We start from the raw sequence: 54,739 nt of genomic DNA on the forward strand, positions 1-54,739 counted from the left end.
AGCAGAGCCTCGACCGGTACCGGATGGGTCTCGCCCCGTTCAAGAAGTGGGTGCTGCTCGCGGTCACCGCCCTGGTGGCCCTGATCGCCGGCGCCTCCGCCTCGGGGCAGTGGCGGACCTGGCTGATGTGGGTCAACGGGGTGAAGTTCGGCCAGAAGGACCCGCAGTTCGGTCTCGACGTGGCGTTCTACGCGTTCGACCTGCCCTGGTACCGGTTCCTGCTCGCCTTCGGCTTCTCCGCCACGATCCTGTCGCTGATCGCCGCCGCGCTCACCCACTACCTGTACGGCGGGCTGCGGATCACCAGCCCCGGTGCCCGCGCGACGGCCGCCGCCACCGGGCACCTCTCGGTGCTGCTCGGCGTCTTCGTGTCGCTGAAGGCCGTGGCGTACTGGCTCGACCGGTACGGCCTGGCCGTGAAGTCCAGTGACTTCAAGGCGACCGGGAACTGGACGGGCCTGCGGTACGTCGACGCCAACGCCTACCTGCCGGCGAAGACGATCCTGTTCTGCATCGCCGCGATCTGCGCCGTGCTGTTCTTCGCGACGCTGTGGCGCCGCACCTGGCAGCTGCCGGTGATCGGCTTCGGCCTGATGGTCCTCTCCGCGATCCTGATCGGCGGCCTGTACCCGGCCATCGTGCAGAAGTTCCAGGTCCAGCCGAACGAGCAGGCCAAGGAAGCGGAGTACATCCAGAAGAACATCGACGCGACCCGCAAGGCGTACGCGATCGACTCGACGAAGCCCGAGAACTACTCGGGGAAGTCGACGGTCAAGGCCAAGGACCAGCTGCGCTCGGACGCCGACTCGGCGGCCGCGTACCGCATCCTCGACCCGAACATCGTGTCGCCGACGTTCCAGCAGCTGGAGCAGAAGCGGAAGTACTACCAGTTCCCGACCACCCTGGACGTGGACCGCTACGCCGGCAAGGACACCGTCGTGGGCCTGCGTGAGCTCAACATCAAGGGCATCCCGAAGCGGAACTGGATCAACGACCACTTCACCTACACCCACGGCTACGGCGCGATCATGGCCGCGGGCACGCAGACGGACGCCAACGGCTCCCCGGTCTTCACCGAGTCGGGACTGCCGACGACCGGTTCGCTCGGCACGTACCAGCAGCGGATCTACTACGGCGAGAAGACCGACCAGTACTCGATCGTGGGCGGCCCGCAGAAGGAGCTGGACTACGAGGAGAACGGCGAGAAGACCACCAGCTACAAGGAGAAGAGCGGCGTCAGCCTCTCCAGCACCTTCAACCGCGCGGCGTACGCGGTGGCCTTCAGCGAGCCGCAGATCCTGTACTCGGGGGCCATCGGCGAGGGTTCGCGGATCCTCTACAACCGCACGCCCAAGGAGCGCGTCGAGGCCGTCGCGCCGTGGCTGACCATCGACGGCGACGCCTACCCGGCGGTCGTCGACGGCCGGATCCAGTGGATCATCGACGCCTACACGACGACCAACGGCTACCCGTACGCCTCGCGCACCACGCTGGGCGACACCACGGCCGACTCGCTGACCGTCGGCAACCAGCAGCGGGCGGTCGTCGCCCAGCAGAACCAGGTCAACTACATCCGCAACTCGGTGAAGGCCACCGTCGACGCCTACGACGGCACGGTGACCCTCTACGAGTGGGACACCCAGGACCCGGTCCTCAAGACCTGGATGAAGGCCTTCCCCGACACGGTCAAGCCGAAGTCCGAGATCAAGACCGACCTGATGGCGCACCTGCGCTACCCGCAGGACATGTTCAAGGTCCAGCGCGAGCTGCTGACCCGCTACCACGTCACCGACCCCGCGCAGTTCTACAGCGGCTCGGACGCCTGGCAGGTGCCGGACGACCCGACCAACAAGGACGGCAACGCGGTCCCGCCGTACTACCTGAGCATGAAGATGCCCGGGGACGCGGCCCAGCGCTTCTCGCTGACGACGACGTTCACGCCGAACGGGCGGCCCAACCTGGGCGGCTTCATGGCGGTCGACGCCGACGCCACCAGCAAGGAGTACGGCCGGCTGAGACTGCTGCGGGTCACCGAGGACGTGCCCGGCCCGGCGCAGGTGCAGAGCAAGCTCAACGGCCTGCCGTCCGTCGCCCAGTTCGTCCGGGACATGAAGGGCGCCGACTCCGACATCCAGTACGGCAACCTGCTCACCGTCCCGCTCGACGGCGGCTTCCTGTACGTGGAGCCGGTGTACGCCCAGGGTCGCAACGCGCTCTACCCGCTCCTGAAGAAGGTCGCGGTGTCGTACGTGGACGCCGACCAGCCGGACGGTGACACGACCAAGGACACCACGGTGTTCGAGGACAACCTCACCAAGGCGCTCAACGCGGTCTTCGGGGTGGAGGCGCCCAGCACGCCGCCGACTCCGCCGGGCACCACGCCGCCGCCCGGGACGACCCCGCCGCCGGCGTCGAACGACGCCGCGCTCCAGCAGGCGATCTCCGACGCCCAGAAGGCGTACGACGCCGGCGAGGCCGCCCTGCAGAAGGGCGACTGGACCGCGTACGGCAAGGCCCAGGAGGACCTGCAGAAGGCGCTCCAGAGGGCGGCGGACGCCGGGGCGAAGCTCAAGACGAGCCCCTCGGGCGGCTGACCTGAGAGTTTCCACCCCGCGTCGTGGTACTGTTGGTTCACCGACGCGGGGTGGAGCAGCTCGGTAGCTCGCTGGGCTCATAACCCAGAGGTCGCAGGTTCAAATCCTGTCCCCGCTACTCAGAGGACAAGGGCCCGGATCCATAAGGATCCGGGCCCTTGTCGTGTGTCGACGTGCCGTGGGGTGCCGAAGAGCGGTAGGGAGGGGGCGAGTTGGTGTGAGGCGTGTTTGACTTGTCTCTCTGTGGGCATGTCGACAAAACGCTGAGTGACCTCACTGGCTGGGCTATACCAGGTGTGCTCGGGTTGCGGGTGGTGCGACGATGGTATTTATGGGGGACAGGGCAACTCTGTTGGAGACAGGGCGGTTTGTGCAGCGGCACGCCAGAAACGCCGCAGACGAGATCATCGAGGCAGCAGGGGCCGTCGATGCGGTCGTCGACACCACCGCCACGACCGCCACGACCGCCACGACCGGAGCCACCGACGCCGAGAACGAGACCGAGACCGAGGTCGAGGCCCGGCACCGGAGGGCCGCCGAGCGCGGCGACCTCGCTTCGATGAGCGCCCTCGGCGCACTGCTGCTGCGCCGCGGCGACCTCGACGGCGCCGAGCCCTACCTGCGCGGCGCCACGGCCGAGGGGGACCGGGCCGCCGCCAACAACCTCGGTGTCCTGCTGCACCAGCGCGGGTACGCGGACGAGGCCGCCGGCTGGTGGCGGGTCGCCGCCGTCGCCGGCTCCGCGCCCGCCGCCCACGCGCTCGGCCGCCACCACCGCGAGCGCGGCGACGAACCGGCCGCCGAGTACTGGCTCCGCCAGGCCGCCGAACAGGGCCACGCCCTCGGCGCGTACGCCCTCGCCGACCTCCTGGAGCACCGCAGCGACGTCGGGGCCGAGCGCTGGCTGCGCGCCGCCGCCGAACAGGGCCACCGCGAGGCCGCCTTCCGGCTCGCGCTCGCCCTGGAGCGCCGCGCCACCGAGACCGTCCGCGGCCCCCACGAGACAGGCACCCGCCTCCGGGTGCCCGCGGGCGCTGCCCCGGACGCGGCCGCGGGCGCCCCGCCGGCCGGTCCGGCCGCCGGCGAGCCCGGGGGAGAGCCGAACGAGGCCGAGCAGTGGTTCCGGCAGGCCGCCGCGCGCGGGCACCGGCGGGCCGCGCTGCACCTCGGCGCGATCCTGGAGCACCGCGGCGAGCTCAAGGAGGCCGGCCGCTGGTACCTCAGCTCCGCCAAGGAGGGCGAGGCCAAGGCCGCCTGCGCCCTCGGCTTCCTGCTCCGCGACGCGGGCGACGAGGAGAGCGCCGCCGTGTGGTGGCTCCGTGCCGCCCAGGACGGCGACGGCAACGCCGCCAACGCCCTGGGCGCCCTCCACGCGGCCCGCGGCGAGCAGCAGACCGCCGAGCGCTGGTACCGGGCCGCCATGGACGCGGGCGACGTGAACGGCGCCTACAACCTCGGGCTGCTCTGCGCCGCCCAGGACCGCATCCCGCAGGCGGAGCAGTGGTACCGCCGGGCCGCCTACGCGGGCCACCGCGAGGCCGCCAACGCGCTCGCCGTCCTGCTGCTCCAGGCCGGCGACGCCAACGGCGCCGAGCCCTGGTTCTCCAAGGCGGCCGAGGCCGGCAGCGTGGACGCCGCCTTCAACCTGGGCATCCTGCACGCCGGTCGGGGCGACGACCGCACGGCCCTGGTCTGGTACGAGCGGGCCGCCGCCGCCGGCCACACCGAGGCCGCCCTCCAGGTCGGCATCGCCGCGCTCCGGGACGGCGACGAGCTGACCGCCGAGCGGCACCTGCGCTGCGCGGCCGGCGGCGGCAGCGCCGAGGCCGCCTTCCGGCTCGCCTCGGTGCTCGACGCGCGTCGTCCCGACCCCGGCCCCGCCGTGCTCGGCGCGTCCCGCGAGGAGAAGTCCGAGTGCGAGGAGTGGTACGAGCGTGCCGCCCAGCAGGGGCACCGGCGCGCCCAGGTGCGGGTCGGGATGCTCGCCGCCGGGCGCGGCGACCTCGCCGAGGCCGACCGCTGGTACCGCGAGGCGGCGGAGGCGGGCAGCCGCAACGGCGCCTTCAACCTGGGCCTGCTCCTCGCCCGTGAGGGCAGCGAGCGCGAGGCGGCGCTCTGGTGGACCCGGGCCGCCCGGGCCGGCCACGGCCGTGCCGCGCTCCGGCTGGCGCTGCTCGCGGCGCGCCGCGGCGAGCTCACCGAGGGGCGGCACTGGTGCGCCCGCGCGGTGGAGCTGGGCCCCGCGGAGGTCGCCGAGCGGGCGGCCCGGCTCAGCGAGGCCCTGCACCAGGAGCTCACCGCGTAGTGCCGCGCCCAATGAATTTGCGCTGGTGACGGGAGACCCGTAAGGTTGGGTTCACCGACGCGGGGTGGAGCAGCTCGGTAGCTCGCTGGGCTCATAACCCAGAGGTCGCAGGTTCAAATCCTGTCCCCGCTACTCAGTAGCAACGAAGGCCCGGATCCGATCACATCGGATCCGGGCCTTCGTCGTATGCGCACTTCGCGTTCGCACGCGTCGGCGTCCGTTCGCACGCATTGCGTCCGTTCGCACGCGTCGCGTCCGTTCGCACGCGTCGCGTCCGTCCGCGGGTGTCGGTGTCCGTCCGCGTGGCCTCGGCGTCCGTGTGTACGCGTCGGCGTCCGTGCGCGCGTGTCGGCGTCCGGGCGGGCGTGCGTGCGTGGCGGCGTCCGTGCGGGCGTGAAGAAGCCCCCGCCGCGGCGGGGGCTTCTTCACGCGTGTCAGGCGGTGGTGGCGCAGCTCGGGCAGATGCCCCGGTAGGTGACCTCGACGTTCGAGATCGTGAAGCCGAAGCGCTCGGTGTCCGGGAGGTCGGCCAGCGGGTCGCCGCCCGGGTGGACGTCCCGGATGGCGCCGCAGCGGCCGCAGACCAGGTGCTGGTGCGGCCGGTGGGCGTTGGGGTCGTAGCGCTTGGCGCGTCCGTCGGTCGCGACCTCGATGACCTCGCCGAGGGTGACCATCTCGCCCAGCGTGTTGTAGACGGTCGCGCGCGAGATCTCGGGCAGCCGCGTCACCGCGCGCGCGTGGACCTCGTCGGCGGTCAGGTGCACATGGTCCCCGTCGAGGACTTCGGCCACGACACGTCGCTGCGCGGTCATCCGCCAGCCGCGTCCGCGCAGTCGTTCCAACAGGTCACTCATGAGGGCCAGCCTAACAGCCGGGGGAACGGGGTCCCGAACGGGTGTGACTTTGGAAGTTCACTTGACTTAGACATTGTCCATTGTAGGATCGAAACCGGCATTGGCCAAGGTCCTCACCAGGGACCGGGCCGACGGACAGGACTCGCAGTACATGACGCAGGAGGCGCACGTGACGCAGGGACCGCTCACCACGGAGGCCGGCGCGCCGGTCGCCGACAACCAGAACAGCGAGACCGCGGGCGTCGGCGGTCCGGTCCTCGTCCAGGACCAGCTCCTCCTGGAGAAGCTCGCCCACTTCAACCGCGAGCGCATCCCGGAGCGCGTGGTCCACGCGCGCGGTGCGGGCGCCTACGGCACCTTCACGCTCACCCGTGACGTCTCGCAGTGGACGCGCGCGAAGTTCCTCTCCGAGGTCGGCAAGGAGACCGAGACCTTCCTGCGCTTCTCCACGGTCGCGGGCAACCTCGGCGCGGCCGACGCGGTGCGCGACCCCCGCGGCTGGGCGCTGAAGTTCTACACCGAGGAGGGGAACTACGACCTCGTCGGCAACAACACCCCGGTGTTCTTCATCAAGGACGCCATCAAGTTCCCCGACTTCATCCACACCCAGAAGCGCGACCCCTACACGGGCTCGCAGGAGGCGGACAACGTCTGGGACTTCTGGAGCCTCTCCCCGGAGTCGACCCACCAGGTCACCTGGCTCTTCGGCGACCGCGGCATCCCCGCCTCGTACCGCCACATGAACGGCTACGGCTCGCACACGTTCCAGTGGAACAACGAGGCCGGTGAGGTCTTCTGGGTCAAGTACCACTTCAAGACCGACCAGGGCATCAAGAACCTCACCCAGGACGAGGCCAACCGCCTCGCCGGCGAGGACCCGGACTCGCACCAGCGCGACCTGCGCGAGGCCATCGAGCGCGGCGACTTCCCGAGCTGGACCGTGCAGGTCCAGATCATGCCCGCGGCGGACGCGGCGAACTACCGCTTCAACCCGTTCGACCTCACCAAGGTGTGGCCGCACGAGGACTACCCGCCGATCGAGATCGGCAAGCTGGAGCTCAACCGCAACCCGGAGAACGTCTTCGCCGAGGTCGAGCAGTCCGTCTTCTCCCCGGCGCACTTCGTGCCCGGCATCGGCCCGTCCCCGGACAAGATGCTCCAGGGCCGCCTCTTCGCCTACGGCGACGCCCACCGCTACCGCGTCGGCATCAACGCCGACCACCTGCCGGTGAACCGCCCGCACGCCACCGAGGCGCGCACCAACTCGCGTGACGGCCACCTCTACGACGGCCGCCACAAGGGCGCGAAGAACTACGAGCCGAACAGCTTCGGCGGCCCGCACCAGATCGACCGCCCGCTGTGGGTCGGCTCCGCCGTCACCGGTGTCACCGGTGACCACGCCGCCCCCTCGCACGCCGAGGACAACGACTTCGTCCAGGCGGGCGACCTCTACCGCCTGATGTCCGAGGACGAGAAGGGCCGTCTCGTCGGCAACCTGGCGGGCTTCATCGCCAAGGTCTCGCGGGACGACATCGCCGAGCGGGCGATCGACAACTTCCGCCAGGCGGACGGTGACTTCGGCAAGCGGCTGGAGGCCGCGGTCCAGGCCCTGCGTGGCTGACGGCGCTTGTCGTGGGTAGGGAGCGGGCCGGATCTCCGTACGGAGATCCGGCCCGCTCCCGTGCGGTCGGTTCCGGTCACCCGGCGACGCTGTGCACCGGGATCCAGCAGCGGATGATGTCGCGTACGGAGACGATGCCGACGGGTCCCCGGTCGTCGAGGACCACCAGATGGCGGAAGCCGCCGTGCGTCATCGCCTCGGCCGCCTCCGCGAGCGTCCAGGTGGGCGCGGCGAAGACGACGTCGCGGGTGGTGTGGGAGCCGGCGGTCTCGAGGTCGGGGTCCTGGTCGCGGGCGAGGGATTTCAGGATGTCGCGCTCGGTGAGGATCCCGAGCCCGCCGGCGTCGGTGTCGAAGACGACCGCCGCGCCGACGCGGCGCGCCGACATCAGCCGGGCCGCCTGCCGGAGGGTGTGGGCTGGGCCGATGGTGAGGACCACGGTGCTCATGGCGTCACGGACGAGCATGGACGGAGCCACCTCCTTGGTGAACCCTTCCCGCCTTCAACGAGAACGAATTCACAAGTTCACAAGTGGGGGGACTCTCAGAGTGGCACCGGGGGAGGAAGCCGACAAGGGGGCGTGCGGAGCGCCCCCGGGAGCGTGCCGGCGCGCCCGGGCCCGTGCGATCCCCTGAACCCCGGCCCGTGCGATCTCCTGAACCCCGGTCCGGGCGTGCCCGCCCCGGCGGTCAGGCCTGTGCTGTCTCCTGGTTGAGGTAGCTCAGCAGTTCGCCGTGGAGGAGGCCGTTGGAGGCGGCGGCGTTGCCGCTGTGGGGGCCGTGGCGACCGTCGAGGCCGGTGTAGGTGCCGCCCGCCTCCTGGACCACGATCGCGACCGCGGCCATGTCCCACAGGGAGAGCTCCGGCTCGGCGCAGAGGTCCACGGAGCCCTCGGCGACCATCATGTACGGCCAGAAGTCGCCGTACGCGCGGGTCCGCCAGCACGCGCGCGTGAGGTCGAGGAAGCCGTCGAGCCGGCCCTGCTCCTCCCAGCCGCTGATCGACGAGTACGCGAAGGAGGCGTCCTCCAGGGAGGCCACCTTCGACACCCCGAGCCGGGTCGCCGAGGAGAGGCTGCGGCCGGTGTACGCGCCGCTTCCCTTCGCGGCCCACCAGCGCCGGCCGAGCGCCGGGGCCGACACCACGCCCACCACCGGCTGGAACCCGGTCTCCCCGGCCTCCATCAGCGCGATCAGGGTCGCCCAGACGGGGACACCGCGCACGTAGTTCTTCGTGCCGTCGATCGGGTCGATCACCCAGCGGCGCGGGCCCGAGCCCTCCACGCCGTACTCCTCGCCCAGGATCGCGTCACGCGGCCTGGCCCGCTGGAGCTGGCCGCGGATCAGTTCCTCGGCGGCCTTGTCGGCCTCGCTCACCGGGGTCATGTCCGGCTTGGTCTCGACCTGGAGGTCGAGTGCCTGGAATCGGTCCATGGTGGCCGCGTCGGCGGCATCCGCGAGGACGTGGGCGAGACGCAGATCATCGTGGTAATCGGCCATGGTCGGCACTCTATCCCCGCGGCCCGAACACGCGGAGAACCGTCCACGGCGGCCCCGGCGACCGGCCCCGGGCCCCCTTGACAGGGGGCCGGAGGCTGTCGACGCTGGGCGGAGAACCGTTCCCTCCCGGAGGTGACGATGGCGAACGCCCGCGACGCCCTGCTCGACGCCGCGTTCGCCGCGCTCACGCACCGGTCCTGGTCCGCGATCCGCATGGCCGACCTCGCCGCCACCGCCCGGGTCTCCCGGCAGACGCTCTACAACGAGTTCGGCAGCAAGGAGGGGCTCGCCCGCGCGCTGGTGCGACGAGAGGCGGACACGTACCTCCAGGGCGTCCGCACGCTGCTCGCCGCCCCCGGCCCGCCCGGGCGCAACGTCGCCGCCGTCGCCGAGTGGATCGTGGCCAGGGCCGCCGTCCGCCCGATACTGCGGGCCCTGCTCACCGGTGCCTGGAACGAACGGCTGCCCGAGCCCCGGCCGGCCCGGCCCGGCGCCCGGCCCGCCCCCGTACCGGCCCAGCGGCGCGCCGACGCCGGACCGCCCGCGCCCGGCGAGCTCGTGGCGCAGACCGCGGCCTGCGCGGGGGAGCGGTGGGCGGCCGGCTGCGAACTGGCCGTACGCCTCGCCCTCAGCCACGTCGTCGCGCCCCCGTCCCCGGTCACGCCCCCGCCCTCAGGACCGGAGGCGCCCGGGGGTCAGTGCGCCGAGCCGGAGAGCTGGAGTCCGATGACCCCCGCGATCACCAGGCTGATCGAGACGATCTTGAGCGTGGAGACGACGTCGCCGAGGAAGACCATGCCGTAGATCGCCGTCCCGGCCGCGCCGATCCCCGTCCACACCGCGTACGCCGGACCCACGTCCAGCTTCCGCAGCGCGAGCGTGAGGAGACCGAAGCTGCCGAGGGCGAAGGCCGCGAAGGCGATCGTGGGCCACAGCCGGGTGAAACCGTGCGAGAGCTTCAGGCAGACCGCGAACCCCGTCTCCAGGACCCCCGCGATCACCACCAGCAGCCACGCCATCGTCAGTGCCTCCCACGCCGTCGGTGACTGCTTCGTCGCACTGGGTGCGATTATGCCCTTGCCTGCGGAGGTCGGCCCCGAACACCGGCGGCTCAGTCGCCCTCGCGTCGCTCCCTGGTCGCGAGCAGCCGCCGCAGCGAGACGAGCCGCGCCGGATCGGCGTGCCCCTCCGCCACGTACGCGTCGAGCGCGCAGTCCGGCTCGTCGTGGCTGCACGCGCGCGGGCAGTTCTCCGTGCCCGGCTTCAGGTCGGGGAAGGCGTGGATGACCCGGGACGGGTCCACGTGGTGCAGACCGAAGGAACGCACGCCCGGCGTGTCGATCACCCAGCCGCCCTCCTCGTCGTTGAGCGGCAGGGCGAGCGCCGAGGTGGTGGTGTGGCGGCCGCGGCCGGTGACCGCGTTGACCACGCCGGTGGTACGCCGCCGCTCCGGCGGGACCAGGGCGTTGACCAGGGTCGTCTTGCCGACACCGGAGTGGCCCACGAACGCGGTCGTCCGGCCCTTGAGGTGTTCGTGGACGCGCTCGGCGGCGACCCCGTCGACGAACTCGTCGCGGGTGGTGACCACATGGGGCACGCCCAGCGCGCCGTACATCTCCAGGAGCGCGTCCGGCGGGGCCAGGTCCGACTTGGTCAGCACCAGGAGCGGGGAGAGCCCGCCGTCGTAGGCGGCGACCAGGCAGCGGTCGATCAGCCGGGGGCGCGGCTCGGGGTCGGCGAGCGCGGTGACGATCGCCAGCTGGTCGGCGTTGGCGACGACCACCCGCTCGAAGGGGTCGTCGTCGTCGGCCGTGCGCCGGAGCACCGAACTGCGCTCGCCGATCCGCACGATCCGGGCCAGGGTGTCCTTCTCGCCGGACAGGTCGCCGACGATCGAGACCCGGTCGCCGACCACGGCCGCCTTGCGGCCCAGCTCGCGCGCCTTCATGGCGGTCACGATCCGGTCGTCGACCAGGCAGGTCAGCCGGCCGCGGTCGACGGTGAGGACCATGCCCTCGACGGCGTCCTCGTGCTTGGGACGGAGGGTCGTACGGGGACGGGTGCCCTTGCGGTTGGGCCGCTGGCGGATGTCGTCCTCGTCGGTGTGCTTGCCGTAACGCCGCATGGTTCAGGCCCCGAGCATTTCGGTCCACATCCCCGGGAAGTCCGGCAAGGTCTTCGCCGTCGTCGCCACGTCCTCGATCAGCACGCCCTCGACCGCCAGGCCCACGATCGCGCCGGCCGTCGCCATGCGGTGGTCGTGGTACGTGTGGAAGACGCCGCCGCGCAGCGGACGCGGGCGGATGTGGAGACCGTCCTCGGTCTCGGTCACGTCGCCGCCCAGGCCGTTGATCTCCTTGGTGAGCGCCGCCAGCCGGTCCGTCTCGTGCAGCCGCAGATGGGCCACGCCGCGCAGGGTGGACGGGGAGTCGGCGAGGGCCGCGAGCGCCGCGATGCCCGGGGTCAGCTCGCCGACCTCGCCGAGGTCGACGTCGATGCCGTGGATCCGGCCCGTGCCGGTGAAGGTCAGACCCGCGTCGGTCAGCTCGCAGGATCCACCCATCTCGGTGAAGATCCGGCGCAGCTCGTCACCCGGCTGGGTGGTCCGCTCCGGCCAGTCCGGGATCGTCACCCGGCCGCCGGTCACCAGCGCGGCCGCCAGGAACGGCTGCGCGTTCGACAGGTCCGGCTCGACGACGAGGTCCCGGCCGCGGAGCGCGGAGGGCGCCACCCGCCACACGTTCGGCTCGCCGCCGTGCTCGGGCTCGTCGACCTTGGCGCCGACCGCGCGCAGCATGTCGACGGTCATCCGGATGTGGGGGAGCGAGGGGAGCCGGTCGCCCACGTGCCGCACCTCGACGCCCTGGTTGAACCGGGGCGCGGACAGCAGCAGGGCGCTGACGAACTGGGAGGACGAGGAGGCGTCGATCTCGACCGTGCCGCCGTCCAGGCCGCCGGCGCCCTGGACGGTCATCGGGAGCGCGCCCCGGCCGTCGTCGTCGATCCGGGCGCCGAGGGCGCGGAGCCCGTCGATCACGCCGTGCAGCGGGCGCTCGTGGGAGCGGGGGTCGCCGTCGAAGCGGACCGGGCCGTCGGCGAGCGCCGCGACCGGGGGCAGGAAGCGCATGACCGTGCCGGCGTTGCCGACGTCGACGGTCGCGGGGCCGCGCAGCGGGGAGGGGATGATCCGCCAGGCCTCGCCGGAGCCGTCCGGGCCCACGCCCTCCTCGATCTTCACGCCCAGGACACGGAGGGCCTCGGCCATCAGGAGGGTGTCACGGGAGCGCAGCGGGCGGCGCAGCCAGCCGGGCTCGGAGGCGAGCGCGGCGAGCACCAGAGCCCGGTTGGTGACCGACTTCGATCCGGGCACGGTGACGGTCGCGTCGACGGCGCCGCTCGCATACGGGGCGGGCCAGAGGTCGGTGGGCGGGTCGGTGTGCGAGGAAGCTGCTGCGGTCATGTCCTCACTCTACGGGGGTGTCAGAACCGCAGGAGCCAGCGGCAGCCGCCGATCAGGCAGCAGATCGAGACCGTGTGGAAGAAGAGGAGCCAGACCGCGGCGGGCACGTGGGTGAGGTACGCCAGCTGGTCCGCGTCCGAGTCGGGGGCGCCGCCGTGCCGCCGCTTCGCCTGGAGTTCGAACGCCGGCCGGACGCCGCCGAGGAGCAGGAACCACACCACCGCGTAGGCGAAGACCGACTGGACGTCGGGGCCGGTCAGCCAGGAGACGAGGAGGAAGGAGGCGCCCGTCAGGACGACGGTGAGGATCCCGTACGCGTTGCGGACCATCACCAGCATCGCGAGGAGCAGCGCGGTCGCCGCCCACAGCAGCAGGGTGACGTGCCCGGTGCCGAGCAGGGCGGCGCCGCCCAGTCCGAGCAGGGGGGCGGCCGGGTATCCGGCCGCCAGCGTGAGGACCACGCCGACGCCGGTCGGGCGGCCGCGGCTCACGGTCAGCCCGCTGGTGTCCGAGTGGAGGCGGATCGCCTCGAGGCGGCGTCCCGTGGCGAGGGCGACGATCCCGTGGCCGCCCTCGTGGGCGATGGTGATCGCGTTGCGGGCCGGCAGCCAGAGGGTGCGGAACGCGACCAGGGCCAGCGCGCAGACGCCGGTGACGTAGACGATCCACAGGTCCGGAGCGGGCTGGGTGCCGAGGATCTCGGTCATTTCTCGGACGGCTCCTCGGTGGTGGGCGGGATCGTGGCAGTGTGGCACGCATGTGCGGACGGTTTGCAGCGAGTCGGCGTCCCGAGGACCTCGTCGAGGCCTTCGGGGTGGAGAAGTGGGAGCCGGAGGAGACCCTGGCCCCCGACTGGAACGTGGCACCCACCAAGCAGGTCTGGGCGGTTCTCGAGCGTCCTGTGAAGGACGCCGTATCCCCGCGTCCGGTTCGCCAGCTGCGCGCGCTGAGGTGGGGACTCGTACCGTCCTGGGCGAAGTCCCCGGAGGGCGCGGCCCGGATGATCAACGCGCGGGCGGAGACCGTGCACGAGAAGCCCTCCTTCAAGCGCGCCTTCGTCTCCCGCCGGTGCGTCCTGCCCGCCGACGGCTACTACGAGTGGGTGACCGGCGAGGCGGAGCGGGACCTGGAGGTCGAGGGCAAGAGGAAGCGGCCGCGCAAGCAGCCGTACTTCGTGACGCCGGCCGACGGCTCGGTCTTCGCGATGGCCGGGCTCTACGAGTTCTGGCGGGACGCCACGCTGCCCCCCGAGCACCCGGCCGCCTGGTGGGTGACCTGCTCGGTGATCACCACCGAGGCCGAGACCGGACCGCTGGGCGTCGCCCCGGCCGAGGGGCCCCGCTCGCTCCACGACATCCACCCCCGGATGCCGCTGATGCTCACGCCGGAGCGCTGGGACGCCTGGCTCGACCCGTCGCGCACGGACCCGGGGGAGCTGCGGGGCCTGCTCGCCGCCCCGCCGGAGGGCCTGATGCGGGCCTACCCGGTCGCCACGGCCGTCAGCAACGTCCGCAACAACGGCGCCGAACTGCTCGCGGAACTGGCGGGCCCGGAGGTCGGCACGCTGTTCTGAACGCACTCCGGGACGCCCCGGGCGGCAGGATGGGGGCGTGACCAAGGACGTGACGCAGTACGAGACCGTTGCCACCGACGCCGGCGAGGCCCGCGTCACCTGGCACGAGGGGACGGAGCCCTGGGCGGTCCTCGCCCTCGGCCACGGCGCCGGCGGCGGCGTCGGGGCCCGCGACCTCCAGGCGCTGGCCGGCGCGCTGCCCGCGCTCGGCGTGACCGTCGCCCTCGTCGAACAGCCGTGGCGGGTCGCCGGCAGGAAGGTCGCCCCCGCGCCGAAGACCCTCGACACCGGCTGGCGCGGCCTGTGGCCCGTCCTCGCCGGCCCCGGCCTCCCCGTGATCGCGGGCGGCCGCAGCGCCGGCGCCCGGGTCGCCTGCCGCACCGGCCGGGAGCTGGGCGCCCGGGCCGTCCTCGCGCTGAGCTTCCCGCTGCACCCGCCCGGCAGGCCGGAGCGGTCCCGTGCCGACGAGCTCCTCGGCACCGGCCTTCCCACCCTCGTCGTCCAGGGCGGCAACGACCCCTTCGGGCGGCCCGAGGAGTACCCGGAAGGCCCGTACGAGCTGGTCGAGATCCCGTACGGGGACCACGCCTTCGCCCTGCCCAAGCGGGCCCCGCTCGGCCAGGACGAGGCGCTCGGTCTCCTCGTGGGCGGGGTCGCCGAGTGGATCGACGGACTCCGCTGACGCGCCGCCCGGAAGCGGGAATGACGAGCGGGGGACCGCTGTTGTTCGGTGCGTCGGTGTGAGAGCAAGGAAGAGGGAGTCCGTCGCATGGGTTCGACCATCTGCCCGCAGCGCGCGCAGGCCGCTGACCTCGACTGGACAGTGCTGCCCGCGCCCAAGGCCGCCCGGATTCGGGCGGCGGGCGGAGTGCTTCCTCGTCTATCCTCCGAAACGAGCGGGTCCGCCCTCGGGCTCGCCGCCGCGCTGGAGGAGGTGGGTCCGGTCACTGGGACCGACACAGGGACCGACGAAGGCCCCGAGGAGACGACCGCGGAGCGCAACGCGCGCTTCGAGCGGGACGCCCTCGGATACCTCGACCAGATGTACTCGGCCGCGCTGCGCATGACGCGCAACCCCGCGGACGCGGAGGACCTGGTGCAGGAGACCTACGCCAAGGCGTACGGATCCTTCCACCAGTTCCGCGAGGGCACGAACCTCAAGGCGTGGCTGTACCGGATCCTCACGAACACCTTCATCAACTCGTACCGCAAGAAGCAGCGTGAGCCCCAGCGCAGCGCCGCCGAGGAGATCGAGGACTGGCAGCTCGCGCGCGCCGAGTCGCACATGTCGACCGGTCTCCGCTCCGCCGAGTCGCAGGCCCTCGACCACCTGCCCGACTCCGACGTGAAGGAAGCGCTCCAGGCGATTCCCGAGGAGTTCCGCATCGCCGTCTATCTCGCCGATGTCGAGGGGTTTGCGTACAAGGAGATCGCGGACATCATGGGGACACCCATCGGTACGGTGATGTCCCGACTGCACCGGGGCCGCCGCCAGCTGCGCGGCATGCTCGAGGACTACGCCCGCGAACGCGGGCTCGTTCCCGCGGGCGCCGGAGAGTCGTCGAACGATCTGAAAGGCTCGGGCTCATGAGCTGCGGAGAGCCGCACGAGACGGATTGCTCAGAGGTCCTGGATCATCTCTACGAGTTCCTCGACCACGAGATGCCCGACAGCGACTGCACCAAGTTCGAGGTGCACTTCGAGGAGTGCTCCCCGTGCCTGGAGAAGTACGGCCTGGAGCAGGCGGTGAAGAAGCTCGTCAAGCGCTGCTGCGGCAGTGACGACGTCCCCACCGACCTGCGCGCCAAGGTCATGGGCCGGATCGACCTGATCCGCGCCGGGCACCTGGTGCCCGAGCAGGACATCGACATCACGGCGAGCGCACCGGCGACGCCCGCCCCGCAGGAGTAGCACCCCTCCCGCACCGGGAACGCAGGCCGCCGCGACGTGCTCGCGGCGGCCTCACGCATATATCAGCTTGTATCACCCGATGGTGCGAATCACCCGCACCCGGCCGTCCGGGCCCGCCCGACTCGCTAGCGTGACGGGCGTGATGGGCGTGAAGGTCATTCCGCGAGCGGCCCGCGTGTACATCGGCTGCGCCCTGCTCGGAGCCGGGGCGTCCGTCCTGCCCGCGCTGCGCCCCGGCACGGCCGTCCCCTGGGGCACCGTCGCCCTCCTCGCCGCCCTGTACGCGCTCTGCGAGCTGCCCGCCCGCTGCCCGCTCCTCGGCCGCGCCTTCGGCCGCTCCGTCCCCATGGGCGCCGGCTCCTTCTTCCCCGTCCTCCTCACCGCCGCGCTCCTCCTCCCGCCGGCCGCCGCGGCGCTCACCGCGCTGCCCGGCAGCCTCCTCGCCCGCGTCGACGAACCCCCCGCCGCCCCGCGCCGCGCCTGGCGGGCCGCCGCCACCGCCCTCGCCGTCTGGGCCGCCGCCGTCACCGCCGGCGCCCTCGGCGGCCCCGCCGCCCTCGGACACGGCCCCGCCGCCCCCGACCTGCCGTACGCGCTGCTGCCCGCCGGCGCGGCCGCGCTCGCCTTCTGCCTGGTCCTCACCGCCCTCGACGGCGGCATCCGGGCGACGGCCGACGGACTGCCCCTCCGGGCCGCCTGGCGCGGCCTCCTCGGCCGGGCCGTCGCCCCGCACACCGTGCACGGACTCGCCGGACTGATGATGGCCGTCCTCTGGCGCAGCACGTACGGCCCGGTCGCCGCCCTCTTCGTGCTGCTCCCGATGTACATCTCCTGCTGGGTCTTCGCCCAGTACCACCGCGAGCGGGCCGCCCACCAGGCCACCATCCGCGCCCTCGTGCACGCCGTCGACATCAAGGACCGGTACACCCGGGGCCACAGCGAACGGGTCGGCCACGCCTCCGTCCTGATCGCCCGTGAACTCGGCCTGGCCGAGGACCGGCTGGACGTCGTCCGCTTCGCCGGCATCCTGCACGACGTGGGCAAGCTGGGCGTGCCCACCCGGGTCCTCCGCAAGGACGGGCCCCTCACCCCCGAGGAGCGGCGGGTCATCGAACTCCACCCGGAGTACGGGCACGAGATGGTCCGCGGCATCGGCTTCCTCGGCGAGGCGCGCGCCGCGATCCTCCACCACCACGAGCGCATGGACGGCAGCGGTTACCCGTACGGCCTGCACGGCGAGCAGATTCCGGAATTCGCCCGGGTGGTCGCCGTCGCCGACGCCTTCGACGCCATGACCTCCACCCGCTCCTACAGCCGGGCCCGCCCCGTGCCGACCGCCGTCGCCGAACTGCTGCGGTGCGCCGGCACCCAGTTCGACCCCCGGATGGTCACCGCCCTCGTCCGCGCCCTCGACCGGCACGGCTGGCAGCCCGCCGTCACCGCCGACGAGACCCCGCAGCCGGACCGGGTGCCGCCGCCCCGCGGGGCGGACGCCCCCACCGCCGCCCGCCCGAGGGAGCGCGCGTGAGGCCCGGGGCCCGCACCGTCGGGGCGGTGTACGGCGCCGCGCTGCTGCTGGGCCTCACCGGCCTGGCCTCCACCCTCTGGCACGGCGTCGACGAACCCGGCAACGCCCTGGCCTTCGGCGCCCTCATCGTCCTCGGCGAGCTCGCCCGCTGGGGCGCCCCCGGCACCGGGACGACCCCGGCGGCCGAGGGGACCGGGGAGCGGGAGCCCGCGCCGCTCGCCGCCGCCGGAGCCCTCGCGTACGCCCTGCTCGGGCAGAGCGCCGGCACCGCCACCACCCACGGCGTCCTCCAGATCACCGCCGTCGTCGTCGCCGCCGGCCTCGCCGGACTCGTCCCCCACCTCGCCCGCGGCCACGACCCCGGCCTCGACCACCTCGCCCGCCGCGTCCTCACCGTCGGCTTCGCCGCCCTCTGCTTCCAGCCCCTCTACAACTCCGGGGCCGTCGTCGCGCACCTCGGCCAGGGCCCCTGGTACGCCCTCTTCCTGGCCCTCCTGCTCGTCCTCACCGCCCTGTGCGACGCCGTGCTCGCCGCCCTCGTGCTCCGCGCCCGCACCGGATTCCCGTACGGCCCCCTCCTCCGCGACGAACTGCGCGCCCTCCTCGGCATCGGCTCCGCGGTCTGCGCGACCGGCACCGTCATGGCGCTCGGCGTGGCCGCCGCCGGACTGTGGGCCCTGCCCGTGCTCGCCGTGCCCCTGCTGCTCACCCAGGTCTCCTACCGGCGGTACGCCGCCGTGCGGACCGTCAACCGGCAGACCATCGCCTCCCTCGCCCGGGCCACCGAGATCGCCGGCTGCACCCCGCCCGGGCACGCCCGCCGGGTGGCCGCCCTCAGCACCGCCGTCGGGCGCGAGCTGGGCCTCTCCGGGCCCGAGCTGACCGTCCTCGAACACGCGGCGCTCATGCACGACATCGGACAGCTCTCCCTCGTCGACCCGGTCGCCGGCGGGGCCACCGCCCTGCTGCCCGCCGAGGAACAGCGCCGGATCGCCCTCCTGGGCGGCGAGGTGGTCAGGAGGACCGGCGCCGCCGCCTCCGTCGCCGTGATCGTCGAGCGGCAGGCCGACCCGTACCGCGAGCAGCCCGTGTCCGCCCGCATCGTCCGCGCGGTGAACGCGTACGACGACCTCGCGGGCGACGGGGCGGGCGCGGCCCTGGGCGCGATCGAACGCCTCAGGCTCGGCACCGCCCGCGACTATCACCCGGATGTCGTCGAATGCCTGGCCAGGGTCCTGGCGCGGGGCGGAGCCGCTGGGGTGACCTCCGTCCCCCCGGGGTAACCCATGGGTAATGAGCGCGCGTCCGACCGGGCATGGTTGGATGCGAACAAGAGGGTGAAGCGACCGGCAGGCGGGAATCGTGAAGATCTTCGGGAAGGTACGGCATCGGCCCTCCGCCTCGTGGCGGCAGGCCACCGACCGCGCGTTCACGCTGATCGGCGACGGCCGGTACGAGGACGCGGGCGCTCTCCTGACGCGCGCGGCGGATCTGGAGCCCTGGCTCTCCGAGTCCTGGTTCAACCTGGCGCTGCTGCACAAGTTCCGGCACGACTGGGAGCAGGCGAGGGCCGCCGGCCTGCGCGCGGTCGCGCTGCTCGACAAGGAGACCGGCGCCCCCGACTGGTGGAACGTCGGCATCGCCGCCACCGCGCTCCAGGACTGGCCGCTGGCCCGCCGCGCCTGGCAGGCCTACGGCCTCAAGGTGCCGGGCGCGGCCGCCGGCACCGGCGAGCCCGCCGGCATGGAGCTGGGCAGCGCCGCCGTCCGGCTCTCGCCCGAGGGCGAGGCGGAGGTCGTGTGGGGCCGCCGGCTCGACCCGGCCCGGATCGAGGTCCTCTCCATCCCGCTGCCGTCCTCCGGGCGCCGCTGGGGCGAGGTCGTCCTCCACGACGGCGTGCCGAACGGCGAGCGGACCACCACCGCCGGCCCCTCCTACCCCGTCTTCGACGAGATCGAGCTGTGGGCGCCGTCCCCGGTCCCCACCTGGGTTGTCCTCCTGGAGGCAGCCACCGAGGCCGACCGGGACGCCCTGGAGCAGCTGGCCGCCGAGGCGGGCTTCGCCGCCGAGGACTGGTCCTCGTCCGTGCGGCTGCTCTGCCGCGCCTGCTCCGAGTCGACCATGCCGAGCGCCGAGGGCGAGGGCGAGCACTCCGACCCGCACGACCACAGCGAACCGGGGCACCCCGGACCGCTCGGTCACCGCTCGCCCGGCGAGCTGTGGGTGCCGGAGCGCGAATGCGGCATCGCGGCCCCGGCGGGCCTGGTCCGCGGGCTCCTCGACGGCTGGGTGGCGGACAGCCCCGACAGCCGCGAGTGGCGTGATCTCGAAGAGGTCTGCTGAGGCCACGGCCCAGGGCCCGTAGGCTGTCCTCCGACGGAATCGGGTTTTCAGAAGGGCGCGGCCGGACATGGCGCAGCAGGAGACGGACGAGCAGACGCAGATCAACGACGGCTTCGTCGTGGACACGGAGGACTGCGAGGCGCGCGAGCTCGCCTACCGCGAGCGCGGCACGGCCCGCCCGATCACGGTCGTCGGCAACCCCGTGCTCCACAAGGAGTGCAAGGACGTCACCGAGTTCGACGACGAGCTCGCGCAACTGATCGACGACATGTTCGCCAGCCAGAAGGCCGCCGAGGGCGTGGGCCTGGCCGCGAACCAGATCGGCGTGGACCTCAAGGTGTTCGTCTACGACTGCCCCGACGACGAGGGCGTCCGGCACACCGGTGTCGTGGTCAACCCGGTCCTCCAGGAGCTCCCGGCCGAGCTGCGGGTCCTGGACGAGTCCAACGAGGGCTGCCTGTCCGTGCCGACCGCCTACGCCGAGCTGGCCCGCCCCGACTACGCCGAGGTCCACGGCCAGGACGCCCAGGGCAACCCGATCAAGGTGCGCGGCACCGGCTACTTCGCCCGCTGCCTCCAGCACGAGACGGACCACCTGCACGGCTACCTGTACATCGACCGCCTCTCCAAGCGCGACCGCAAGGACGCCCTGCGCCAGATGGAAGAGGGCACCCCGCGCTACGAGACGGTCCCCAACGCCTGATCGCGCACACCGACGCCGAAGGGCCCCGCACCGGTCGAGTGCGGGGCCCTTCGGCGTCGGGACTACTGCCAGCCCATGTCCGGTCCGTTGACGACGGAGTCGACGGGAGCGCTCTGCCATCCCATGTCGCCGGCGACGGTCTGCCGGTCGTCGCCGGCCGAGACGGCCGCGGCCACCCCTCCGGCGAGCAGTGCGGAGAGTGCGAGGGCCGCGAGCGTGCGGATGGTGCGGGACATGATTCCCCCCAGGGTTCAGGTCGTGTCGCTGTACGGTCCGCCCGGACGACCGCGGGGCGGCCGCCGGTCGGGCTTGATCATTCCAGGTAACGACCCGGGTGGGCGACCCATTCCCCGCGCGAGGACGCGGAGCCTCAGAAGTCCTCGTCCAGGTCCACCGAGCCCTCGACGGCGACCTGGTAGGCGGACGGGCGGCGTTCGAAGAAGTTGGTGAGTTCCTGGACGCCTTGGAGCTCCATGAACGCGAACGGGTTCTCGGAGCCGTACACCGGGGGGAAGCCGAGGCGCTGGAGGCGCTGGTCGGCGACGCACTGGAGGTACTCGCGCATCGACTCGGTGTTCATGCCCGGCAGGCCGTCGCCGCACAGGTCACGGCCGAACTGGAGCTCCGCCTCGACGGCCTCCTTCAGCATGTCGGTGACCTGCTGCCGGAGCTCGTCGTCGAAGAGCGCCGGCTCCTCCTTGCGGACGGTGTCCACGACCTCGAAGGCGAAGTTCATGTGCATCGTCTCGTCGCGGAAGACCCAGTTGGTGCCGGTGGCCAGGCCGTGCAGCAGACCGCGGGACCGGAACCAGTACACGTACGCGAAGGCGCCGTAGAAGAACAGGCCCTCGATGCACGCCGCGAAGCAGATCAGGTTCAGCAGGAAGCGGCGCCGGTCGGCGGCCGTCTCCAGGCGCTCGATCTTCTCGACCGAGTCCATCCACTTGAAGCAGAACTGGGCCTTCTCGCGGATGGAGGGGATCTCCTCGACCGCGTCGAACGCGGCGGCGCGGTCGTCCGGGTCGGGCAGGTAGGTGTCGAGCAGCGTCAGGTAGAACTGGACGTGCACGGCCTCCTCGAACAGCTGGCGCGACAGGTACAGGCGCGCCTCCGGGGAGTTGATGTGCTTGTAGAGCGTCAGCACCAGGTTGTTCGAGACGATCGAGTCGCCCGTCGCGAAGAACGCGACCAGGCGGCCGATCATGTGCTGCTCGGCCGGGGTCAGCTTGGCGAGGTCGGCGACGTCGGAGTGCAGGTCGACCTCCTCCACCGTCCAGGTGTTCTTGATCGCGTCCCGGTACCGCTCGTAGAAGTCCGGGTACCGCATCGGACGGAGGGTCAGCTCGAAGCCAGGGTCGAGCAGGTTCTTGTCGGTGGTGCTCATTACTGGCAGGCCTCGCAGGACTCGGGGTTTTCCAGGGAGCAGGCGAGGGCGTCCGCGTCGGAGACCGCCTGCTGGACGGGGATGGGGGCGGCGGCCGCCGTCGACGCCTGGGCGGCGCGGGCGATCCGGGTCGCCGGGCGCGAACGCAGGTAGTACGTCGTCTTCAGCCCCTGCTTCCAGGCGTACGCGTACATCGACGACAGCTTGCCGATCGTCGGCGTCTCCAGGAACAGGTTCAGCGACTGCGACTGGTCGAGGAACGGGGTGCGCGCGGCGGCCATGTCGATCAGACCGCGCTGCGGGATCTCCCACGCCGTGCGGTACAGCTCGCGCACCTCGGCCGGGATCCAGGTGAAGCCGGCGACCGAACCGCTGGCGTCGCGGAGCGCGTCCCGGGTCTGGGCGTCCCACACGCCGAGCTTCTTCAGCTCGTCGACCAGGTACGAGTTGACCTGGAGGAACTCGCCGGACAGCGTCTCGCGCTTGAAGAGGTTCGAGACCTGCGGCTCGATGCACTCGTACACGCCCGCGATCGAGGCGATGGTCGCGGTCGGAGCGATCGCGAGGAGCAGGCTGTTGCGCATGCCGACGGCGGCGATCCGCTCGCGCAGCGCGGCCCAGCGCTCGGGCCAGTTGAGCTCGACGTCGTAGTGGTCCGGGTGCAGCACACCGCGGGCCGTGCGGGTCTGCTCCCAGGCGGGGAGCGGGCCGCTGCGCTCGGCGAGGTCCGCGGAGGCCTCGTACGCGGCCAGCATGATCCGCTCGGCGATCCGGGTGGACAGCGCGCGCGCCTCGGCGGAGTCGAACGGCATCCGCAGCTTGAAGAAGACGTCCTGGAGGCCCATCGCGCCCAGGCCGACCGGACGCCAGCGGGCGTTGGAACGCCCGGCCTGCTCGGTCGGGTAGAAGTTGATGTCGACGACCCGGTCGAGGAAGGTGACGGCCGTGCGGACGGTCGCGTCGAGCCGCTCCCAGTCGATGTCGCCCCCGGCCACGAACGAACCGAGGTTCACCGAGCCGAGGTTGCAGACGGCCGTCTCGCCGTCGTTCGTGACCTCGATGATCTCGGTGCACAGGTTCGAGGAGTGGACGACCGTGCCCGGCTCGGCGGTCTGGTTGGCCGTCCGGTTGGAGGCGTCCTTGAAGGTCATCCAGCCGTTGCCGGTCTGCGCCAGGGTCCGCATCATCCGGCCGTACAGGTCGCGGGCCGGCATCGTCTTGCGGGCCAGGCCCTTGGCCTCGGCGGCGCGGTAGGCGGCGTCGAACTCCTCGCCGTACAGGTCGACGAGCTCGGGCACGTCCGCCGGGGAGAACAGCGACCAGTCGGCGTCCGCGTTGACCCGGCGCATGAACTCGTCCGGGATCCAGTGCGCCAGGTTCAGGTTGTGCGTACGGCGCTGGTCCTCGCCCGTGTTGTCGCGGAGCTCCAGGAACTCCTCGATGTCCGCGTGCCAGGTCTCCAGGTAGACGGCGGCCGCGCCCTTGCGGCGGCCGCCCTGGTTCACGGCGGCGACGGAGGCGTCGAGGGTCTTCAGGAACGGCACGATGCCGTTGGAGTGCCCGTTGGTGCCGCGGATCAGCGAACCGCGGGCGCGGATGCGGGAGTAGGAGAGCCCGATGCCGCCGGCGTGCTTCGAGAGGCGCGCGACCTGGTGGTAGCGGTCGTAGATGGAGTCCAGCTCGTCCTGCGGGGAGTCGAGCAGGTAGCAGGAGGACATCTGCGGGTGACGGGTACCGGAGTTGAAGAGCGTGGGGGAGGACGGCAGGTAGTCCAGGCGGCTCATCAGCCCGTACAGCGCGCCGACCTCGTCGAGCGCGCGGACGCTGTCGTCCTCGGCCAGGCCGCAGGCCACCCGCAGCATGAAGTGCTGCGGCGTCTCGATCACCTTGCGGGTGATCGGGTGGCGCAGCAGGTAGCGCGAGTAGAGGGTGCGCAGACCGAAGTAGCCGAAGCGGTCGTCGCCGGCCCGGTCGATCGTCGCGTCGAGCCGCTCGGCGTGCAGCGCGACGAAGTCGGCGGTGCGGTCGGCGATCAGGCCCTCGCGGTGACCGACCCGGACGGAGGCGGAGAAGGAGACCGCGCCCTGGCCCGCCGCCTCGTCGGCGATGGTGATCGTCAGGAGCCGGGCGGCGAGCCGGGAGTACGCCGGGTCCTCGGCGATCAGGCCCGCGGCCGCCTCGGTGGCCAGCTCGCGCAGCTCCGCCTCGTCCGCCGCGGCGCTGCGGCCGCGCAGCGCGGCTGCGGCGACCTTGCCGGGGTCGGTGTCGGGGAGATCGGCGGTGAGGTCGGTCAGGGTCCGCAGCAGTACGGTCCCGGGGCCGTCGCTCTCGACCGCGGAAGCCTCGGCCGAAGCCGGATCGGCGGGCGCGATGGTCACGTGGGGGCTCTCCCTCGCTCGGCCGGGGCCGCGACGGGGGAAGGCGGGCGAGGGGGCGCCCGTATCGCCGGACGCGCCGTGTCCACCGGCCCACTCCGCGAGGCCCGGAAGTCAGTGGCACCCGGAACGGAAGGACCGGGCGCGCTGCCCGCAGGTGCTCGGACTCACTCCGTACGAAACCGCATGAAGCACACCGTTGCGGGACAGTTCCGGATTCGCGCCGGATTCCCCTGCGTCGACAGCGAGGATGAGCATACATGTGGGGGGCGCCGCTGACGGCACCCCCCACATGTTGTGTCGGTTGCGGGGCTAAAGCTCCAGCGCGTACGTCAGCAGCGTGTGTTCGGGGATCGGCTGCCAGTCCCGCTCGGGGGTCCGCAGGAAGCCGAGCCGGTCGTAGATCCGGTGCGCGGAGACCATCTTCGCGTCCGTGGAGAGCACCACCCGCCGGCACCCCGGCAGGGTCCGCGCCCGGTCCACGCAGACGCGCACGAGTGTCTCTCCGACGCCCCTGCCGCGGGCCGCCGGCGCGACCACGAGCATCCGGAACTCGGCCTCGCCTTCGACGGCGATGTCCGCCCAGGCGGTGCCGCCGCGGGCGAAGGTCACCCCGCCGACGATCCCGCCCTCCGCGTCGACGGCGACGAGGACCTCGCTCTCGCGAGCCCGCCGGGCCGTGTCGCGGAGCACGTCCAGATAGAAGTCGTCCTCTCCGTGCAGCAGCAGCCCGTCGTTCAGATAGGTCAGTCCGGTGAGCTCGCCGAGCTCTTCGTACTCCTCGGGCCGTACCGCCCTGATCGTGAAGTCCATGGGCCCAGTCTGCCTCCGTCGCACGTGAAGGGGCCCGGGATTTCTCCCGGGCCCCTTCACGTGCGCGTCCGTGGGTCAGTGCACCGAGGCGCCGACCTTGGGGAGTTCGCGGACACCGGCGTCGCCGGCGTCCGCCGTGTAGTCCTCGGGCGAGGTCTCGTCGACGCCGTCGGGGGCCTTGACGGCCCGGAGGACGAAGGTGAGGACGACCGTGACGAGGACGTTGAGGACGAAGGCGGTGAGGCCGATGTAGCCGATCTCGCCGATGCCCGGGATCTCGGCGGAGGAGCCGCCGAAGTGCTTCTGGGTCGGGCTGGCGACGCCGTACGCGGCGGCCGTGCCGTACACCATGCCGACGGCCCAGCCGGCGAGCAGCGCCCAGCGGTGGAACCAGCGGGTGAACAGGCCGCCGACGAGCGCCGGGAAGGTCTGCAGGATCCAGATGCCGCCCAGCAGCTGGAAGTTGATCGCGACCGTCTTGTCCATGGTGAGGACGAAGACCAGCGCGCCGACCTTCACCAGGAGGGAGACCAGCTTGGAGACCTTGGTCTCCTGGGCCGGGGTCGCGTCCGGCTTGATGAAGTCCTTGTAGATGTTGCGGGTGAACAGGTTGGCCGCGGCGATCGACATGATGGCGGCCGGGACGAGCGCGCCGATGCCGATCGCGGCGAACGCGACGCCCGCGAACCAGTCCGGGAACATGGTCTCGAAGAGCTGCGGGATGGCGAGCTGACCGTTCTTGACCTTGATCCCGGCGGCGATCGCCATGAAGCCGAGCAGCGCGAGCAGGCCCAGCATCAGCGAGTACAGCGGCAGGATCGTGGTGTTGCGGCGGATGACCTCGCGGCTCTTCGACGACAGCGTCGCCGTGATGGAGTGCGGGTACATGAACAGCGCGAGCGCCGAGCCGAGCGCGAGCGTCGCGTACGTCCACTGGCCGGCCTCACCGGGGACCAGCGCGCCGCGCGGCTTGCCGGTCGCCGGGTTGGTCTGCGCGTACGCCTCGCCGGCCTTCGCGAAGATCTCGTCGAACCCGCCCAGCTTGATCGGGATGTAGATGATGGCCACCGCGATCACGATGTAGATCAGGGTGTCCTTGACGAAGGCGATGAGGGCCGGGGCGCGCAGACCCGAGGAGTACGTGTACGCCGCGAGGACGCCGAAGGCCAGCAGCAGCGGCAGGTCCTTGACGAACCAGTGGGTGGTCTCGCCGCCGCCTACGCCCATCACGTCCAGGACGGCCTGGATGCCGACGAGTTGGAGGGCGATGTACGGCATGGTGGCGAGGATTCCGGTGACCGCGACCGCGAGCGACAGGCTCTTGGAGCCGAAGCGGCCCCGGACGAAGTCGGAGGTGGTCACGTACCCGTGCTTGTGCGAGACCGACCAGAGGCGCGGCAGGAACGTGAAGATCAGCGGGTAGACCAGGATCGTGTAGGGCACGGCGAAGAAGCCGGCCGCGCCCGCCGCGTAGATGGCCGCCGGGACGGCGACGAAGGTGTACGCGGTGTACAGGTCGCCGCCGAGCAGGAACCAGGTCACCCAGGTGCCGAACGACCGTCCGCCCAGGCCCCATTCGTCGAGGCTGTGCTCGTCCTCGGCCTTGCGCCAGCGCGCGGCCAGGAAGCCCATGACCGTGACGGCCAGGAAGAAGAAGACGAAGACGCCGAGCGCCACGCCGTTCACGCCGTCCTTCATCGCGCGTCACCTCCCTTGCGGGCACGCTGGTCCCGCTGCCACAGCATGTAGGCGACCATGGTGAGCGCGGTGGAGACCAGCACCCAGAGCATCTGGTACCAGTAGAAGAACGGGATGCCGGCGAAGAGCGGTTCGACCTTCGCGTACGAACTCACCCAGAGCATCGCCACGAACGGGGCGACCAGGCAGAGCGCGATGACCACCCTCAGGGGGGTGATGACCGGTTGTTTCCCTTGTGCGGCTTCTGACATGGCGATTCCGTCCCCTCGCTGATCACCTCGTGATGGTGGGGAAATCTAGGGGACGCGTTCTCCGCAGGGAACCCCTGTCCGCATAACGGAATTGATTCTTCGGAATCCCGCACGGCAGCCGCGGCCGGGGCCCCGGTGGGCGGGGCTCCGGCCCGGCGGGTCAGCCGTTGGGGCGCTGGAGGCGGGCGACGAACTTGTACCGGTCGCCGCGGTAGACCGAGCGCACCCACTCGACCGGCTCGCCCTGGCCGTCGAGGGAGTGACGGGAGAGCATCAGCATCGGGAGGCCGACGTCCGTGCCGAGCAGCCCGGCCTCGCGCGGGGTGGCGAGGGAGGTCTCGATGGTCTCCTCGGCCTCGGCCAGGTGCACGTCGTACACCTCGGCGAGGGCGGTGTAGAGGGACGTGTACTTCACCAGGGACCGGCGCAACGCGGGGAAGCGCTTCGCCGACAGGTGGGTGGTCTCGATGGCCATCGGCTCGCCGCTCGCGAGACGCAGCCGCTCGATGCGCAGGACGCGCCCGCCGGTGGAGATGTCCAGCAGCCCGGCGAGGGTGTCGTCCGCGGTGACGTACCCGATGTCGAGGAGCTGCGAGGTCGGTTCGAGGCCCTGGGCCCGCATGTCCTCGGTGTACGAGGTGAGCTGCAGGGCCTGGGAGACCTTGGGCTTGGCGACGAAGGTGCCCTTGCCCTGGATGCGCTCCAGGCGCCCCTCGACCACCAGCTCCTGGAGGGCCTGGCGCACGGTGGTCCGCGAGGTGTCGAACTCGGCCGCCAGGGTGCGCTCCGGCGGCACCGGCGTGCCGGGCGGGAGGGTCTCCGTCATGTCGAGCAGGTGACGCTTCAGCCGGTAGTACTTGGGCACGCGCGCGGTGCGGGTGACTGCCCCGCCCTCTGTCTCTGTGCCGCCCGCGTCCGTGGCCATGGCCTGCCTTCCCGACTCCTGTGCTGCTGCCGTCACCGGCTCCTCCGTCTGTCGCGGCTCACATGGTGGCACGCTTCGTGTGCTCTCACCGTTTCTCCTGCCGATATGTGCCGGTTCGGCGAGGAGGAGTCGTTCCCTGCCTCTTATACACCGAGGAGTCCCTCGTTGGTCTAGGCCATTCAGGTCGCGAGGTGGGGGCAATTCCAGGGTCCCCCACCCGCCTTCCGGAGGGCGCGCCGAGGCGAGGTGTCGGTCCGATAACGGACGCCACTACCCGTCTTACACACTCTTGACACCCCAAAAGGTCTAGGCCAAGCTCCGGGTACTGGTCTAAACCATTAAAGACCAGGTCCCAGCCCCACGAGCACTACCCGACGTATGTCTTCGCGCGGTGGGCAGGGGTTGCAGGCATCCCTGAGGAGGGTGGCGTGAAGCGCAAGCTCATCGCGGCGATCGGCGTCGCGGGCATGATGGTCTCGATCGCGGCGTGTGGGGGCTCCGACAAGTCCGGAGACAACGCCGGCGGCGACGCCAAGGAGCTCACCGTCTGGCTGACGGTGGACGCCCAGAACAACTGGCCCGAGCTGGTCAAGGCCGCCGACGACGCGGTGACCAAGAAGCACCCGGGCATCAAGATCAAGCACGAGTACTACGGCTGGCCGGACAAGAACACCAAGCTCGACGCGGTGCTCGCCACGGACAAGGCCCCGGATGTTGTCGAAATGGGCAACACCGAGATGATCAGCTACATGGCCAAGGGCGCCTTCGCCGAGGTCGACGCGTCGAAGTTCGCGAACTCCGACAAGTGGCTCGACGCCCTCAAGGACTCGGTCACCTACAACGGCAAGACCTACGGCGTCCCCTACTACGCCGGTGGCCGCGTCGGCACCTGGCGCAAGGACGTCGCCGCCGAGGCGGGCGTCAAGGCCGCCCCGAAGACCTGGGCCGAGCTGACCGCCGCCCTCGACGCCATCCAGGCGAAGAAGGGCGACAAGTTCAGCGCCTGGTACCAGCCGTCGCCCGACTGGTACGCCGCGATGTCCTTCGTCTTCGACGCGGGCGGCTCCATCGCCAAGCAGGACGGCGAGACCTGGAAGGCGAACCTCTCCTCGCCCGAGTCCGTCAAGGGCCTCACCGAGTACAAGAACATCCTCGACAAGTACATGCACGGCGACAAGACGAAGGACGAGTCCGACCGTCCCGTCGTCTTCGGCCAGGGCAAGTCCGCCACGATCTTCGCCGCCGGCTGGGAGGGCGCCACCGCCGCCGACCCGAAGTCCGACAAGGTCGGCGGGCTGAAGGACAAGCTCGAGAACTTCGTGATGCCCGGCCCGAACGGCAAGCCCCTCCCGGTCTTCCTCGGCGGCTCCGACCTGGCCATCCCGGTCAAGTCCAAGGCGCAGGGCGTCGCCGGCGAGTGGATCGCCGCCTTCACCGGCGCCGAGGGCCAGAAGGGCCTCATCGCCAAGGGCAACCTGCCCAACAACAAGGCCGACCTCGCCCCGCTGAAGAGCGACCCGGCCACCGCCGTCGCGGCCACCGCCGCCGAGTCGAGCTACTTCGTCCCGACCGCTCCGGGCTGGGGCCAGGTCGAGAAGGCCCAGATCCTCAAGACGATGCTCATCGACATCGCCAAGGGCAAGTCCGTCGAGGAGGCCGCCAAGGCCGCCGACACCGCGATCGACAAGGTCATCAACACCAAGTGACCTACGGGCAGGGCCCCGTCACCGTGACGGGGCCCTGCCGCCCGTACCACGAGAGGGATCGCTGAGGAGCACGGGATGAGTGCCGCAGACACAACCACCGCGAAGGTGCCGCCGGTGCGGCAATCGCCACCCTCCGGCTCCGCAGCCGGGGTCCCGGGGAAGCCCGGCAAGAAGTCGAACGGCGGGGCAGGCGTCCCATGGCTGCTGCTCGCGCCATGTCTCCTCGTCCTGCTCCTGGTACTGGGCTACCCGCTGGTCCGCCTGGTCGCCCTCTCGTTCCAGAAGTTCGGCCAGCCCCAGCTGTGGGGCTTCCAGGAAGCGGAGTCGGCCGGCTTCGACAACTTCACCAAGATCCTCGGTGACGGAGAGTTCTGGGCCGTCGTCCTGCGCACCGTGATCTTCGCGGCCGGCGCCGTGATCGTCACCATGGTCCTCGGCATGATGATCGCCCTGCTGCTCCAGCGCGTCTCGGGCTGGGTCAAGGCGCTGATCAACATCGTGCTCGTGGCGAGCTGGGGCATGCCCATCATCGTCGCCACCGCCATCTTCAAGTGGCTCTTCGACGCCGACTACGGCGTGCTGAACTGGCTGCTCAGCCGCATCCCCGGCGTCGACATGATCGGCCACAACTGGTTCGCCAGCGGCCCGCAGGGCCTCGCCGTCATCATGCTGCTGGTCGTCTGGGGCGCCGTCCCCTTCGTCGTGATCACCCTGAGCGCCGGCCTCACGCAGGTGCCCAAGGAGCTCGAGGAGGCCGCCCGCCTGGACGGAGCCGGCGCCTGGGGCGTCTTCCGCTTCGTCACCCTGCCCATCCTCAAGCCCATCATCGTCATGCTGACCACGCTGTCGGTGATCTGGGACATGGGTGTCTTCCCGCAGGTCTACGTGATGCGCAACGGCCACCCGGAGCCCGAGTTCCAGCTGCTCACCACGTACTCCTTCGACCGGGCGTTCGTCGTCAACGACTACGGCACCGGCTCCGCGATCGCGCTCGTCACGGTCCTGCTGCTGCTCGGCGTCGTCGCCGTCTACATGCGCCAGATGCTCAAGATCGGAGATGTGGAGTGAGCGCCGCCAACGCCACGGCAGCCCCGGCCAAGTCGCCGGCGCCGGCCGTCACCCACCGCCGCAAGTCCAAGCTCGGCTGGAACCTCCTCGGCCTGCTCGTCGTCGCCACGGCCGGTTTCCCGGTCTACTGGATGCTCAACACGGCGTTCAAGCCGTCCAAGGACGCGATCGACCCCGACCCGAAGTTCTTCCCGTCGACCTTCACGCTCGAGAACTTCAAGCGCGCCCTCGACATCGCGGACTTCTGGGGCCCGGTCGTCCGCAGCCTCGTCGTCTCCCTCGTCGTGGTCGTCATCGGCATCGCGGTCGGCCTGCTCGCCGCCCTCGCGATCTCCCGCTTCGCCTTCCGCGGCCGCAAGATCGTGATCGTCGGCATCCTCGCGGTCCAGATGGTCCCGCTGGTCGCCATGATCATCCCGGTCTTCCTGCTCCTCAACGACCTCGGTCAGTACGACAGGCTCACCGGCCTGATCATCACCTACCTGACCTTCATCCTCCCCTTCACGGTGTGGACGCTGCGCGGCTTCATCGTCAACATCCCGAAGGAGCTGGAGGAGGCCGCCATGGTCGACGGCTGCACCCGCACCGGCGCCTTCGTCCGGGTCGTCTTCCCGCTGCTCGCGCCCGGCATGGTCGCCACCTCCGTCTACGGCTTCATCCAGGCGTGGAACGAGTACCTCTACGCCCTCATGCTGATGAGCCAGCAGAACCAGACGGCCACCGTCTGGCTCAGCAACTTCATCACCAAGAACGGCACCGAGTACGCCCCGATGATGGCCGGCTCCACCATGATGGCCGTCCCCATCGTGATCCTCTTCCTGCTCGTCCAGCGCAAGATGGCCGCCGGCCTGACCGCCGGCGCGGTGAAGGGATAACCGAGCCCCATGACCACTCTCGTACACGGCTCGGACACCCTGACGCGTGACGCGCTCACGGTCCTCCAGCCCGGCTTCGTCGGCACCACCGCCCCCGACTGGCTGCTCCGCCGCATCGGCGAGGGCCTGTCGTCGGTCGGCCTCTTCGGCCGGAACATCGTCACTCCCGGCCAGCTCGCCGCGCTCACCGCGCAGCTGAGGGCCGAGCGGGACGACGTCCTCGTCGCCATCGACGAGGAGGGCGGGGACGTGACCCGCCTGGAGGTCAAGGAGGGCTCCTCCTTCCCCGGCAACTACGCCCTGGGCAGCGTCGACGACGTCGAGCTCACCCGGGCCGTCGCCCGCGAGCTGGGCCGCAGGCTCGCCCGGTGCGGCGTCGACCTGAACTGGGCGCCGTCGGCCGACGTCAACTCCAACGTCGAGAACCCGGTCATCGGCGTCCGGTCCTTCGGGCCGGACCCGGACCTGGTCGCCCGGCACACGGTGGCGTACGTCGACGGCCTCCAGGGCGTCGGGGTCGCGGCCTGCACGAAGCACTTCCCCGGACACGGCGACACCAACGTGGACTCCCACGACGCGCTGCCCCGGATCGATGTGGACCTCGCCACACTGCACACCCGTGAGCTGGTACCTTTCCGCGCCGCCATCGCCGCGGGTACCAAAGCGGTCATGAGCGCGCATATCCTGCTGTCCGCGCTCGACCCTCACCGTCCGGCCACCCTGAGCCCGCAGATCCTCACCGGTCTGCTGCGCCAGGAGCTGGGCTTCGAGGGGCTGATCGTCACCGACGGCATGGAGATGCAGGCCGTCGCGGCGACGTACGGCATCGAGCGCGGATCCGTCCTCGCGATCGCCGCGGGCGCCGACGCCATCTGCGTCGGCGGCGGGCTGTGCGACGAGGACACCGTGCTGCGGCTGCGCGACGCGCTGGTCGGCGCGGTACGGACCGGTGAACTGCCCGAGGAGCGGCTGGCCGACGCCGCGGCGCGCGTGCGCGCCCTGGCGGCCTGGACCCAGGCGCACCGGGCCAGGGGCGGGGCTGGGACGGTGTCGGGCGCGGCAGTGCAGGAGGGGACCGCGCCCGGCACCGACATCGGACTCGTCGCGGCCCGCCGGGCCCTCAGGGTGACCCGGGGGGAGCGGCCTCACACGCCGATGACCAGCGCTCCCTTCGTGGCCTCCTTCACGCCCGTCGCGAACTTCGCGGTCGGCGACGAGACGCCGTGGGGCATCGCCGCGGAGCTGGAGCGCCTGCTGCCCGGCACGGAGACCGGATCGTACGACGAGTCCTCCGCCGTGGACGAGGTCCTCGCGGCCGCGGGGGAGCGGCGGATCGTGGCGGTCGTCCGGGACGTCCACCGGTACCCGTGGATGACCGCGGCCCTGGACCGCCTCCTCGCGGCCCGCCCCGACAGCGTCGTGGTCGAGATGGGCCTCAACGAGGCGGAGCCCCGCGGCGCGCTGCACATCGCCACGCACGGAGCGGCCCGGGTCTGCGGTCGCGCGGCCGCCGAGGCCGTCGTGGGCACCGGCGCCTGACGGCTCCGGCTCCCGTACGCGAAGGGGCCCGGCACCTGAGAAGGTGCCAGGCCCCTTGGTGCGACCGGGAGAGCGGGCGGTTCAGATGCCCTGCCAGGCGGGCTTGGCGGCGAACGTCTGGCGGAAGTACTCCGCGAGCTTCAGCTTGGACGCGGCGGCCTCGTCGACGACGACCGTGGCGTGCGGGTGGAGCTGGAGCGCGGAGGCCGGCACCAGCGCCGACACCGGGCCCTCGACGGTCTGCGCCACGGCCTCGGCCTTGCCCTCGCCGGTGGCGAGCAGCACCAGGTGACGGGCCTCCAGGATGGTGCCGATGCCCTGGGTGATGACGTGGTGCGGCACCTGCTCGATGTCGTCGCCGAAGAAGCGCGCGTTGTCCACCCGGGTCTGCTCGGTGAGCGTCTTGATCCGGGTGCGGGAGGCGAGCGAGGAGCACGGCTCGTTGAAGCCGATGTGCCCGTCGGTGCCGATCCCGAGGATCTGCAGGTCCACACCGCCGGCCTGGGCCAGCGCCTCGTCGTAGGCCTCGCAGGCCGCCTGGACGTCCTCGGCGGAGCCGTCGGGGCCCATGAAGGCGTCCTGGGAGAGGCCGAGCGGCTCGACGACCTGGCGGAGCACGGTGGAGCGGTACGACTCCGGGTGACCGGCGGGCAGGCCGACGTACTCGTCCAGCTGGGCGATCCGGGCCCGCGAGGCGTCCACGGAACCGGCCGTGACCTGGGCGACGAGGGCGTCGTAGATCGGGATCGGAGTCGAACCCGTCGCCACGCCGAGCAGCGCGTCGGGCTTGCGGCGCAGGAGGTCGGCGATGCCGTCCGCGATGAGCTCGCCGCCCGCCTTGGCGTCCTTGACGATGACAACTTCCACGCTGTGCCTGCCGATCTGGTGAGGGGCCGGTGAGGGGCCATGTGGTATAGACCAATCAAAGGCCAAATCTAGCAGAGGAGAGGCCTTCTCCTCATGCCGTTCCACCCCACGGACGGCCATCGCCTCCATCGTCGACCGCACCCGACACCCCAGCCACTCGAAGCCCTCCCGTCCCATCGGAAACGCGCCGCCGTGGCCCCCCGAACGCCGGTCCGGCCTTCCCCTGAGGGCCCGCGAAGGCGCGACGGCGCGACAGCGTGATGGCGTGACGGCGTGACGGCGTGACGGCCGGGGAGGTCGCGGCCTGCCCCTGCAGGGAAGCGGCCACACGCACCTGCCCGGCGACGGCGGGGGAGTGAGAGGGAAAGGGGGCCTCGGAACGGCCCCGGAAACACCCGCGGGCCGCGGCGCCTGACGGGACCCTCAGCCCGTCCGGCACCGCAGCCCGGAGTTGCCCGGCCGGGGGTGTGCGGTCCCTCGGCCGTTGTGGGAGGTCTCGACGCAGTCAGGGCAGAGAGCGTCGGGTACCTCGTTCCATCCTCCTGTGCGGGGAGGATGGAGGCTTGGTTGCGTTCATTGTGGACTAGACCATTCTTGTCTGTCCATCCATGCGAACGCGGTGCTTCCGGGCCCATCCTCCAACACGGAGCCCCGGAGATCCAGGTTCACCGCCCCTGAATTCCGCGGGTACGCTCGCATCGTGCCCTCCATGAACGACCTCGTGCGCCAGCACACCGCCCTGAGCGACTCCGACCTCGAGTGGCTCCACCTGCTGGTGTCGGAGTGGCAGCTGCTCTCCGACCTCTCCTTCGCCGACCTCGTCCTCTGGGTCCCGACCCTCGACGGCACGCGGTACGTCTCCGTCGCCCAGATGCGGCCGAACACCGGCCCCACCTCCTACCAGGACGACATGGTCGGCCATCTGGTGCCGCGCGGCCGCCGTCCGCTGCTCGACGCCGCGCTCGACGAGGGCCGGATCGTCCGCGAGGGCGACCCCGAGTGGCGCGAGGAGGTCCCGGTGCGGGTCGAGTCCATCCCCGTGCGCCGCGAGGGCCGGGTCCTCGGCGTCATCGCCCGCAACACCAACCTGCTGACCGTCCGGACCCCCTCCCGGCTGGAGCTCACCTACCTCCAGTCGGCCTCCGACCTCGCCCAGATGATCGCGGCCGGGACCTTCCCCTTCCCGGGCGAGCAGGTCGACATGGACTCCTCGCCCCGGGCCGGCGACGGACTCGTCCGCCTCGACGCGGAGGGCGTCGTCCAGTACGCGTCGCCCAACGCCCTCTCCGCGTACCACCGCCTCGGCCTCGCCGCCGACCTCGTCGGCCAGCACCTCGGCCAGATCACCGCCGAACTCGCCCCCTCCCGCGGGCCGGTGGACGAGGCCCTGGTCACCCTCGCCTCCGGCTACGCGCCGCGCGAGTTCGAGGTCGAGGGCAACGGCGGGGTCATCCAGCTGCGGGCCATCCCCCTGAAGCCCAAGGGCACGCGCATCGGTTCGCTCGTGCTGCTCCGTGACGTCACCGAACTGCGTCGCCGCGAGCGCGAGTTGATCACCAAGGACGCCACCATCCGGGAGATCCACCACCGGGTGAAGAACAACCTCCAGACGGTGGCCGCCCTGCTGCGCCTCCAGTCCCGCCGGATGGACTCCGACCGCGGCCGTGAGGCCCTCAACGAGGCCGTGCGGCGCGTCGGTTCGATCGCCATCGTCCACGAGACGCTGTCCCAGAACCTGGACGAGCGGGTGGAGTTCGACGAGATCGCCGACCGGGTGATCGCGATGGTCGCCGAGATCTCTCCGGGCAAGGTGACCTGCCGGCGCTCCGGCCGCTTCGGCATCCTCGACGCCGAGGTCGCGACCCCGCTCTCCATGGTCCTGACCGAGATCCTGCAGAACGCGCTGGAACACGCCTTCGCGCAGGGCGAGCAGGGCACCGTCGAGGTCACCGCCGTGCGCGGCGAGCCCAGGGCCGACGCCCGGCTCCTGATCACCGTCCAGGACGACGGCTGCGGTCTGCCCGACGGCTTCGACCCGCAGCGGGCCGGCAACCTCGGCCTGCAGATCGTACGAACCCTGGTGGAAGGGGAGTTGGGCGGTTCCTTCGACATGCTCCCGGGCGCCGAACGCGGCACGAAGGTGGTCCTCGACGTTCCCGTGCAGCCGCAGAAGTAGCGTCCTCGGAACCGGTTTCCGCAGAAGTGGCGTCCGCGGAACCGGTTTCCGCCGAAGAGGCGGCCACCGAAGGAGCGGCTTCGGGAGGGGCGGCCCCGGAACCGGCGCGCGGACACAGCAGCGAGCCCCGACCGAAGGGATCGGCCGGGGCTCGAATGCTGTGGGTTACTGCTGCGCGCTGCGGCTCAAGGGCGGTGATTGCACACGCGATGTGTGCGCCGCCGGCCTCAGGCTGTCGGTGGTCGTCAGGCGCTGGCGTTACGCGCCCGGTTGCGAGCGGCACGGCGCTTCATCGCGCGGCGCTCGTCCTCGCTGAGGCCACCCCAGACGCCGGAGTCCTGGCCGGACTCGAGCGCCCACTGCAGGCACTGCTCCATGACGGGGCAGCGGCGGCAGACGGCCTTGGCTTCCTCGATCTGCAGCAGCGCAGGACCGGTGTTGCCGATGGGGAAGAACAGCTCGGGGTCTTCCTCACGACAAACGGCGTTGTGACGCCAGTCCATGGCTGCTACCTCTCTCAGTGTTACGTGCCAGTTGCTTGTGAATGTGAACGCTTTCACGAATCCCCCCGCAAGGGAAGGGCCGACTGCCAGGTGAACTGGTGTGGTCCTGATTACTGAGGAGGGGTTCTGGCTCTCAGTGGAGGCCGGTGTTGCGGGCCGTCCCGATCGCCAAGAAGAGACTCCCAAACCCCGGCAACGGATACAACCCCTTCCGGAAAGTTTTTTTTGATTCCTCGGTGTCGGCTAGGTCACAGCCGTACTTCTAAGGGGTGGATGCGCGCCTAAACGTTCGAGTGAAAGGACTTTGGGCCCTTCCGCTCACACAATCACACGCAGTGCACGGCGTACGCCTGTGAACGTCACGCTCGTACGCAGTCCCAGGTGGTCTCCGTCCATCTGCAGAGGGAGGGGGACCTTCGAATGCAAGGTGAAGTCGGTCAGGTCGTGCAGAGTCACGGCGTGCTTGCCCCGCGGGCCCCGCTCGGGGGTCGAGGTGAGCAGCTGGGTGGCGTACCGGGCCACCGCCGGAGTGGAGAGACGGCTCAGTCCGAGCACGTCGAGGGCTGTCTCGAAGGAAGCCTCCGGGGACGCGTACACCGGGCGATTGCCCAGGTAGGTCCAGGGGGAGGTGTTGCAGATTATGGAGAGGACCAGGTCCTCGACCGGCTCGGCCCCGGGGCGTTCCAGGGTGATCGTCCCGTGCCGGCGGTGCGGGTCCTCCAGGAACTGGCGCGCCACCTGGCGCAGATAGAGGGCGTGGGTGGATCTCTTCCCGCGCTCCCGCTGCTGTTCGACCCGGCCGACGACGCCCGCGTCGAATCCGAGACCGGCGCAGAAGGTGAACCAGCGGGACGGCACCGCCTCGTCCTCGGTGCCCGGCGTCCCCGAGGCGAGACCGAGGCTCACGGTGCGTGCCCGGCGCTCGCGCAGCGCGTCGAGCAGGGCGCCGGTCGCCTCCACGGCGTCGTTCGGCAGACCGAGCGCGCGGGCGAAGACGTTGGTCGAGCCGCCCGGGACCACCGCGAGGCCCGGCAGCCGGTCGGGGTCGGGCCCGTCGTGCAGCAGCCCGTTCACCACCTCGTTCACCGTGCCGTCGCCGCCGAGGGCCACGACCAGGTCGATGTTGCCCGTGTCGGCGGCACGCCTGCCCAGGTCGCGCGCGTGGCCGCGGTACTCGGTGGTGACCGCCTCCAGCTTCATCTCGCTCGCCAGCGCGTGGATGAGCACGTCACGGGTGCGGGCACTGGTGGTGGTGGCTGCCGGGTTGACCACGAGAAGTGCGCGCATGACCGCCAGCGTACCTACCCGGCGGTACCGGGCCCAGCCCAGCCGTGCTCCGGCGACCCGCACCCGGCCCGCCCGGGGGCCCGTCCCGCCCGGCTACCCTGCCTTCCATGAGCAGCACGGAGCAGACCCCGCGACCCAACCGTCTCACCGCCGCGGCGGCCGTGGCCGGCATCGAGGGCCTCGGACTCCTCGCCGGGGGCGTGTACATGCTGGTGCACGCCCTGACCGAGAAGGCCGGCGACCTCACCGGGGCGCTGACCGGCGCGGTGACGCTCGTCGCACTCGGCCTGATCCCGCTCGCCGCGGCCCGCGGGCTGTGGCTGCGCCGCTCCTGGAGCCGCGGTCCGGCCGTCATCACCCAGATCCTGGCGCTGCCGGTCGCCTGGCAGATGCTCCAGGCGAACAGCGCGATGATCCCGGCCGGCGCCGTCCTCGGGATCCTGGCGGTCACCGGGCTCGTCCTGCTGGTGAACCCGGCCACGACCGAGGCGCTCGGCATCCGGCGCCCCGGTCGGGAAGCCTGACCTACTCCTCCACCAGGAGCTTCTCCCGCAGCTGCGCCAGGGTCCGGGCCAGCAGCCGGGACACGTGCATCTGCGAGATGCCGACCTCCTGCGCGATCTGCGACTGGGTCATGTTCCCGAAGAAACGCAGCAGCAGGATCCGCTTCTCCCGGGGCGGCAGGCCCTCCAGGAGCGGCTTGAGCGACTCGCGGTACTCGACCCCCTCCAGGGCCTCGTCCTCCGCGCCCAGGGTGTCCGCCACCGCCGGCGACTCGTCGTCCGTGTCGGGGACGTCCAGGGAGAGCGTCGAGTAGGCGTTCGCCGACTCCAGGCCCTCGAGGACCTCCTCCTCCGAGATCCCGAGCCGCTCGGCGAGCTCGTGCACGGTCGGTGACCGGCCGTGCTGCTGGGACAGCTCCGCCGTCGCCGTGGTCAGCGACAGCCGCAGTTCCTGGAGCCGGCGCGGCACCCGTACCGCCCAGCCCTTGTCGCGGAAGTGCCGCTTGATCTCACCGACGACCGTGGGCGTCGCGTACGTCGAGAACTCGACCCCGCGGTCCGGGTCGAACCGGTCGACCGACTTGATCAGGCCGATGGTCGCGACCTGCGTCAGGTCGTCCAGCGGCTCTCCGCGGTTGCGGAAGCGCCGGGCCAGGTGCTCCACCAGCGGCAGGTGCATCCGGACCAGGCGGTTGCGGAGCTCCGCCTTCTCCTGGGAGCCCTCCGGCAGCTCGCGGAGCTCGAAGAAGAGGGCGCGGGCGCCGCTCCGGTCGTGCGGATCGGGGACGACGTGGGCGTCCGGGAGCTCGTCGGCCTCGTCGGCCTTGTCCGCCTCGGCGGCGTGCTCGGCCGTCTCCACGACCCCGGCCGCGCCGCTCGGGGCCTGCTCGCTGCCGGGCGCCCCGGGCGTCCCGGGGGCCTCCGGGACACCTGGGGCCCCGGGAACCTCGTGGTGCTGCTCGTGCTCGCTCATCTGGTCCGCCCGCTCCATAGCGACCTCATGCGGCCGCGCCTGCTGCTCAGGGATGCCGGCCGTCGCGTCCCCGCTCCTCACGCCGGGCCTGGCCCCGCGCCGCGCTGTTTGTACAGGCTGATCGAGACCGTACGGTCATCGGCCACCGACGACTCCACCTTTCCGGCCAGTGCCGACAGCACCGTCCAGGCGAAGGTGTCCCGCTCGGGTGCCCGGCCGTCCGTGGTGGGGGCGGACACCGTCACGTCCAGGGAGTCGTCGACCAGCCGGAAGACACAACTGAGGACGGAGCCCGGCACGGCCTGCTGGAGCAGAATGGCGCAGGCCTCGTCGACCGCGATCCGCAAGTCCTCGATCTCGTCGAGGGTGAAGTCCAAGCGCGCCGCGAGGCCGGCCGTGGCCGTACGCAGCACGGACAGATAGGCACCCGCAGCGGGCAGCCGGACTTCCACGAAGTCCTGGGTCCCGGGCTCGCCTGCGATCTGGGACACCCTCACCTCCAAGGTGGCACAAGCTCATTCGGGGTCCGGGGGGAGAAGCCCCCGGACCGGGCGGTACGCAGGGGGCTGCGCGGTCCGCCGTGACGCTATCGCGATCCGTCCCGCCGTGTCGCCGTGAGCCCCCCGGCCCCCGATCACGCTCGTCACCCATGGTAGGCCCATGGGCGCGGACGGTGGGCAGAGGTCTGCGGGGGCCGAAAACGAGCGACCGGCGGAGGGAGGACGTACCCAACCCCGAGGCGGTCGAACCGCGTCCGCACCGAACCGTGTCCGAGGGCGTACGGCCGGGACGGCCAGGCGACGGCAGGACCGGGGCCGAACCGTCCCGGCGGGCGGGCGGACTGCCGGGACGGCCCGGCGGTGGGACGGCCGGCACCGGACCGCGGCGACCGGTCTTCAGACGATCGACCCGTCCACGAAGCACCAGCGCCAGGCCTCGCCCGGCTCGAAGGTCCGCATCACCGGGTGGCCGGTCGAGGAGTAGTGCCCCGTCGCGTGCCGCCCCGCCGAGGAGTCGCAGCAGCCCACGTGGCCGCAGCTCAGGCAGAGCCGCAGCTGGACCGGGTGCGTGCCGTCCGCCAGGCACTCGGGGCAGGTGTCGGCCAGCGGCGCCGGTTCGGGGCGCGGCATTTCGGCTACGTGCGGGCACTCGCTCATGATGGCCAGGTTACGTGGCGGCACGAATCGGGGACGGGCATGGACGCACTGCAGCTGGTGGCACTGGTGGCGGCGAGCGCCGCCATCGCGGGGTTCGCCCGCAGGACGCCCGTACCCGCGCCGCTGCTCCTGGTCGCCGCCGGCCTCGCCGCCGCGTACGTCCCGGGGGTGCCGGACTACACGCTCGACCCGCACATCGTGCTGCCGCTGATCCTGCCGCCGCTCCTCTACACGGCCGCCCTCGACTCCTCGTACCTCGACCTGCGGGCCAACATCCGGCCGGTCGCCCTGCTCTCCGTCGGATACGTCCTCTTCGCCACCGTGGCCGTGGGCTGGCTCGCGTACGTCCTCGTGCCCGACCTGCCGCTGACCGCGGCGCTGGTGCTGGGCGCGGTGATCGCCCCGCCGGACGCGGTGGCCGCCACCGCCATCGCCCGCAGGCTCGGCCTGCCCCACCGGATCACCACCATCCTGCAGGGCGAGTCCCTGGTGAACGACGCCACCGCGATCACCGCGTACAAGGTGGCCCTCGCGGCGGCCGTCGGCGAGGGCATCAGCTGGGCCGGCGGCCTCGGGGAGTTCGCGCTCGCGGCGATCGGCGGCATCAGCGTCGGCCTCGTCCTCATGGTCCCCATCCACTGGCTCCGCTGCCGCCTGGGCGAGGCCCTCCTCCAGAACACCCTCTCCCTCCTCATCCCCTTCGTCGCCTACGCGGCGGCCGAGGAGGTCGGCGCCTCCGGCGTCCTCGCCGTCGTCGTGGTCGGCCTCTTCCTCGGCCACCGGGCGTACCAGGTCGACTTCGCCACCCGGCTCCAGGAGGAGGCCGTCTGGAAGATGGTCGCCTTCGTGCTCGAGTCCGCCGTCTTCGCCCTGATCGGCCTCCAACTGCCCTACGTCGTCCAGGGCCTCGGGCAGTACGGGATCGGCGAGGCGGCCTGGTACGCCGTCGGGGTCTTCGTCGCCGTGGTGCTCGTCCGGTTCGTCTGGGTCTATCCGGCGACCTTCCTGCCCCGGTGGGTCTCGGGGAAGGTCCGGGAGCGCGAACCGGGGGTCGACTGGAAGGCACCCCTCGTCGTCGGCTGGGCCGGCATGCGCGGAGTGGTCTCCCTCGCCATCGCGTTCTCCATCCCCGTCGTCACCGACGGCGTGGAGTTCCCCGCCCGCAACCTCGTCCTCTTCCTCACCTTCACCACCGTCATCGGCACGCTGGTGGTGCAGGGCCTCACCCTGCCGCCGCTCATCCGCCTCCTGCGCCTTCCCGGACGGGACGCGTACGCCGAGACGCTGGCCGAGGCGCAGGCCCAGAGCGAGGCCTCGCGCGCGGCGGAGGAGCGTCTCGACGCGCTCCTCACCGACGAGCGCAACGCCCTGCCTGCGCCCCTCGCCGACCGGCTGCGCACCGTCCTGGAGCGGCGCCGCAACGCCGTGTGGGAGCGGCTCGGCGCCGTCAACGAGGTCACCGGCGAGACCGTGGACGACACCTACCGGCGGCTGTCGCGCGAGATGATCGACGCCGAGCGCGAGGTCTTCGTCCAGCTGCGCGACGCGCGCCGGATCGACGACGAGATGATGCGGACCCTCCTCCGCCGCCTCGACCTGGAGGAGGCGGCCGCCTACCGGGAGACCGACTAGGCATCCCCGGAGAGCCCCCGTCCGCCGCGGTCCGCCCGCGGCCGACGGGGAGCCCCCGTCCGTCGCCCGCCGGGTGCGCTCCCGTCGCCGCCGCCTAGGGTGCTCCCGTCACCACCGCCGCGAGGCGGCTGCCCGGCGGGAAGGCGCCCTCTTCTGCGAGGGTGACGAGGCCGTACAGCATTTTGGCGACATACAGCCGCTCGATGGCGAGTCCGTGCCGCGCCTCGAAGTCCTGTGCGAAGGCCTCCAGGGCGGGGGACGTGCGCGCGTAGCCCCCGCAGTGGAAGCGGTCGTCGAGGGCCCAGTCGCCGCGTGGGCCGCCGAACGCCGCCGCCTGGAGGGCCCGCACCTCCCCGCCGAGGAAGCCGCCCTTCAGGACGGGGACGCCCAGCGCCCGCTGCCCCGGGGCGAGCCCGGCCGCGAGCCCCGCCAGGGTGCCGCCCGTGCCGCAGGCGACCGCGACCGTGTCCGCCAGACCGGAGAGCTCCCGCCCCAGCGCCTCGCACCCCTGGACGGCGCGTTCGTTGCTGCCGCCCTCCGGGACCACGTACGCGCCCGCGGGGGCCCGCTCCAGGAGCTTCGCGAGCGTGGCCGGGTCGTTCTTCGCGCGGTACGTGGTCCGGTCCACGAACTCCAGCCGCATCCCGTCCGCCGCGCAGCGCGCGAGCGACGGGTTGAGCGCGCGCCCGGCCAGCTCGTCGCCCCGCACGATCCCGACCGTGGGGAAGCCGAGCAGCCGGCCGGCGGCGGCCGTCGCCCGCAGGTGGTTGGAGTACGCGCCGCCGAAGGTGAGCACGGGCCGCCCGTCCGCCGCGCGCAGGTTGAGAGCGAGCTTGCGCCACTTGTTGCCCGGCAGGTCGGGGTGGATGAGGTCGTCCCGCTTGAGCAGCAGCGTCAGCCCGCGCCGGGTGAAGCGCTCGTCCTCCACCGGCTCCAGGGGCGAGGGGAGCCGGGGCCGCAGGCGGGAGAGGTCGAACGCGTTCACCCGGCCATTCTCGCCGTCCGCTCCGCGGTCAGCGCAGCAGGTCGGCGACCCGCTCCCGCATCGAGGCCATGGTGAAGCCGCGCGGGTCGACCTTCCCCGGCTGCCACTCCAGGTGCCCGATCACCGAGCGGTGCGTCCAGCCGTGCGCCCGGCACACGGCGGCCGCCGCCTTCGCGATGGCCTCCAGCTGGACCTTGGGCCACGGGTCCTCGCCGTCCCCGAGGTTCTCGCACTCGAAGCCGTAGAAGTGGCGGTTGCCGTCCGTGGTGGCCTCGTCGTCCGGCGGGAGCCGGCGCTCGGCGATGACCGCCCGGAGCACCTCGTCGTCGCCGAGCCCCGCGTGGTTGGCGCGCCCGTAGCCGACGAGGTGGACCGTGCCGTCCTTGGCGATGACGCCGTGGCAGAGCGGTCCCGGCAGGGCCTTGTGGCCGTCCCGGCAGATCCGTACGGTCGCGGCGGTGCCCCGGGTCACGGTGTGGTGGATCATCACCCCGTGCACCGGGCCCCAGGGGCCCTTGTGGTTGCGGTTGTGGGTGGACCAGTCGCCGACCTTGACGACCGTCAGGCCCTCGTTGCGCAGCGCGCCGAGGAACCTGGTCGCGGTCATGGGTGAGGCCATGGCGGACTCCCTTCTGGGGACGTGAACCTCCGGAGTACCGGAGTCCGGCCCTCCGCTGCCATCCGTTCGGACCGTGTGCGAGCCGATCCGGACAGGGCGTCAAGGGGCCCGTGGGGCTGCGCTGTTCGGATGGAAATCAGGTGACATTCCCCGAAGATCGTCGAACAGTCCCACCCGAATGTGTAATGGCGCCGACACGCTCCGTGCTGAAAGGCTTCGTCTCGCAACTCAGTCATACGAGAGGGAGTTCCATGTCCGTTGGTTCGGTTGGCGACGACGTCCGCGCGGAGCAGCAGGCGCCGCAGCAGAGTCTCGGCACCGCCGCCGCGCGGAACCTCGCCACGACCACCAAGTCGGCCCCGCAGATGCAGGAGATCACCTCCCGGTGGCTCCTGCGCGCGCTGCCGTGGGTCCAGGTGCAGGGCGGCACGTACCGGGTGAACCGGAGGCTCAGCTACTCCGTGGGTGACGGCCGGGTCACCTTCGTGCAGACCGGGGAGCGGGTCGCCGTCATCCCGGCCGAGCTCGGCGAACTCCCGGCCCTGCGCGGCTACGAGGACGAGGAAGCCCTCACCGAACTGGCGGCCCGCTGCACCCAGCGGGAGTACGCGGCGGGCGAGATCATCGCCACCGCCGGCACCCCCGCCGACCGCGTGCTCCTCCTCGCGCACGGCCGGATCGAGCAGATCGGCGAGGGGCCCTACGGCGACGAGGCCGTCCTCGGCGTCCTCGCCGACGGCGCCTACCTCGGCGAGGCCTCGCTGGTCCGCGAGGACGCCAGCTGGGAGTGGACCGCCCGGGCCGCCACGTCCTGCACGGTCCTGGAGCTCACCCGGGGCGACGTGCGCAACCTCGCCGACCGGGCCGTCTCCCTCGCCGCCCACCTCGCGACCGTCGCCGCCCTGCCCGACCAGCGCACCAACAACTACGGCGAGGCCGCCATCGACCTCTCCGCCGGCCACGTCGGCGAGGCCGTCGTCCCGCACACGTACGTCGACTACGACGCCTCGCCCCGCGAGTACGAACTGAGCGTCGCCCAGACCGTGCTGAAGGTCCACAGCCGCGTCGCCGACCTCTACAACCAGCCGATGAACCAGACCGAGCAGCAGTTGCGGCTGACGGTCGAGGCCCTCCGCGAGCGCCAGGAGTACGAGCTCGTCAACAACAAGGAGTTCGGCCTCCTCTCCAACTGCGACTACGGGCAGCGGATCCAGCCGCACGACGGCGTCCCCAGCCCGGACGACATGGACGAGCTCCTCTCCCGCCGGCGGGGCTCCAAGCTCTTCCTCGCCCACCCGCGCGCCATCGCCGCCTTCGGCCGCGAGCTCAACAAGCGCGGCCTGGTGCCGGAGACCATCGACGTCAACGGCAACCGCATCCCGACCTGGCGCGGCGTCCCGATCTACCCGTGCAACAAGATCCCGGTCTCCGACGCCCGTACGACCTCGATCATCTGCATGCGTACCGGCGAGGCCGACCAGGGCGTGATCGGCCTGCACCAGACCGGCCTGCCCGACGAGATCGAGCCCAGCCTCTCCGTCCGCTTCATGGGCATCGACGAGCAGGCGATCATCTCGTACCTGGTCACGGCCTACTACTCGGCGGCGGTCCTCGTCCCGGACGCGCTCGGGGTCCTGGAGAACGTCGAGGTCAGCCGCTGGCGCTGAGTTGGCGACGCCCGGGGGCGGGGACCGAACCCTCCCGCCCCCGGGCGTCACCGGGCCCGCCGCCGCGCAGGATGCGAAGGAAGAGACCGTGACCATGACCAGCGCGGATGCCGTCACCGACGGTCAGGGGGCCGTGCGGCTCCTGGACCAGACGCGCACCGCTGTCCATCCCCAACTGCGCTCCACCGTCGAGTCCCTGCCGGGCTCCATACGCCGTGTGGCCATGTACCACTTCGGCTGGGAGCGGGCCGACGGCACCCCGGACGCGGGGCAGGCGGGCAAGGCCATCCGGCCCGCGCTCGTCCTCGCGGCCGCGCGCGCCCTCGGCGCCGAGACGGCCCAGGCCGTGAAGGCCGCGGCCGCGGTCGAGCTCGCGCACAACTTCACCCTGCTCCACGACGACATCGTCGACGAGGACCCCACCCGCCGGCACCGCCCCACCGCCTGGACCGTCTTCGGGATCCCGGACGCCCTCATGGCCGGGGACGCGATGAGCGCGCTGGCCCTGCGGCTGCTCGCCGAGGACCCGCACCCCGCCTCCGCGGCGGCGTCCGCACGGCTCGCCGCCTGCATCATCGAACTCTGCGCCGGCCAGCAGGCCGACTGCGCCTTCGAGCAGCGCGGCCCCCGCGAGATCTCCCTCGATGAGTGCCTGGCCATGGCCGCCGCCAAGACCGGAGCCCTGCTCGGCTGCTCCTGCGCCCTCGGCGCGCTCTACGCGGGCGCGGGCGAGGAGGAGGTCGCGGCGATGGACGCCTTCGGCCGGGAGGCGGGGCTCGCCTTCCAGCTGATCGACGACCTCATCGGCATCTGGGGCGACCCGGACCGTACGGGCAAGCCGGCCGGCGCCGATCTGGCCGCCCACAAGAAGTCGCTGCCCGTCGTGGCGGCGCTGACCTCGGGCACCCCGGCCGGCGACGAGCTGGCCGAGCTGTACTCCCGTCCGACCCTCGACGCGGCCGCGGTACGGGCGGCGGCGGACGCGGTGGAGCGGGCCGGCGGACGCGACTGGGCCCAGGCCCAGGCGGCCGAACGCATGGGCCGCGCCGTCGAGTACCTGGCCCAGGCGGTCCCGGACCTGGCGGCCGCGGGAGACCTGCTCGCCCTCGCGGAGTTCGTCACCCGGCGCACGCGCTGATCGGGCCGCGGCCGGCCGGGCCTCGGCGGAGTCGGTCGTACGGCGCACGCGCCGATCCGGGCCGCGGCCGGTCGGGCCTCGGCGGGGTTCGTCGTACGGCGCACGCGGCGGCCGCGGCCGGTCAGGCCTCCGGGACGATCCGGGCGACCACGGTCTCGATCAGGTCGTCGAGAGCCCGGTCGCCGTGCAGCTCGGGGACCGTGAAGTGGTCGAGCAGGAGTCCGGTGAGGGCGAAGTAGAGCAGCCGGACCGTGTCCGCGTCCCCGGGCATCCCGGCGGCGAGGTGTCCGCGGATGTTCTCGTCCAGGTCGGAGCGGAGCACCTTGGTGAGCTGGGTCCGCAGTTCGGGGCGGCGGACGGCTTCGAGCCGGAGCTCGAAGAGCCCGAGGTAGCAGGTGCGCTCGGCCGCCAGGCGCCGGGCGACCCAGCGCATCAGTTCCAGGACGAGTTGCCGGCCCGGCGTCGGCAGCATGGCGGTCTCCAGGGCGTCCGGGGCCGGGGTCAGCCGGACGAAGATCCGGTCGCCCACCTGGGAGAGCAGCTGGTCCCGGTCGTTGAAGTAGTTGGACGAGGTGCCCGTGGGGACCCCGGCCCGGGCGTCGACCGCCCGGAAGGTCAGCCCGCGGGCGCCTTCGTCCGCCAGTACCTCGATGGCGGCGTCGAGCAGTGCGGCACGACGTTCGGGGTTCCTCGCCACGTCGGGCTCCTTTCGGGCTGGGCACGTTCTCGTCGAACATAGGGCTTGCGTAACCACTACAGGTGAAGCACTATAACTGTCGTGGTTGCGGTCGCGGCCACGCCATCCGACGAAGAGGACCGGTTTGCGCAAGCTCACGTACTACATCGCCTGCACCATCGACGGCTTCATCGGCGACCCCGAGGGCGACGCCACGTCGATGTTCAAGTACGCCGACGGCCCGTACATGGAGTGGATGGGGACCGAGTACCCCGAGGCCATCCCGACACAGGTCCGGGAGGTGCTCGGCATCGACGGCGAGAACAGGCACTTCGACACGATCGTGCAGGGGATGGGGTCGTACCGACTCGCCCTGGACATCGGCGTCACCAGCCCGTACGGCCACCTGCGCGAGTACGTGGCCACCCGCTCGACGGCCGAGTCGCCCCACCCCGGCGTCGAGCTGATCGCCGACGACCTCGTCGGCCGCGTCCGCGAGCTCAAGGCCGAGGACAGCCCCCTCGACATCTACCTCTGCGGCGGCTCGACCATCGCCGGCGAGCTCATCGAGGAGATCGACGAGCTGGTCATCAAGACCTACCCGCAGGTCTACGGCACCGGCATGCCGATGTTCGGCGCCGGCTTCGAACCCCGCGACTTCGAACTGGGCGAGGTCCGCGCCTTCGACAACGGCGTGCTCGTCCGGACGTACACCAGGAAGCGGTAGCGCTCCGTCCGGCCCGCGACGGCGCCCGCCCCGCCGGGACGCGCCGTCCGGCGTGCCGTCCTACCCTGGAGGCATGGGTGACGAGGTGCCTCATACGACGCGGGACCCCCTCGCCGAGCCGAAGTGCCCGGCCTGCGGCCGTCGACGTGCGGTCATGGCCACCCGGCACAAGGTCCTCGGGGCCTGGGTGCCGGAGTGGGAAGTGCAGCCCTGCCGCAACCCCGAGTGCGAGCTGTACGAGGGTGCGGAAGCCGCGAGCACGCACGTGACCGGCAAGAACGGCGAGATCGGGAGAAGTCCGGCCACCGGGTGACCGGCCGCGCGCCGGAGCCGGTCATACCGCTACAGTCCGCGCATGTCATCGGAGTCGACAGAAGTCTGGACCGGCTGGTACCGGGACCGCAGCGGCGCGGAAGCGATCGTCATCACGGCCGACGGGCGGCACGTCGCCACCCGGATCAGGGGGGTCGAGTACACCGGCGAGAGCTTCGCCGTGCTGACCGCCGCCGGCGAGGGCGCGGCCGGCCTGAGCGGGCACGCCCTCACCGGCTGCGTCCTGGAGTGGGACCTGCCGCTCCCCGTCCTCCTGGACGGCGTCGCCCAGCAGGCCACCCTCGCCTGCCTGCTGACGCTCGGTGAGCGCGCGGACCTCAGCCTGACCCTGCACTACGGCGGAGCCGCCTTCGAGGCGTGCGTCGCAGGAGGCGACTTCGACGGGGCGCTCGACCTCGTCCGCCGCCAGCTGCCGCCCGGTGCGGACTTCGGCCGCCGTCTCCTCCTGACGGCCTGACGGCCTGACGGCCTGACGGCCTGACGGCCTGACGGCCTGACGGCCTGACGGCCTGACGGCCTGACGGCCTGACGGCCTGACGGCCTGACCGCCCGGCGGGGCGCGGAACCCGAACGGAACGGCGGCGCCCCGCGCGGGGCGCCGCCGTCCGTCGCTCACGTGCGGTCGGTTCAGGCGGTCTTGAACGCGGAGGCGAGGCCGTAGCGCCACAACTGGTCGACGCGTGAGCGCTCCTGCGCGTTCGGCTGGGCGTTCGTGCACGACGTGCCGGGGCCACCGCCCGACATCAGCTCGCTGCACGGGCCGCTGTAGTGGTCCGGGAGACCGAGCACGTGCCCCGTCTCGTGGGCCGTCACACGGGTGGAGTTGTACTGCTGGTTCTGCCGGTAGTCGAGGAAGATGTAGCCGTTGCCGTGCCCGTCGGTGCTGGCGTACGAGCCGCGGGAGTCGTTGCCCTCGTAGTACGCGAAGTCCGGGTTGCTGCCCTCCACGAGCCGGACGTTCACCACCGAGCTGTTCCAGATCTGGGTCGAGCGGGCTATCTGGGTGCGGAACGTGGGCGCGTTGGCGGCGCTGTAGACGACGGTGACGGCGGTCGCGCCCGGGGTGGCGGCCCGCTTCTTCGCCACCGACTTCACGACGGCGTCGAAGAAGGCCTGGTTGGCCTTGGCCTCCGCGGTCGAGCCGGCGTACGCCACGGCGGCGGTCTCGGCGGCCCGGGCCGGGGCCGTGGCGGCCGCCGGGGCCGTGCCGAGGGAGGCGGCGAGGCCGACGCCGAGGGTGGCGGTCAGCAATGAGGTGAGGACCTTGGGGTGACGCATGGGGGGCTCCTCCTGTTTGGGGTCGGAGAGAGTCTCGGGGCGTCCGGGGCGTCCGGGGATGATGCCAACCGCCGATAGCCCCACCGCATCACCCCCTGCACTTCGCCCCAACTTCCTTGGAATGCAAGGAGATTGAGCCGTTCCGGATATCTGGTGCGACGCCCGGCCGCCGTCCTACCCTCGGGGCATGGAGCTGGAGGTGAGACACCTGCGCGCGCTCTGCGCCATCGCGGACACGGGCAGCCTGCACAAGGCGGCACGGCAACTCGGCATGAGCCAGCCCTCGCTGACCACCCAACTGCGCCGCATCGAGAACTCCCTGGGCGCCGAGCTCTTCTCCCGGGGCCGCACCGGCTGCCGGCCCACCCCGCTCGGCCGTTCCCTGCTCGACCGGGCCCGCCCCCTGGTCGCGGACATGGCCGCCCTCGTCACCGAGACCCGCGCCGCGGCCGCCCGCACCGACGGGCCGGGACTCCGCGTCGGGTCCACCGCGAGCCGGGCCCTCCCGGGCTGGCTGCGCCGACTGCGCCAGCGGCTGCCGGACACCGACGTCGGCCTCCGCATGGACGTCTCCGCCAACGAACTGCTGCGGACGGTCGCCGCCGGCCGCCTCGACGTCGCGTTCGTCCACGAGGTGGAGGGCTGCCCGTTACGCGTCCCCGACGGCCTCGACGGCAGGGTCCTGGTCGCCCGCGAACCGCAGTTCGTCTCCATGGCGCCCGACCACCCGGCCGCCTCCCGGGCCGTCGTCGACCTCGCCGACCTCGCCGACGACCACTGGATGGTCGACCCGACCGTGGACGGCGAATGGGACGGCCTCCGCCGCGTCCTCGACGCCGCCGGCATCGACCCGCCCCTCCTCCACGCCGACTACCACACGGCCGCCTCCCTCATCGTCCTCGGCGAGGCCGTCGCCCCCTGCCAGCCCACCTCCCTCCCGCGCGACGACATGGCCATCCGCCCCCTCCGCGGCGACCCCCTCGCGGTCCGCCTCCTCCTCTACGCCCGCCCCGGCGCCCCCCTCGACCTCCTGTACGCGGAACTCGCCACCGCCTACCGCGAAGTCGCCCTCCGTGCCGCCCCCTACCGCGCCTGGCTCCGCGCCCAGGGCTCCGCGGCCAGGCTGTCGGTGGGGCCGTGCATCATGACCGTATGAACGCACGCCAGGAGGGACCCGGCCCGGCAGCCGTACGGCACGTGCGCCCCGAGGAGCTGCCCCGGGTCGTGGAACTGATCACCGAGCACGCCGCGTACGAGAAGGCGCCCGCCCCGGCCCCCGGCCTCGCCGACCGCCTCGCCCGCCTCCTCTTCGGCGCCGAACCGCCCCGGCTGCGCTGCCTCGTCGCCGTCCTGCCCGAGGGCACCCTCGCGGGCTACGCCACCTGCGCCCCCGAACTCTCCACCTGGGACGGCGCCGAGTACCTCCACATGGACTGCCTCTACCTCACCGAGGCCTCCCGGGGTCACGGCCTCGGCCCCCTCCTGACGGCCGCCGTCCGATCCGAGGCCCGCACGCTCGGCCTCACCCACGTCCAGTGGCAGACACCCGTCTGGAACGACGGCGCCATCCGCTTCTACGACCGCCTCGGCGCCACATCCAAGGAGAAGCGCCGCTACAGCCTCCCGACGGAACCGGCTCAGGGCCCGTCCTGAGAGACGAGCCAGGAGGGCGTCACCGCCGCCGACCGCTGACGCCCCGGCGTCACCGGCCGGTACCGCGCCCGCACCCGCCACGGTCTACGCCCACCTGTGGCCGGGGAAAGAAGACCGCACCCGGGCCGTCAGGGGCGCCGTGTTCGGCGGACTGCGGACCGGGTGCGGACAGCTAAGTGGCGAGACCCGCGAAAGTGCAGGTCAGGCCGCCTAGAGGGAGATCAGGCCTTCTTGGTCTCCCAGAAGATGCGGTCGATCTCGGCGATGAGCTCGAGGGCCTTCTCGCCCGTCTTGGGGTCGGTGGACGCCTTGGCGGCCGAGAGGGCCTTCAGGGTGTCGTTGACGAGCTGGTTGAGCTCGGGGTACTTCTCGAAGTGCGGGGCCTTGAAGTAGTCGCTCCAGAGCACCGAGACGTGGTGCTTGGCGAGCTCGGCGCGCTGCTCCTTGATGACCGTGGCGCGGGCGCGGAAGTGCGCGTCCTCGTTGGCCTGGTACTTCTCCTGGACAGCCTTGACCGACTCGGCCTCGATGCGGGCCTGGGCGGGGTCGTACACGCCGCAGGGGAGGTCGCAGTGGGCGCTGACCGTCACCTTGGGGGCAAACAGGCGGGAGAGCATTGAGCCGTCCTTCCTCGTGATCGTCTTCTCAGGTGGGACATTACTCGGTGAGAAGGGCGTTTTCGCGGGCGCCCCCTGGGGCTTAGGTCAAAAGTCCAGGGTCACCATGGGACTCGTGTACGAGTGGACGAGCGCGAGCGCGGGCGGACCGGGAGGTGCCGGATGAGGGAATCGGGGCGGGAGCAGGTGGCGGAGGCCGGGGCTCCGTTCGGGATCGCCGAGGTGACGGGGGTGTCGATGGTGCCGACGCTGCTGCACGGGGACCGGCTGTTCGTGCACTACGGCGGGCGGTTGCGGCCCGGGTGCGTGGCGGTCCTGCGGCATCCGCTCCAGCAGGATCTGCTCATCGTGAAGCGGCTGATCGAGCGACGTGACGGCGGCTGGTGGGTGCTGGGGGACAACCCGGCCGCCGAGGGGGACAGCCGGGTCTTCGGGGCCGTACCGCCCGAGCTGGTCCTCGGGCGGGTGCGGGCGCGGTACCGGCCGGTGACGCCGGGGCGTCAGCGGTCGGCGGCGGTGACGCTCTCCTGGCTCGTCTCGGCGGTGAGGCCGGTGTGGTCCGTCCGCTCGGCCTCCAGGCGCTTGCGGGCCCGGTAGGCGGCGACGTTGGCGCGGGTGGCGCAGCGGTCGGAGCAGTAGCGCCGGGAGCGGTTGGTGGAGGTGTCCAGGTAGGCGTTCCGGCAGGGCGGGGCCTGGCAGAGGCCGAGCCGGTCGGCGCCGAACTCGGTCAGGTGGAAGGCGAGGCCCATCGCCGCGATCGCCGCGTACCCCGCGGTGGGGTTCGAGGGGTGGTCGGCGAGGTGCATGTGCCAGCGGGGGCGGCCGTCGTCGTCGAGGAGGTCGTGGCCGGAGATCTGGGGGCTGACCGGGAACTCCAGGAGGAGCGAGTTCAGCAGGTCGACCGCGCCGGTGTGGTCGCCCTCGTCGGCCGCGACGAAGACCGCCCGCAGCCGGGCGCGCACCGACCGGAAGCGGGTGACGTCCGGGTCGGTGACCCGCCGGGCCATCTGGGTGGCCGGGCCGAAGAGCTCCCGGATCACCTCGACGGAGGTCAGGCTGTCCTTGTTGCGGGCCGGCTCCTCGGTGTTGACCAGACGCACGGCATAGTCCGAGTAATAGGCCAGTTCCACTTGTAGTCCTTACTCTGGCGGGCTAGGGTCTTGGTCGTGAGGGGTAATGGCTATGTCCCCTTCGAGGGTATTACGAAGGAGCGGGGAGGGTACGGCGATGACCGGAACCGACTGGGCGGCCTGGCAGCGGAGCTGGGACCGTCAGCAGGAGTGGTACATGCCGGACCGCGAGGAGCGGTTCCGCGTGATGCTCGACATGGTCGAAGCGGTCGTGGGACCGAAGCCCCGCGTGCTCGACCTCGCCTGCGGTACGGGAAGTATCACGGATCGGCTGCTCCGTAGGTTCCCCGATTCCACCAGTACTGGAGTGGACCTCGACCCGGCCCTCCTGGCCATCGCCGAAGGCCACTTCGCCGGCGACGAGCGCGTCACCTTCGTGGCGGCCGACCTCAAGGACCCGTCCTGGACCTCGCTGCTGCCCCACGACACCTATGACGCCGTCCTCACCGCCACCGCCCTCCACTGGCTGCACAGGGAGCCGCTGACGGCCCTCTACGGCCGGCTCTCCGGCCTCGTCCGGGACGGCGGCGTCTTCATGAACGCCGACCACATGATCGACGAGACCACGCCCCGCATCAACGCCGCCGAGCGCGCACACCGGCACGCCGCCATGGACCGGGCCAAGGCCGCCGGCGCCCAGGACTGGGCCGAGTGGTGGGCCGCCGCCGCGGCGGACCCGGCCCTCGCCGGACCCACCGCCCGCCGCTTCGAGATCTACGGCGAGCACGCCGACGGCGACACGCCCTCCGCGCGCTGGCACGCCGACACCCTCCGCGCCGCCGGCTTCGGCGAGGCGCGCCCGGTCTGGGCCTCGCCCTCGGACACCCTCCTCCTCGCCGTGAAATAGCCGCGCGCGACACGGCGAAGGGGCGGTACGGGAGAACCCGTACCGCCCCTTCGCGCGTGCCTTACAGCACCTTGGACAGGAACGCCTTCGTCCGGTCGTGCTGGGGGTTGGTCAGGACGTCCCGCGGGTTGCCCGACTCGACCACGACGCCGCCGTCCATGAAGACCAGCGAGTCGCCGACCTCACGGGCGAAGCCCATCTCGTGCGTGACGACGACCATCGTCATGCCCGACTCGGCCAGGTCCCGCATGACGTCGAGGACGTCGCCGACCAGCTCCGGGTCGAGCGCCGAGGTGGGCTCGTCGAAGAGCATCAGCTTCGGCTCCATCGCCAGCGCGCGGGCGATGGCGACACGCTGCTGCTGGCCGCCGGAGAGCTGCGAGGGGTAGTTCCCCGCCTTGTCGCCCAGGCCGACCCGGTCGAGCAGGCGCTCGGCACGCTCGCGCGCCACCGCCTTGGTCTCGCCCTTGACCTGGATGGGCGCCTCCATGACGTTGGCCAGGGCCGTCATGTGCGGGAAGAGGTTGAAGCGCTGGAAGACCATGCCGATGTCGCGGCGCTGGGCGGCGATCTCGGCGTCCTTCAGCTCATAGAGCTTGTCGCCCTTCTGGCGGTAGCCCACCAGCTGGCCGTCGACGTACAGCCGGCCGGCGTTGATCTGCTCCAGGTGGTTGATGCACCGGAGGAAGGTCGACTTGCCGGAACCGGACGGGCCGATCAGGCAGAACACCTCGCCGTTCTGCACTTCCAGGTCGATGCCCTTGAGGATGTGCGCGGCGCCGTACGACTTGTGGACGCCCTCGGCCTTCACCATGGCGGTCATCGGGTCACCGCCTCACGGTTGGAGAGTCGGGAGAGGTTCGCCTTGACCTTCTGCCACGGGGTGGGCGGCAGGGAGCGCAGCGACCCGCGGGCGTAGTGCCTCTCCAGGTAGAACTGCCCGACG

56 protein-coding genes, 2 tRNA genes and 1 riboswitch (2 of these 59 cut by a window edge) are annotated in these 54,739 nt (G+C 71.8%); of the genes, 30 read left to right on the top strand and 28 right to left on the bottom strand.

The genetic code is table 11. The annotated features are described in order from the left end of the window. The 4 genes from AC067A_RS01160 to AC067A_RS01175 all read left to right on the top strand — a co-directional run. Positions 1-2,594, top strand: partial view of a UPF0182 family membrane protein gene (locus tag AC067A_RS01160; RefSeq protein ID WP_478613479.1) — the 3' portion only. 310 nt of this gene lie to the left of the window's left edge; the window shows 2,594 of its 2,904 coding nt (coding positions 311-2,904); its start codon lies beyond the left edge, outside the window; the stop codon is at positions 2,592-2,594. Between the two features lie 44 nt (positions 2,595-2,638). After that, positions 2,639-2,712 (top strand) — tRNA-Met (locus AC067A_RS01165). Between the two features lie 204 nt (positions 2,713-2,916). Beyond that, positions 2,917-4,899: a tetratricopeptide repeat protein gene (locus AC067A_RS01170; RefSeq protein WP_478612795.1), complete on the top strand. Its 1,983-nt coding sequence runs from the start codon at positions 2,917-2,919 to the stop codon at positions 4,897-4,899. 58 nt (positions 4,900-4,957) lie between these two features. Continuing rightward, positions 4,958-5,031: transfer RNA gene (locus AC067A_RS01175), tRNA-Met, on the top strand. A gap of 302 nt (positions 5,032-5,333) precedes the next feature. Here the strand turns inward: AC067A_RS01175 and AC067A_RS01180 are convergent. Next, complete coding sequence (locus AC067A_RS01180) at positions 5,334-5,753, bottom strand: Fur family transcriptional regulator (RefSeq protein WP_073808920.1); 420 nt, start codon at positions 5,751-5,753, stop codon at positions 5,334-5,336. 151 nt (positions 5,754-5,904) lie between these two features. Between AC067A_RS01180 and AC067A_RS01185 the strand changes: the two genes are divergently transcribed. Next, complete coding sequence (locus AC067A_RS01185) at positions 5,905-7,374, top strand: catalase (protein WP_478613481.1); 1,470 nt, start codon at positions 5,905-5,907, stop codon at positions 7,372-7,374. A gap of 76 nt (positions 7,375-7,450) precedes the next feature. On the opposite strand, the gene AC067A_RS01190 is transcribed toward AC067A_RS01185, so the two are convergent. After that, a complete protein-coding gene (locus AC067A_RS01190; protein WP_478612799.1) occupies positions 7,451-7,840 on the bottom strand; it encodes a CBS domain-containing protein in 390 nt (129 codons plus the stop codon). A 223-nt stretch (positions 7,841-8,063) separates the two neighbouring features. Further along, a complete protein-coding gene (gene hisN, locus AC067A_RS01195) occupies positions 8,064-8,873 on the bottom strand; it encodes a histidinol-phosphatase (protein ID WP_478612801.1) in 810 nt (269 codons plus the stop codon). Positions 8,874-9,011: 138 nt separating this feature from the next. Between hisN and AC067A_RS01200 the strand changes: the two genes are divergently transcribed. Beyond that, entirely contained in the window at positions 9,012-9,677 is a 666-nt protein-coding gene (locus AC067A_RS01200) for a TetR/AcrR family transcriptional regulator (protein ID WP_478613484.1), read from the top strand. Here the strand turns inward: AC067A_RS01200 and AC067A_RS01205 are convergent. The 4 genes from AC067A_RS01205 to AC067A_RS01220 form a co-directional block, all read right to left on the bottom strand. Further along, positions 9,569-9,892 (bottom strand): DMT family transporter, encoded by a 324-nt coding sequence (locus AC067A_RS01205; protein WP_329851720.1) that lies wholly within the window; start codon positions 9,890-9,892, stop codon positions 9,569-9,571. The two genes, AC067A_RS01200 and AC067A_RS01205, sit on opposite strands and share 109 nt — an antisense overlap. Before the next feature lie 92 nt (positions 9,893-9,984). After that, positions 9,985-10,998 carry a ribosome small subunit-dependent GTPase A gene (rsgA, locus tag AC067A_RS01210; protein ID WP_478612806.1) on the bottom strand — a complete coding sequence of 338 codons (1,014 nt, stop codon included), beginning with the start codon at positions 10,996-10,998 and terminating at the stop codon, positions 9,985-9,987. A gap of 3 nt (positions 10,999-11,001) precedes the next feature. Beyond that, positions 11,002-12,333 (bottom strand): 3-phosphoshikimate 1-carboxyvinyltransferase, encoded by a 1,332-nt coding sequence (aroA, locus tag AC067A_RS01215; protein WP_478612809.1) that lies wholly within the window; start codon positions 12,331-12,333, stop codon positions 11,002-11,004. A 20-nt stretch (positions 12,334-12,353) separates the two neighbouring features. After that, entirely contained in the window at positions 12,354-13,040 is a 687-nt protein-coding gene (locus AC067A_RS01220; protein WP_478612812.1) for a M50 family metallopeptidase, read from the bottom strand. A 50-nt stretch (positions 13,041-13,090) separates the two neighbouring features. Between AC067A_RS01220 and AC067A_RS01225 the strand changes: the two genes are divergently transcribed. From AC067A_RS01225 to def, 8 genes are all read left to right on the top strand, one after another. Then, complete coding sequence (locus AC067A_RS01225) at positions 13,091-13,906, top strand: SOS response-associated peptidase (RefSeq protein ID WP_478612815.1); 816 nt, start codon at positions 13,091-13,093, stop codon at positions 13,904-13,906. Positions 13,907-13,943: 37 nt separating this feature from the next. After that, entirely contained in the window at positions 13,944-14,588 is a 645-nt protein-coding gene (locus AC067A_RS01230; protein WP_478612818.1) for an alpha/beta hydrolase family protein, read from the top strand. A 252-nt stretch (positions 14,589-14,840) separates the two neighbouring features. Beyond that, positions 14,841-15,497: a sigma-70 family RNA polymerase sigma factor gene (locus tag AC067A_RS01235; RefSeq protein ID WP_478613486.1), complete on the top strand. Its 657-nt coding sequence runs from the start codon at positions 14,841-14,843 to the stop codon at positions 15,495-15,497. Next, the gene (rsrA, locus tag AC067A_RS01240; protein ID WP_478612821.1) at positions 15,494-15,817 is read left to right on the top strand and encodes a mycothiol system anti-sigma-R factor; all 324 of its coding nucleotides are present in this window, start codon (positions 15,494-15,496) and stop codon (positions 15,815-15,817) included. The genes AC067A_RS01235 and rsrA overlap by 4 nt, the downstream gene beginning before the upstream one ends. Positions 15,818-15,959: 142 nt before the next feature. Beyond that, positions 15,960-17,345: an HD-GYP domain-containing protein gene (locus tag AC067A_RS01245; protein WP_478613489.1), complete on the top strand. Its 1,386-nt coding sequence runs from the start codon at positions 15,960-15,962 to the stop codon at positions 17,343-17,345. Next, positions 17,342-18,628: an HD-GYP domain-containing protein gene (locus AC067A_RS01250; protein ID WP_478612823.1), complete on the top strand. Its 1,287-nt coding sequence runs from the start codon at positions 17,342-17,344 to the stop codon at positions 18,626-18,628. Before AC067A_RS01245 ends, AC067A_RS01250 begins: the two co-directional genes overlap by 4 nt. A gap of 79 nt (positions 18,629-18,707) precedes the next feature. Further along, entirely contained in the window at positions 18,708-19,688 is a 981-nt protein-coding gene (locus tag AC067A_RS01255; protein WP_017236276.1) for a tetratricopeptide repeat protein, read from the top strand. Positions 19,689-19,755: 67 nt separating this feature from the next. Further along, positions 19,756-20,391 carry a peptide deformylase gene (def, locus tag AC067A_RS01260; protein WP_478612828.1) on the top strand — a complete coding sequence of 212 codons (636 nt, stop codon included), beginning with the start codon at positions 19,756-19,758 and terminating at the stop codon, positions 20,389-20,391. A gap of 62 nt (positions 20,392-20,453) precedes the next feature. On the opposite strand, the gene AC067A_RS01265 is transcribed toward def, so the two are convergent. The 7 genes from AC067A_RS01265 to AC067A_RS01295 all read right to left on the bottom strand — a co-directional run bounded on the left by AC067A_RS01265 (position 20,454) and on the right by AC067A_RS01295 (position 27,837). Further along, positions 20,454-20,627, bottom strand: a complete 174-nt coding sequence (locus AC067A_RS01265; RefSeq protein WP_478612830.1) for a hypothetical protein — start codon at positions 20,625-20,627, stop codon at positions 20,454-20,456. 134 nt (positions 20,628-20,761) lie between these two features. Further along, a complete protein-coding gene (locus tag AC067A_RS01270; protein WP_478612833.1) occupies positions 20,762-21,775 on the bottom strand; it encodes a ribonucleotide-diphosphate reductase subunit beta in 1,014 nt (337 codons plus the stop codon). After that, positions 21,775-24,153, bottom strand: coding sequence for a ribonucleoside-diphosphate reductase subunit alpha (locus tag AC067A_RS01275; RefSeq protein ID WP_478612836.1), 2,379 nt, complete (start codon positions 24,151-24,153; stop codon positions 21,775-21,777). The genes AC067A_RS01270 and AC067A_RS01275 overlap by 1 nt, the downstream gene beginning before the upstream one ends. 132 nt (positions 24,154-24,285) lie before the next feature. Beyond that, positions 24,286-24,429, bottom strand: a riboswitch (cobalamin riboswitch). A gap of 33 nt (positions 24,430-24,462) precedes the next feature. Beyond that, positions 24,463-24,963, bottom strand: coding sequence for a GNAT family N-acetyltransferase (locus tag AC067A_RS01280; RefSeq protein ID WP_478612839.1), 501 nt, complete (start codon positions 24,961-24,963; stop codon positions 24,463-24,465). Between the two features lie 75 nt (positions 24,964-25,038). Next, positions 25,039-26,661, bottom strand: coding sequence for a monocarboxylate uptake permease MctP (gene mctP / locus AC067A_RS01285; RefSeq protein WP_478612841.1), 1,623 nt, complete (start codon positions 26,659-26,661; stop codon positions 25,039-25,041). Beyond that, positions 26,658-26,912, bottom strand: a complete 255-nt coding sequence (locus AC067A_RS01290; RefSeq protein ID WP_478612844.1) for a DUF3311 domain-containing protein — start codon at positions 26,910-26,912, stop codon at positions 26,658-26,660. The genes mctP and AC067A_RS01290 overlap by 4 nt, the downstream gene beginning before the upstream one ends. Positions 26,913-27,072: 160 nt before the next feature. Further along, positions 27,073-27,837, bottom strand: a complete 765-nt coding sequence (locus tag AC067A_RS01295; protein WP_033201233.1) for a GntR family transcriptional regulator — start codon at positions 27,835-27,837, stop codon at positions 27,073-27,075. Positions 27,838-28,265: 428 nt separating this feature from the next. Here AC067A_RS01295 and AC067A_RS01300 point away from each other — a divergent pair, with 428 nt between their 5' ends. The 4 genes from AC067A_RS01300 (at position 28,266) to AC067A_RS01315 (ending at position 33,025) form a co-directional block, all read left to right on the top strand. Further along, positions 28,266-29,543: an extracellular solute-binding protein gene (locus tag AC067A_RS01300; RefSeq protein WP_478612847.1), complete on the top strand. Its 1,278-nt coding sequence runs from the start codon at positions 28,266-28,268 to the stop codon at positions 29,541-29,543. Between the two features lie 75 nt (positions 29,544-29,618). Beyond that, the gene (locus tag AC067A_RS01305; RefSeq protein WP_478612849.1) at positions 29,619-30,611 is read left to right on the top strand and encodes a carbohydrate ABC transporter permease; all 993 of its coding nucleotides are present in this window, start codon (positions 29,619-29,621) and stop codon (positions 30,609-30,611) included. Continuing rightward, entirely contained in the window at positions 30,608-31,486 is an 879-nt protein-coding gene (locus AC067A_RS01310; RefSeq protein WP_478612852.1) for a carbohydrate ABC transporter permease, read from the top strand. Before AC067A_RS01305 ends, AC067A_RS01310 begins: the two co-directional genes overlap by 4 nt. Positions 31,487-31,495: 9 nt before the next feature. Then, positions 31,496-33,025, top strand: coding sequence for a glycoside hydrolase family 3 protein (locus AC067A_RS01315; RefSeq protein WP_478612855.1), 1,530 nt, complete (start codon positions 31,496-31,498; stop codon positions 33,023-33,025). Positions 33,026-33,106: 81 nt separating this feature from the next. Here AC067A_RS01315 and nagB read toward each other — a convergent pair whose 3' ends face one another. Beyond that, positions 33,107-33,892 carry a glucosamine-6-phosphate deaminase gene (gene nagB / locus AC067A_RS01320; protein ID WP_478612857.1) on the bottom strand — a complete coding sequence of 262 codons (786 nt, stop codon included), beginning with the start codon at positions 33,890-33,892 and terminating at the stop codon, positions 33,107-33,109. A 709-nt stretch (positions 33,893-34,601) separates the two neighbouring features. Here nagB and AC067A_RS01325 point away from each other — a divergent pair. Further along, complete coding sequence (locus AC067A_RS01325) at positions 34,602-36,068, top strand: sensor histidine kinase (protein ID WP_478612859.1); 1,467 nt, start codon at positions 34,602-34,604, stop codon at positions 36,066-36,068. 245 nt (positions 36,069-36,313) lie between these two features. Here AC067A_RS01325 and AC067A_RS01330 read toward each other — a convergent pair whose 3' ends face one another. Both AC067A_RS01330 and AC067A_RS01335 read right to left on the bottom strand, forming a co-directional pair. Further along, on the bottom strand, positions 36,314-36,571 hold the full coding sequence (locus AC067A_RS01330; protein WP_003953983.1) for a WhiB family transcriptional regulator: 258 nt from the start codon (positions 36,569-36,571) through the stop codon (positions 36,314-36,316). A 318-nt stretch (positions 36,572-36,889) separates the two neighbouring features. Beyond that, on the bottom strand, positions 36,890-37,858 hold the full coding sequence (locus tag AC067A_RS01335; RefSeq protein ID WP_478612861.1) for a diacylglycerol/lipid kinase family protein: 969 nt from the start codon (positions 37,856-37,858) through the stop codon (positions 36,890-36,892). 107 nt (positions 37,859-37,965) lie between these two features. Between AC067A_RS01335 and AC067A_RS01340 the strand changes: the two genes are divergently transcribed. Beyond that, on the top strand, positions 37,966-38,382 hold the full coding sequence (locus AC067A_RS01340) for a hypothetical protein (protein WP_478612863.1): 417 nt from the start codon (positions 37,966-37,968) through the stop codon (positions 38,380-38,382). A 1-nt stretch (position 38,383) separates the two neighbouring features. On the opposite strand, the gene AC067A_RS01345 is transcribed toward AC067A_RS01340, so the two are convergent. The 3 genes from AC067A_RS01345 to AC067A_RS01355 all read right to left on the bottom strand — a co-directional run bounded on the left by AC067A_RS01345 (position 38,384) and on the right by AC067A_RS01355 (position 40,491). Next, positions 38,384-39,334, bottom strand: coding sequence for an RNA polymerase sigma factor SigF (locus AC067A_RS01345; RefSeq protein WP_478612865.1), 951 nt, complete (start codon positions 39,332-39,334; stop codon positions 38,384-38,386). A 77-nt stretch (positions 39,335-39,411) separates the two neighbouring features. After that, the gene (locus AC067A_RS01350) at positions 39,412-39,825 is read right to left on the bottom strand and encodes an ATP-binding protein (RefSeq protein ID WP_019889334.1); all 414 of its coding nucleotides are present in this window, start codon (positions 39,823-39,825) and stop codon (positions 39,412-39,414) included. Between the two features lie 405 nt (positions 39,826-40,230). After that, positions 40,231-40,491, bottom strand: coding sequence for a UBP-type zinc finger domain-containing protein (locus tag AC067A_RS01355; RefSeq protein ID WP_478612868.1), 261 nt, complete (start codon positions 40,489-40,491; stop codon positions 40,231-40,233). Positions 40,492-40,530: 39 nt separating this feature from the next. Here AC067A_RS01355 and AC067A_RS01360 point away from each other — a divergent pair, with 39 nt between their 5' ends. Continuing rightward, on the top strand, positions 40,531-42,123 hold the full coding sequence (locus tag AC067A_RS01360) for a Na+/H+ antiporter (protein WP_478612870.1): 1,593 nt from the start codon (positions 40,531-40,533) through the stop codon (positions 42,121-42,123). A 94-nt stretch (positions 42,124-42,217) separates the two neighbouring features. Here AC067A_RS01360 and AC067A_RS01365 read toward each other — a convergent pair whose 3' ends face one another. Beyond that, a complete protein-coding gene (locus tag AC067A_RS01365) occupies positions 42,218-43,108 on the bottom strand; it encodes a 1-aminocyclopropane-1-carboxylate deaminase/D-cysteine desulfhydrase (protein ID WP_478612873.1) in 891 nt (296 codons plus the stop codon). Between the two features lie 28 nt (positions 43,109-43,136). Next, positions 43,137-43,727 (bottom strand): N-acetylmuramoyl-L-alanine amidase, encoded by a 591-nt coding sequence (locus tag AC067A_RS01370; RefSeq protein ID WP_478612875.1) that lies wholly within the window; start codon positions 43,725-43,727, stop codon positions 43,137-43,139. 251 nt (positions 43,728-43,978) lie between these two features. Between AC067A_RS01370 and AC067A_RS01375 the strand changes: the two genes are divergently transcribed. Together AC067A_RS01375 and AC067A_RS01380 are read left to right on the top strand one after the other, a co-directional pair. After that, the gene (locus AC067A_RS01375; RefSeq protein ID WP_478612878.1) at positions 43,979-45,394 is read left to right on the top strand and encodes a family 2B encapsulin nanocompartment shell protein; all 1,416 of its coding nucleotides are present in this window, start codon (positions 43,979-43,981) and stop codon (positions 45,392-45,394) included. Positions 45,395-45,488: 94 nt separating this feature from the next. Continuing rightward, positions 45,489-46,532 (top strand): family 2 encapsulin nanocompartment cargo protein polyprenyl transferase, encoded by a 1,044-nt coding sequence (locus AC067A_RS01380; RefSeq protein ID WP_478613494.1) that lies wholly within the window; start codon positions 45,489-45,491, stop codon positions 46,530-46,532. A gap of 121 nt (positions 46,533-46,653) precedes the next feature. Here AC067A_RS01380 and AC067A_RS01385 read toward each other — a convergent pair whose 3' ends face one another. After that, positions 46,654-47,229 (bottom strand): TetR/AcrR family transcriptional regulator, encoded by a 576-nt coding sequence (locus AC067A_RS01385; RefSeq protein WP_478612880.1) that lies wholly within the window; start codon positions 47,227-47,229, stop codon positions 46,654-46,656. A 124-nt stretch (positions 47,230-47,353) separates the two neighbouring features. Between AC067A_RS01385 and AC067A_RS01390 the strand changes: the two genes are divergently transcribed. From AC067A_RS01390 to AC067A_RS01400, 3 genes are all read left to right on the top strand, one after another. Further along, positions 47,354-47,935, top strand: coding sequence for a dihydrofolate reductase family protein (locus AC067A_RS01390; RefSeq protein ID WP_478612883.1), 582 nt, complete (start codon positions 47,354-47,356; stop codon positions 47,933-47,935). 73 nt (positions 47,936-48,008) lie between these two features. Continuing rightward, the gene (locus AC067A_RS01395; RefSeq protein ID WP_478612886.1) at positions 48,009-48,248 is read left to right on the top strand and encodes a hypothetical protein; all 240 of its coding nucleotides are present in this window, start codon (positions 48,009-48,011) and stop codon (positions 48,246-48,248) included. Positions 48,249-48,290: 42 nt separating this feature from the next. Continuing rightward, entirely contained in the window at positions 48,291-48,725 is a 435-nt protein-coding gene (locus AC067A_RS01400) for a DUF6304 family protein (protein WP_478612889.1), read from the top strand. Positions 48,726-48,895: 170 nt separating this feature from the next. Here the strand turns inward: AC067A_RS01400 and snpA are convergent, their stop codons facing one another. Further along, complete coding sequence (gene snpA / locus AC067A_RS01405; protein ID WP_478612892.1) at positions 48,896-49,546, bottom strand: snapalysin; 651 nt, start codon at positions 49,544-49,546, stop codon at positions 48,896-48,898. Between the two features lie 187 nt (positions 49,547-49,733). Between snpA and AC067A_RS01410 the strand changes: the two genes are divergently transcribed. Together AC067A_RS01410 and AC067A_RS01415 are read left to right on the top strand one after the other, a co-directional pair. Next, complete coding sequence (locus AC067A_RS01410) at positions 49,734-50,702, top strand: LysR family transcriptional regulator (RefSeq protein WP_478612894.1); 969 nt, start codon at positions 49,734-49,736, stop codon at positions 50,700-50,702. Beyond that, entirely contained in the window at positions 50,699-51,199 is a 501-nt protein-coding gene (locus AC067A_RS01415) for an N-acetyltransferase family protein (protein WP_478612897.1), read from the top strand. The genes AC067A_RS01410 and AC067A_RS01415 overlap by 4 nt, the downstream gene beginning before the upstream one ends. 221 nt (positions 51,200-51,420) lie before the next feature. On the opposite strand, the gene sodN is transcribed toward AC067A_RS01415, so the two are convergent. Continuing rightward, the gene (gene sodN / locus AC067A_RS01420) at positions 51,421-51,816 is read right to left on the bottom strand and encodes a superoxide dismutase, Ni (RefSeq protein ID WP_017236240.1); all 396 of its coding nucleotides are present in this window, start codon (positions 51,814-51,816) and stop codon (positions 51,421-51,423) included. Positions 51,817-51,978: 162 nt separating this feature from the next. Here sodN and sodX point away from each other — a divergent pair, with 162 nt between their 5' ends. Further along, the gene (sodX, locus tag AC067A_RS01425; protein WP_478612900.1) at positions 51,979-52,413 is read left to right on the top strand and encodes a nickel-type superoxide dismutase maturation protease; all 435 of its coding nucleotides are present in this window, start codon (positions 51,979-51,981) and stop codon (positions 52,411-52,413) included. On the opposite strand, the gene AC067A_RS01430 is transcribed toward sodX, so the two are convergent. Then, positions 52,317-52,946 (bottom strand): CGNR zinc finger domain-containing protein, encoded by a 630-nt coding sequence (locus tag AC067A_RS01430; RefSeq protein WP_478612903.1) that lies wholly within the window; start codon positions 52,944-52,946, stop codon positions 52,317-52,319. The two genes, sodX and AC067A_RS01430, sit on opposite strands and share 97 nt — an antisense overlap. 97 nt (positions 52,947-53,043) lie before the next feature. Here AC067A_RS01430 and AC067A_RS01435 point away from each other — a divergent pair, with 97 nt between their 5' ends. Next, positions 53,044-53,793, top strand: coding sequence for a class I SAM-dependent methyltransferase (locus tag AC067A_RS01435; RefSeq protein ID WP_478612906.1), 750 nt, complete (start codon positions 53,044-53,046; stop codon positions 53,791-53,793). A gap of 61 nt (positions 53,794-53,854) precedes the next feature. Here the strand turns inward: AC067A_RS01435 and AC067A_RS01440 are convergent, their stop codons facing one another. Further along, the gene (locus tag AC067A_RS01440) at positions 53,855-54,616 is read right to left on the bottom strand and encodes an amino acid ABC transporter ATP-binding protein (RefSeq protein WP_478612909.1); all 762 of its coding nucleotides are present in this window, start codon (positions 54,614-54,616) and stop codon (positions 53,855-53,857) included. Continuing rightward, positions 54,613-54,739, bottom strand: the end of a protein-coding gene (locus AC067A_RS01445) for an amino acid ABC transporter permease (RefSeq protein ID WP_478612912.1). Its footprint extends 830 nt past the window's final position; only the last 127 of its 957 coding nucleotides appear in the window; its start codon lies off the right edge, out of view — the gene reads right to left on this strand; its stop codon occupies positions 54,613-54,615. The genes AC067A_RS01440 and AC067A_RS01445 overlap by 4 nt, the downstream gene beginning before the upstream one ends.

The organism is Streptomyces sp. NPDC043176 (assembly GCF_056436715.1).

Excerpts from the sequence above, each read along its gene's own strand:
- AC067A_RS01265 (WP_478612830.1), bottom strand. The coding sequence starts at position 20,627 with ATGTCCCGCACCATCCGCACGCTCGCGGCCCTCGCACTCTCCGCACTG.
- AC067A_RS01225 (WP_478612815.1), top strand. The coding sequence starts at position 13,091 with ATGTGCGGACGGTTTGCAGCGAGTCGGCGTCCCGAGGACCTCGTCGAG.
- AC067A_RS01360 (WP_478612870.1), top strand. The coding sequence starts at position 40,531 with ATGGACGCACTGCAGCTGGTGGCACTGGTGGCGGCGAGCGCCGCCATC.
- AC067A_RS01415 (WP_478612897.1), top strand. The coding sequence starts at position 50,699 with ATGAACGCACGCCAGGAGGGACCCGGCCCGGCAGCCGTACGGCACGTG.
- AC067A_RS01180 (WP_073808920.1), bottom strand. The coding sequence starts at position 5,753 with ATGAGTGACCTGTTGGAACGACTGCGCGGACGCGGCTGGCGGATGACC.
- AC067A_RS01245 (WP_478613489.1), top strand. The coding sequence starts at position 15,960 with ATGGGCGTGAAGGTCATTCCGCGAGCGGCCCGCGTGTACATCGGCTGC.
- AC067A_RS01170 (WP_478612795.1), top strand. The coding sequence starts at position 2,917 with ATGGTATTTATGGGGGACAGGGCAACTCTGTTGGAGACAGGGCGGTTT.
- AC067A_RS01295 (WP_033201233.1), bottom strand. The coding sequence starts at position 27,837 with ATGGCCACGGACGCGGGCGGCACAGAGACAGAGGGCGGGGCAGTCACC.
- snpA (WP_478612892.1), bottom strand. The coding sequence starts at position 49,546 with ATGCGTCACCCCAAGGTCCTCACCTCATTGCTGACCGCCACCCTCGGC.
- AC067A_RS01340 (WP_478612863.1), top strand. The coding sequence starts at position 37,966 with ATGAGCAGCACGGAGCAGACCCCGCGACCCAACCGTCTCACCGCCGCG.
- AC067A_RS01400 (WP_478612889.1), top strand. The coding sequence starts at position 48,291 with ATGTCATCGGAGTCGACAGAAGTCTGGACCGGCTGGTACCGGGACCGC.
- AC067A_RS01205 (WP_329851720.1), bottom strand. The coding sequence starts at position 9,892 with ATGGCGTGGCTGCTGGTGGTGATCGCGGGGGTCCTGGAGACGGGGTTC.
- AC067A_RS01185 (WP_478613481.1), top strand. The coding sequence starts at position 5,905 with ATGACGCAGGAGGCGCACGTGACGCAGGGACCGCTCACCACGGAGGCC.
- AC067A_RS01435 (WP_478612906.1), top strand. The coding sequence starts at position 53,044 with ATGACCGGAACCGACTGGGCGGCCTGGCAGCGGAGCTGGGACCGTCAG.
- aroA (WP_478612809.1), bottom strand. The coding sequence starts at position 12,333 with ATGACCGCAGCAGCTTCCTCGCACACCGACCCGCCCACCGACCTCTGG.
- AC067A_RS01290 (WP_478612844.1), bottom strand. The coding sequence starts at position 26,912 with ATGTCAGAAGCCGCACAAGGGAAACAACCGGTCATCACCCCCCTGAGG.
- AC067A_RS01370 (WP_478612875.1), bottom strand. The coding sequence starts at position 43,727 with ATGGCCTCACCCATGACCGCGACCAGGTTCCTCGGCGCGCTGCGCAAC.
- AC067A_RS01355 (WP_478612868.1), bottom strand. The coding sequence starts at position 40,491 with ATGAGCGAGTGCCCGCACGTAGCCGAAATGCCGCGCCCCGAACCGGCG.
- AC067A_RS01345 (WP_478612865.1), bottom strand. The coding sequence starts at position 39,334 with ATGAGCGAGCACGAGCAGCACCACGAGGTTCCCGGGGCCCCAGGTGTC.
- AC067A_RS01335 (WP_478612861.1), bottom strand. The coding sequence starts at position 37,858 with ATGCGCGCACTTCTCGTGGTCAACCCGGCAGCCACCACCACCAGTGCC.
- AC067A_RS01380 (WP_478613494.1), top strand. The coding sequence starts at position 45,489 with ATGACCAGCGCGGATGCCGTCACCGACGGTCAGGGGGCCGTGCGGCTC.
- AC067A_RS01395 (WP_478612886.1), top strand. The coding sequence starts at position 48,009 with ATGGGTGACGAGGTGCCTCATACGACGCGGGACCCCCTCGCCGAGCCG.
- AC067A_RS01305 (WP_478612849.1), top strand. The coding sequence starts at position 29,619 with ATGAGTGCCGCAGACACAACCACCGCGAAGGTGCCGCCGGTGCGGCAA.
- def (WP_478612828.1), top strand. The coding sequence starts at position 19,756 with ATGGCGCAGCAGGAGACGGACGAGCAGACGCAGATCAACGACGGCTTC.
- AC067A_RS01190 (WP_478612799.1), bottom strand. The coding sequence starts at position 7,840 with ATGCTCGTCCGTGACGCCATGAGCACCGTGGTCCTCACCATCGGCCCA.
- AC067A_RS01270 (WP_478612833.1), bottom strand. The coding sequence starts at position 21,775 with ATGAGCACCACCGACAAGAACCTGCTCGACCCTGGCTTCGAGCTGACC.
- AC067A_RS01410 (WP_478612894.1), top strand. The coding sequence starts at position 49,734 with ATGGAGCTGGAGGTGAGACACCTGCGCGCGCTCTGCGCCATCGCGGAC.
- hisN (WP_478612801.1), bottom strand. The coding sequence starts at position 8,873 with ATGGCCGATTACCACGATGATCTGCGTCTCGCCCACGTCCTCGCGGAT.
- rsrA (WP_478612821.1), top strand. The coding sequence starts at position 15,494 with ATGAGCTGCGGAGAGCCGCACGAGACGGATTGCTCAGAGGTCCTGGAT.
- AC067A_RS01200 (WP_478613484.1), top strand. The coding sequence starts at position 9,012 with ATGGCGAACGCCCGCGACGCCCTGCTCGACGCCGCGTTCGCCGCGCTC.
- rsgA (WP_478612806.1), bottom strand. The coding sequence starts at position 10,998 with ATGCGGCGTTACGGCAAGCACACCGACGAGGACGACATCCGCCAGCGG.
- AC067A_RS01440 (WP_478612909.1), bottom strand. The coding sequence starts at position 54,616 with ATGACCGCCATGGTGAAGGCCGAGGGCGTCCACAAGTCGTACGGCGCC.
- AC067A_RS01330 (WP_003953983.1), bottom strand. The coding sequence starts at position 36,571 with ATGGACTGGCGTCACAACGCCGTTTGTCGTGAGGAAGACCCCGAGCTG.
- sodN (WP_017236240.1), bottom strand. The coding sequence starts at position 51,816 with ATGCTCTCCCGCCTGTTTGCCCCCAAGGTGACGGTCAGCGCCCACTGC.
- AC067A_RS01220 (WP_478612812.1), bottom strand. The coding sequence starts at position 13,040 with ATGACCGAGATCCTCGGCACCCAGCCCGCTCCGGACCTGTGGATCGTC.
- mctP (WP_478612841.1), bottom strand. The coding sequence starts at position 26,661 with ATGAAGGACGGCGTGAACGGCGTGGCGCTCGGCGTCTTCGTCTTCTTC.
- AC067A_RS01375 (WP_478612878.1), top strand. The coding sequence starts at position 43,979 with ATGTCCGTTGGTTCGGTTGGCGACGACGTCCGCGCGGAGCAGCAGGCG.
- AC067A_RS01315 (WP_478612855.1), top strand. The coding sequence starts at position 31,496 with ATGACCACTCTCGTACACGGCTCGGACACCCTGACGCGTGACGCGCTC.
- sodX (WP_478612900.1), top strand. The coding sequence starts at position 51,979 with ATGAGGGAATCGGGGCGGGAGCAGGTGGCGGAGGCCGGGGCTCCGTTC.
- AC067A_RS01280 (WP_478612839.1), bottom strand. The coding sequence starts at position 24,963 with ATGGACTTCACGATCAGGGCGGTACGGCCCGAGGAGTACGAAGAGCTC.
- AC067A_RS01325 (WP_478612859.1), top strand. The coding sequence starts at position 34,602 with ATGAACGACCTCGTGCGCCAGCACACCGCCCTGAGCGACTCCGACCTC.